Annotated in this window: 51 protein-coding genes, 3 tRNA genes and 1 riboswitch (1 of these 55 running past the window's edge); of the genes, 24 read left to right on the top strand and 30 right to left on the bottom strand. The window is 42.0% G+C overall.

Going from position 1 to position 57,671, the window contains the following annotated elements; translation table 11 throughout:
• The 8 genes from vpsO to FCV43_RS05930 all read right to left on the bottom strand — a co-directional run.
• Positions 1 to 115: the beginning of an exopolysaccharide regulatory tyrosine autokinase VpsO gene (gene vpsO, locus FCV43_RS05965; RefSeq protein ID WP_113799922.1), read on the bottom strand. Its footprint begins 2,093 nt before the window's first position; the window shows 115 of its 2,208 coding nt (coding positions 1-115); its start codon is at positions 113 to 115; the stop codon falls past the left edge of the window.
• Positions 116 to 122: 7 nt separating this feature from the next.
• Positions 123 to 641 carry an exopolysaccharide export protein VpsN gene (vpsN, locus tag FCV43_RS05960; RefSeq protein WP_017053511.1) on the bottom strand — a complete coding sequence of 173 codons (519 nt, stop codon included), beginning with the start codon at positions 639 to 641 and terminating at the stop codon, positions 123 to 125.
• A 6-nt stretch (positions 642 to 647) separates the two neighbouring features.
• Complete coding sequence (locus tag FCV43_RS05955; RefSeq protein ID WP_136994292.1) at positions 648 to 1,835, bottom strand: outer membrane beta-barrel protein; 1,188 nt, start codon at positions 1,833 to 1,835, stop codon at positions 648 to 650.
• Positions 1,836 to 1,856: 21 nt separating this feature from the next.
• Complete coding sequence (gene vpsL, locus FCV43_RS05950) at positions 1,857 to 3,257, bottom strand: exopolysaccharide biosynthesis glycosyltransferase VpsL (RefSeq protein ID WP_136994290.1); 1,401 nt, start codon at positions 3,255 to 3,257, stop codon at positions 1,857 to 1,859.
• 552 nt (positions 3,258 to 3,809) lie between these two features.
• Complete coding sequence (locus FCV43_RS05945; protein ID WP_017053514.1) at positions 3,810 to 4,754, bottom strand: DUF4382 domain-containing protein; 945 nt, start codon at positions 4,752 to 4,754, stop codon at positions 3,810 to 3,812.
• A gap of 225 nt (positions 4,755 to 4,979) precedes the next feature.
• Positions 4,980 to 5,070: transfer RNA gene (locus tag FCV43_RS05940), tRNA-Ser, on the bottom strand.
• A gap of 249 nt (positions 5,071 to 5,319) precedes the next feature.
• Positions 5,320 to 7,131, bottom strand: coding sequence for a DUF3413 domain-containing protein (locus tag FCV43_RS05935; RefSeq protein ID WP_136994288.1), 1,812 nt, complete (start codon positions 7,129 to 7,131; stop codon positions 5,320 to 5,322).
• A gap of 26 nt (positions 7,132 to 7,157) precedes the next feature.
• Positions 7,158 to 7,385, bottom strand: coding sequence for a YejL family protein (locus tag FCV43_RS05930; RefSeq protein ID WP_017053604.1), 228 nt, complete (start codon positions 7,383 to 7,385; stop codon positions 7,158 to 7,160).
• Between the two features lie 82 nt (positions 7,386 to 7,467).
• Here FCV43_RS05930 and yejK point away from each other — a divergent pair, with 82 nt between their 5' ends.
• From yejK to FCV43_RS05915, 3 genes are all read left to right on the top strand, one after another.
• Positions 7,468 to 8,469: a nucleoid-associated protein YejK gene (gene yejK / locus FCV43_RS05925; protein WP_136994286.1), complete on the top strand. Its 1,002-nt coding sequence runs from the start codon at positions 7,468 to 7,470 to the stop codon at positions 8,467 to 8,469.
• An 84-nt stretch (positions 8,470 to 8,553) separates the two neighbouring features.
• Positions 8,554 to 9,921: an Hpt domain-containing protein gene (locus FCV43_RS05920; RefSeq protein WP_136994284.1), complete on the top strand. Its 1,368-nt coding sequence runs from the start codon at positions 8,554 to 8,556 to the stop codon at positions 9,919 to 9,921.
• 15 nt (positions 9,922 to 9,936) lie between these two features.
• Complete coding sequence (locus FCV43_RS05915; protein ID WP_113799934.1) at positions 9,937 to 10,752, top strand: bifunctional 5,10-methylenetetrahydrofolate dehydrogenase/5,10-methenyltetrahydrofolate cyclohydrolase; 816 nt, start codon at positions 9,937 to 9,939, stop codon at positions 10,750 to 10,752.
• A gap of 128 nt (positions 10,753 to 10,880) precedes the next feature.
• Here FCV43_RS05915 and FCV43_RS05910 read toward each other — a convergent pair whose 3' ends face one another.
• Positions 10,881 to 12,407 carry a YfcC family protein gene (locus tag FCV43_RS05910; RefSeq protein WP_113799936.1) on the bottom strand — a complete coding sequence of 509 codons (1,527 nt, stop codon included), beginning with the start codon at positions 12,405 to 12,407 and terminating at the stop codon, positions 10,881 to 10,883.
• Positions 12,408 to 12,737: 330 nt separating this feature from the next.
• Here FCV43_RS05910 and FCV43_RS05905 point away from each other — a divergent pair, with 330 nt between their 5' ends.
• Entirely contained in the window at positions 12,738 to 13,904 is a 1,167-nt protein-coding gene (locus FCV43_RS05905; RefSeq protein ID WP_136994282.1) for an amidohydrolase, read from the top strand.
• Between the two features lie 89 nt (positions 13,905 to 13,993).
• Here the strand turns inward: FCV43_RS05905 and nhaC are convergent, their stop codons facing one another.
• Complete coding sequence (gene nhaC / locus FCV43_RS05900) at positions 13,994 to 15,430, bottom strand: Na+/H+ antiporter NhaC (protein ID WP_136994280.1); 1,437 nt, start codon at positions 15,428 to 15,430, stop codon at positions 13,994 to 13,996.
• Positions 15,431 to 15,834: 404 nt separating this feature from the next.
• Here nhaC and asd point away from each other — a divergent pair, with 404 nt between their 5' ends.
• Positions 15,835 to 16,962, top strand: a complete 1,128-nt coding sequence (gene asd, locus FCV43_RS05895; RefSeq protein ID WP_136994478.1) for an aspartate-semialdehyde dehydrogenase — start codon at positions 15,835 to 15,837, stop codon at positions 16,960 to 16,962.
• A gap of 109 nt (positions 16,963 to 17,071) precedes the next feature.
• Here asd and FCV43_RS05890 read toward each other — a convergent pair whose 3' ends face one another.
• Both FCV43_RS05890 and FCV43_RS05885 read right to left on the bottom strand, forming a co-directional pair.
• The gene (locus FCV43_RS05890) at positions 17,072 to 17,935 is read right to left on the bottom strand and encodes an ion transporter (protein WP_136994476.1); all 864 of its coding nucleotides are present in this window, start codon (positions 17,933 to 17,935) and stop codon (positions 17,072 to 17,074) included.
• A gap of 64 nt (positions 17,936 to 17,999) precedes the next feature.
• Positions 18,000 to 18,641, bottom strand: a complete 642-nt coding sequence (locus FCV43_RS05885) for a YchE family NAAT transporter (protein ID WP_017053613.1) — start codon at positions 18,639 to 18,641, stop codon at positions 18,000 to 18,002.
• A 632-nt stretch (positions 18,642 to 19,273) separates the two neighbouring features.
• Here FCV43_RS05885 and adhE point away from each other — a divergent pair.
• A complete protein-coding gene (gene adhE / locus FCV43_RS05880; RefSeq protein ID WP_136994278.1) occupies positions 19,274 to 21,949 on the top strand; it encodes a bifunctional acetaldehyde-CoA/alcohol dehydrogenase in 2,676 nt (891 codons plus the stop codon).
• Between the two features lie 196 nt (positions 21,950 to 22,145).
• Here adhE and FCV43_RS05875 read toward each other — a convergent pair whose 3' ends face one another.
• From FCV43_RS05875 to sodB, 3 genes are all read right to left on the bottom strand, one after another.
• Positions 22,146 to 22,829, bottom strand: a complete 684-nt coding sequence (locus FCV43_RS05875; RefSeq protein ID WP_029203473.1) for an SDR family oxidoreductase — start codon at positions 22,827 to 22,829, stop codon at positions 22,146 to 22,148.
• 204 nt (positions 22,830 to 23,033) lie between these two features.
• The gene (locus FCV43_RS05870; protein ID WP_017053616.1) at positions 23,034 to 23,546 is read right to left on the bottom strand and encodes a VC2046/SO_2500 family protein; all 513 of its coding nucleotides are present in this window, start codon (positions 23,544 to 23,546) and stop codon (positions 23,034 to 23,036) included.
• 178 nt (positions 23,547 to 23,724) lie between these two features.
• Complete coding sequence (gene sodB, locus FCV43_RS05865) at positions 23,725 to 24,309, bottom strand: superoxide dismutase [Fe] (protein WP_017053617.1); 585 nt, start codon at positions 24,307 to 24,309, stop codon at positions 23,725 to 23,727.
• Between the two features lie 294 nt (positions 24,310 to 24,603).
• Here sodB and FCV43_RS05860 point away from each other — a divergent pair, with 294 nt between their 5' ends.
• Together FCV43_RS05860 and FCV43_RS05855 are read left to right on the top strand one after the other, a co-directional pair.
• Positions 24,604 to 24,939, top strand: coding sequence for a Grx4 family monothiol glutaredoxin (locus tag FCV43_RS05860; RefSeq protein WP_136994276.1), 336 nt, complete (start codon positions 24,604 to 24,606; stop codon positions 24,937 to 24,939).
• Positions 24,940 to 25,045: 106 nt separating this feature from the next.
• A complete protein-coding gene (locus FCV43_RS05855; RefSeq protein ID WP_017053619.1) occupies positions 25,046 to 25,678 on the top strand; it encodes a DsbA family protein in 633 nt (210 codons plus the stop codon).
• Between the two features lie 111 nt (positions 25,679 to 25,789).
• Here the strand turns inward: FCV43_RS05855 and FCV43_RS05850 are convergent, their stop codons facing one another.
• Together FCV43_RS05850 and rnt are read right to left on the bottom strand one after the other, a co-directional pair.
• Positions 25,790 to 27,115: a Na+/H+ antiporter family protein gene (locus FCV43_RS05850; RefSeq protein WP_029203475.1), complete on the bottom strand. Its 1,326-nt coding sequence runs from the start codon at positions 27,113 to 27,115 to the stop codon at positions 25,790 to 25,792.
• A 55-nt stretch (positions 27,116 to 27,170) separates the two neighbouring features.
• On the bottom strand, positions 27,171 to 27,827 hold the full coding sequence (rnt, locus tag FCV43_RS05845) for a ribonuclease T (protein WP_136994274.1): 657 nt from the start codon (positions 27,825 to 27,827) through the stop codon (positions 27,171 to 27,173).
• A gap of 185 nt (positions 27,828 to 28,012) precedes the next feature.
• On the opposite strand from rnt, the gene motY reads away from it, so the two are divergent.
• Positions 28,013 to 28,894, top strand: coding sequence for a flagellar protein MotY (gene motY, locus FCV43_RS05840; protein WP_136994272.1), 882 nt, complete (start codon positions 28,013 to 28,015; stop codon positions 28,892 to 28,894).
• A gap of 88 nt (positions 28,895 to 28,982) precedes the next feature.
• Here motY and gloA read toward each other — a convergent pair whose 3' ends face one another.
• The 9 genes from gloA to FCV43_RS05795 form a co-directional block, all read right to left on the bottom strand.
• Entirely contained in the window at positions 28,983 to 29,393 is a 411-nt protein-coding gene (gloA, locus tag FCV43_RS05835; protein ID WP_017053475.1) for a lactoylglutathione lyase, read from the bottom strand.
• A 54-nt stretch (positions 29,394 to 29,447) separates the two neighbouring features.
• Positions 29,448 to 30,083: an endonuclease III gene (gene nth, locus FCV43_RS05830; RefSeq protein ID WP_136994269.1), complete on the bottom strand. Its 636-nt coding sequence runs from the start codon at positions 30,081 to 30,083 to the stop codon at positions 29,448 to 29,450.
• Between the two features lie 80 nt (positions 30,084 to 30,163).
• The gene (locus FCV43_RS05825) at positions 30,164 to 30,853 is read right to left on the bottom strand and encodes an electron transport complex subunit E (protein ID WP_017053477.1); all 690 of its coding nucleotides are present in this window, start codon (positions 30,851 to 30,853) and stop codon (positions 30,164 to 30,166) included.
• Complete coding sequence (rsxG, locus tag FCV43_RS05820) at positions 30,846 to 31,481, bottom strand: electron transport complex subunit RsxG (protein WP_017053478.1); 636 nt, start codon at positions 31,479 to 31,481, stop codon at positions 30,846 to 30,848. Before rsxG ends, FCV43_RS05825 begins: the two co-directional genes overlap by 8 nt.
• A gap of 8 nt (positions 31,482 to 31,489) precedes the next feature.
• Positions 31,490 to 32,536 carry an electron transport complex subunit RsxD gene (rsxD, locus tag FCV43_RS05815; protein ID WP_136994267.1) on the bottom strand — a complete coding sequence of 349 codons (1,047 nt, stop codon included), beginning with the start codon at positions 32,534 to 32,536 and terminating at the stop codon, positions 31,490 to 31,492.
• Positions 32,536 to 35,325: an electron transport complex subunit RsxC gene (rsxC, locus tag FCV43_RS05810; RefSeq protein ID WP_136994265.1), complete on the bottom strand. Its 2,790-nt coding sequence runs from the start codon at positions 35,323 to 35,325 to the stop codon at positions 32,536 to 32,538. The genes rsxD and rsxC overlap by 1 nt, the downstream gene beginning before the upstream one ends.
• An 8-nt stretch (positions 35,326 to 35,333) precedes the next feature.
• Positions 35,334 to 35,930 (bottom strand): electron transport complex subunit RsxB, encoded by a 597-nt coding sequence (gene rsxB, locus FCV43_RS05805; RefSeq protein ID WP_136994263.1) that lies wholly within the window; start codon positions 35,928 to 35,930, stop codon positions 35,334 to 35,336.
• Positions 35,930 to 36,511, bottom strand: a complete 582-nt coding sequence (rsxA, locus tag FCV43_RS05800; protein WP_017051484.1) for an electron transport complex subunit RsxA — start codon at positions 36,509 to 36,511, stop codon at positions 35,930 to 35,932. Before rsxA ends, rsxB begins: the two co-directional genes overlap by 1 nt.
• Before the next feature lie 190 nt (positions 36,512 to 36,701).
• A tRNA-Asn gene (locus tag FCV43_RS05795) sits at positions 36,702 to 36,777 on the bottom strand.
• Between the two features lie 522 nt (positions 36,778 to 37,299).
• Here FCV43_RS05795 and uvrB point away from each other — a divergent pair.
• From uvrB to luxU, 3 genes are all read left to right on the top strand, one after another.
• Positions 37,300 to 39,330, top strand: coding sequence for an excinuclease ABC subunit UvrB (gene uvrB / locus FCV43_RS05790; protein ID WP_136994261.1), 2,031 nt, complete (start codon positions 37,300 to 37,302; stop codon positions 39,328 to 39,330).
• 277 nt (positions 39,331 to 39,607) lie between these two features.
• Positions 39,608 to 41,008 carry a quorum-sensing sigma-54 dependent transcriptional regulator LuxO gene (luxO, locus tag FCV43_RS05785; RefSeq protein WP_113799964.1) on the top strand — a complete coding sequence of 467 codons (1,401 nt, stop codon included), beginning with the start codon at positions 39,608 to 39,610 and terminating at the stop codon, positions 41,006 to 41,008.
• Position 41,009: 1 nt separating this feature from the next.
• Positions 41,010 to 41,351: a quorum-sensing phosphorelay protein LuxU gene (luxU, locus tag FCV43_RS05780; protein ID WP_136994259.1), complete on the top strand. Its 342-nt coding sequence runs from the start codon at positions 41,010 to 41,012 to the stop codon at positions 41,349 to 41,351.
• 67 nt (positions 41,352 to 41,418) lie between these two features.
• On the opposite strand, the gene FCV43_RS05775 is transcribed toward luxU, so the two are convergent.
• Entirely contained in the window at positions 41,419 to 42,306 is an 888-nt protein-coding gene (locus FCV43_RS05775; protein WP_029203240.1) for a YvcK family protein, read from the bottom strand.
• A 178-nt stretch (positions 42,307 to 42,484) separates the two neighbouring features.
• A riboswitch (molybdenum cofactor riboswitch) is annotated at positions 42,485 to 42,651 on the top strand.
• Here FCV43_RS05775 and moaA point away from each other — a divergent pair.
• The 11 genes from moaA to FCV43_RS05720 all read left to right on the top strand — a co-directional run bounded on the left by moaA (position 42,639) and on the right by FCV43_RS05720 (position 52,723).
• Positions 42,639 to 43,628: a GTP 3',8-cyclase MoaA gene (gene moaA / locus FCV43_RS05770; protein WP_136994257.1), complete on the top strand. Its 990-nt coding sequence runs from the start codon at positions 42,639 to 42,641 to the stop codon at positions 43,626 to 43,628. (Overlaps the previous riboswitch by 13 nt.)
• 86 nt (positions 43,629 to 43,714) lie before the next feature.
• Positions 43,715 to 44,227: a molybdenum cofactor biosynthesis protein B gene (gene moaB, locus FCV43_RS05765; RefSeq protein WP_017051490.1), complete on the top strand. Its 513-nt coding sequence runs from the start codon at positions 43,715 to 43,717 to the stop codon at positions 44,225 to 44,227.
• A gap of 34 nt (positions 44,228 to 44,261) precedes the next feature.
• Positions 44,262 to 44,741 carry a cyclic pyranopterin monophosphate synthase MoaC gene (gene moaC, locus FCV43_RS05760; protein ID WP_136994256.1) on the top strand — a complete coding sequence of 160 codons (480 nt, stop codon included), beginning with the start codon at positions 44,262 to 44,264 and terminating at the stop codon, positions 44,739 to 44,741.
• Positions 44,738 to 44,983: a molybdopterin synthase sulfur carrier subunit gene (moaD, locus tag FCV43_RS05755; protein WP_017051492.1), complete on the top strand. Its 246-nt coding sequence runs from the start codon at positions 44,738 to 44,740 to the stop codon at positions 44,981 to 44,983. Before moaC ends, moaD begins: the two co-directional genes overlap by 4 nt.
• Before the next feature lie 2 nt (positions 44,984 to 44,985).
• The gene (gene moaE / locus FCV43_RS05750; RefSeq protein WP_136994255.1) at positions 44,986 to 45,441 is read left to right on the top strand and encodes a molybdopterin synthase catalytic subunit MoaE; all 456 of its coding nucleotides are present in this window, start codon (positions 44,986 to 44,988) and stop codon (positions 45,439 to 45,441) included.
• Positions 45,442 to 46,020: 579 nt separating this feature from the next.
• Positions 46,021 to 47,652 carry an ABC transporter substrate-binding protein gene (locus FCV43_RS05745; RefSeq protein WP_136994254.1) on the top strand — a complete coding sequence of 544 codons (1,632 nt, stop codon included), beginning with the start codon at positions 46,021 to 46,023 and terminating at the stop codon, positions 47,650 to 47,652.
• A gap of 98 nt (positions 47,653 to 47,750) precedes the next feature.
• Positions 47,751 to 48,671, top strand: coding sequence for an oligopeptide ABC transporter permease OppB (gene oppB, locus FCV43_RS05740; protein WP_017051495.1), 921 nt, complete (start codon positions 47,751 to 47,753; stop codon positions 48,669 to 48,671).
• A gap of 11 nt (positions 48,672 to 48,682) precedes the next feature.
• Positions 48,683 to 49,585 carry an oligopeptide ABC transporter permease OppC gene (oppC, locus tag FCV43_RS05735; RefSeq protein WP_017051496.1) on the top strand — a complete coding sequence of 301 codons (903 nt, stop codon included), beginning with the start codon at positions 48,683 to 48,685 and terminating at the stop codon, positions 49,583 to 49,585.
• Between the two features lie 36 nt (positions 49,586 to 49,621).
• Positions 49,622 to 50,593: an ABC transporter ATP-binding protein gene (locus tag FCV43_RS05730; protein WP_017051497.1), complete on the top strand. Its 972-nt coding sequence runs from the start codon at positions 49,622 to 49,624 to the stop codon at positions 50,591 to 50,593.
• The gene (gene oppF / locus FCV43_RS05725) at positions 50,590 to 51,585 is read left to right on the top strand and encodes a murein tripeptide/oligopeptide ABC transporter ATP binding protein OppF (protein ID WP_017051498.1); all 996 of its coding nucleotides are present in this window, start codon (positions 50,590 to 50,592) and stop codon (positions 51,583 to 51,585) included. The genes FCV43_RS05730 and oppF overlap by 4 nt, the downstream gene beginning before the upstream one ends.
• Positions 51,586 to 51,775: 190 nt before the next feature.
• Positions 51,776 to 52,723: a glutathione S-transferase family protein gene (locus FCV43_RS05720; RefSeq protein WP_136994251.1), complete on the top strand. Its 948-nt coding sequence runs from the start codon at positions 51,776 to 51,778 to the stop codon at positions 52,721 to 52,723.
• A gap of 101 nt (positions 52,724 to 52,824) precedes the next feature.
• Here FCV43_RS05720 and pta read toward each other — a convergent pair whose 3' ends face one another.
• Positions 52,825 to 54,990, bottom strand: a complete 2,166-nt coding sequence (gene pta / locus FCV43_RS05715) for a phosphate acetyltransferase (RefSeq protein ID WP_017051500.1) — start codon at positions 54,988 to 54,990, stop codon at positions 52,825 to 52,827.
• 146 nt (positions 54,991 to 55,136) lie between these two features.
• Positions 55,137 to 56,333: an acetate kinase gene (locus tag FCV43_RS05710; protein ID WP_017051501.1), complete on the bottom strand. Its 1,197-nt coding sequence runs from the start codon at positions 56,331 to 56,333 to the stop codon at positions 55,137 to 55,139.
• Positions 56,334 to 56,672: 339 nt separating this feature from the next.
• Between FCV43_RS05710 and yfbV the strand changes: the two genes are divergently transcribed.
• Entirely contained in the window at positions 56,673 to 57,125 is a 453-nt protein-coding gene (yfbV, locus tag FCV43_RS05705; protein ID WP_017051502.1) for a terminus macrodomain insulation protein YfbV, read from the top strand.
• Positions 57,126 to 57,582: 457 nt separating this feature from the next.
• Here the strand turns inward: yfbV and FCV43_RS05700 are convergent.
• Positions 57,583 to 57,667, bottom strand: a tRNA-Tyr gene (locus FCV43_RS05700).
• Positions 57,668 to 57,671: the final 4 nt, after the last annotated feature.

The raw sequence follows: 57,671 nt of genomic DNA, 5'->3' as shown, positions 1-57,671 counted from the left end.
TCATTATTGAGAATAGGAGAATGCGCCATTTGTAGTTCAGTAAAATGGTAAAGTAGTGGCGAATATTCAGAGGTTCATCTGTATTCAATTTATTGTTAATTAATGAGTTTTCCATGGGAGACCTAAAAAAAGCTTTCTTCGATAGTGAGAATGTCACCGGGCTGAATTTTGTGAAGCAAGGTAACTTTTGTTGCCTTGATATTTGGATCATCACTTGACGAGATATAGATATTCTTTTTAGATGCTCGTTCGGTAAAGCCGCCAGCAATTGTAATGGCTTTATTTACTGTTAAACCAGGGTTGTATGGGTAGCTACCCGAATTCTCGACTTCACCATTAATGTAATATGGGCGATATTCAACCACACTTACGAATACATTCGGGTTGATCAAGTAGCCGTCGAGTAACCCATCGTGAATATCTACTTTTACTTCTTCTATCGTTTTGTCTTTGAGTTTTACTTGCCCTAAGAATGGGTAGTCTATTTGCCCGCTATCACTGATGCGAATTTCCATAGAAAGCTCAGGTTCATTATAAACTTGAATTTTTATTTGGTCGCCAACACCTAACTTGTATAGCGCTTCACTTGCCAGAACAGACAAGGACAGACAGCTTAAAATAATTACTAGCACGTACTTCATCGTAAGTTACATCACACCTTCAATGGCCAAATAATAGATATTCTGATCATAATTCATTGTATTTATATTGGAGTCTTTGGACTCAATACCATAGCCTAGTCTGAGAGTTAGCCATCGGCGAAAATCATAGTCAAAATTTAAAGTAAGGTTGGTCGTTTCGTCTTTTCGTGCCGATCCAATATAGTCTTCGTCCAATCGTGATATTTCAGCTTTAGTTGAAACTTTTTGATTCCAGTTATGGACCCAATTGACGTTATAGTTTTTCGCATCAATAGCATTACCAATCCCATCAGCATCCATAGAGCGTCTATTGGTGATGAGTTGGATGGCTGAATATGATCTAATGAGATAAGTGACATTAATATCCCAGGAGAATGATTTAAAATCATCTCGTAAGGATGAATCAAAGTTCTTATATTGCGCACCAAGTTTTGCACTACCTTGTAGTTTCTCTGTCGCGTCCCAAGATGTGCCCAAATAAGTAAAGTAGTGCTTACTGTCCTTGGATGATGAACCTGGAGCCGTAAGGTCATAGGTTCTATCGTTCGCTATGATTTGAAACAGCAGAGATGTTTTTGGAAGTGCATCGTAATAAAATGTGCTATTGAAGCGTAGCTCTTCCCAACTTTGATATTGGGTGACTTGTTGATTATTTTTGTAATCAAGCTCTCCCCATCCTAGATTTGTTTCTAGTTTTCCTTTGCTATTGTCGCCACCGTAGATGTAACCAATGTTCACTTGAGTACTGTGGTATTTGTTGTATAAAAGGTTGAGAGTTTCTTCGTTATCACCGCGGCTTTCATGAGCTAATGCAAGTGAATAGTTTAGGTTCACTTTGTGTTTTGAATGAAGATCCCACTGACTTGACCAATCAAAGAAATGATCGGTAAAGTTATCTTTACTTGAGCTAAAAAAATCACCACGCTGTAGGCGGTAAACGGCTACATGTTTTTGCCCTGTTGGTTCAAATGCGACGCTTACTCCAGGCTCTACAATGGAAAAGCTAGAGCGATCAAAATTACTGTCTGATTTAGCGATATTATCATTGTAACCTGCTGATAAATTGAGAAAGGGCACGATGGCGATCCCTGACTCAGTTATGATGGGATGCGGCTCTGGCTTAGCAAGTACAGCCGTTGCGCTAACTAGTGTTAAGCTGAATAAAACCGCTGGCTTCACGTTGGAAAATTTCATTTGAGTACACTTAGTCCATTTCTAGTAGGCATTTTTGCCAACGAATCCTTTAAAAATCGTTAAGAAAACAATTTTAATGTCAAACCACAGAGACCAATGGTGTATGTAGTCCAAATCAAATTGAACTCTTTTTTCCATTTTATCGAGCGTATCTGTTTCGCCACGCCAGCCATTAATTTGGGCCCATCCAGTGATGCCAGGCTTTACTTTATGTCTTAGCATGTATCGATTAACAATGGTGCGATACTCTTCATTATGGGCAACGGCATGTGGACGAGGACCTACAATAGACATCCCTCCTTGAAGCACATTAATGAACTGTGGTAATTCATCGAGCGATGTCTTTCGAATAAATGAACCAAATGGAGTAACACGTGGATCGTTCTTAGTTGCTTGCACTACTTTAGAACCGTTATCCGTGACACTCATACTCCTGAATTTCCATACTTTAATCTTCTTCCCATCTAATCCATATCGCATCTGCTTAAAAATAATGGGGCCTGGTGAGCTCAATTTTACGCCAATAGCCACGGCAATGAGTACAGGACTTATAAGAATCAGTATCAAAGTGCTTAATACAAGGTCTTCAAACCTTTTTAACCATGTTGCGAGTTTATTTCCATTGAATGGTGTGTCTGAGATACTAAAAGCATTAACGTCACCAATGGTATACCAACGAGAGTGAAGCAAATTGAAAGTGAAAAAATCAGGAACAATATAAGTGTTAACTGTACTGTCAGAAAATGCATCTAAAATAGTACTGATTCTATTCTGAGCCTGCATTGGCAACGCTATATAAACACTTTTTACTTTGCCATTTTTCGCTAACTTCAAAGCATCATTGACTTTACCCAAAACAGATATTTGGTTATTTAGTCGATCAACTTTTCTATCATCATAGAATCCAGCCATTTTTATTCCAAATTTTGGATTATTAGTAAGGCTTTCAGATAATCTTAAACCTTGGGGAGTCATACCAATGATTACAGCATCAGTAGTATGTATTCCTTTCTTGTGTAAATAATAAACAAAAGTAAAGGCAATTGAACGCCAAAATAAGAGGAAAAATAGCGATCCTATAAACCAGAATCCTAAAATTAAGCGAGAAAAATCGTGACCAGTTTTTGTGAAATACCCAACTAATGCTAAACAACAAACTGAAAATCCCCAGCAGCATGCGGTATGTAGTGATAAATCGCGGATCTTTGTTGTGTGCCAACCACTATATATATCAAGGCTCTTGGCTATAAAGCTATAGAATAAAACACCCAATAATCCCATTGAAACATACGACATATTTACAACATGATTATGGTACTTTATTGCTACATACATAGTAACCAGTATTACAAAAGCATCAATTAACCGATAGAAAACCTTACCTTGATAACTCGTAATACGGATTTTTCCTTTTTCACCCATAAACAAGATCTCCTACCTGCTATTGGTTAAAACATAAATTAAGTAGCGCATTCTCATATTAAGTAGCAGTGATTACAATAGTAGGTAGTGCATCAAAAATAAGACAGTGATGATATTTGTTGTTTATTTTATTATTGATGAATCTTGGTGAGATTAAATTTAATTTCAGTGTTTGTTTTCTATCCATGTTCTTAATATATGTCGTTCTTTTTATAAGTGACCTATGGTAAGTCAAATATATAATGAATCATTATTGAGATGTCTCAAGTTAGAGAATATTTCTAGGAATCTATTGCAATGTAAATGATCTAGTATTGCTTTATGAGCCATATCGAGATTCACTTTATTCTGAGAGGGGGAGTGACGAGGAAAGGTGTCTGAACTTTGTAGATATATCCTGATAAGTCGTTGAATAGCGATACACAGGGTTTAGGTTAAAATACACAACGAAAAGTGGGCACTAGTCGCTATGTATTTTAGTTAAGTGTATTAAGAGCTAAGTCTTAATTATTCGCGGCGAAGTAGAGCGTGCTCGACCACCAATTTGCACCGTTATGGGATAGAGCTAAAATTGATGACACTCAGTTGTCCATCAGTAAGGCTGACTTCGAATACCTGATTCACTGGAAGCGGAATACTTAAACCATCGTATTGCTCTGAGTCATCACCACTGGCGTCGCAACTGAGCGCCACTGTGTACTCTCCTGGTTCCAAAAAGCCAAATGCGTATTCATTCTGTTCATTGACCGCAACCGAAGCATGAGGAGCGATGCTTCCTTGTGGAACAGGATTATTCTGTACTATGTCACCATCAAATAAGTCAACGAATAACGAGCTATCGAGTTGATGGCCTTGATAGAGATAAACGAATCCTAAACCATCCACGTTGCATTCATTGCCAAGTAACAAATTGGGTTCAACAGCACCAGCAAGAGAGGAGGATATATCATTATTAATAATCGTCACGCCATGTGGTTTTAAAATGTAGCCGTTATTATTGTTTGAGTTACCCCTCATCACCAATGCTTGGCGTAAATCAAACTCGATCACATAACTTTCATCGCTACCTTCAATAACCAATTCACCAAGACGTAACTTATTACTTGGTTGTTTCAGAGGCAGTTGGCCAAGAGTGTCATCCACGACGTAATTTAACCCAGCATCTGGTGATATATGTAGGATCACATTTTGGTAAGTTCCTATTGGGACTTGCTGATCTTCCACTAAAACAAAAGTATCGGTATTTTGATATTGAATGAGATCGACTTGTGCGTAATCTTTTGCGCCGTTCTCCGAACTAATATCGATAAAGATCGAATCATCTTCTTGTACTAGCTCAATTTGATGAAAGGCAATGACAACTTCTGATGCAGTGTCTACTGGCGCATCAGACACAGCGACAGTGACATTTGAGTAGTGTGGTGTTGAACTCTCCCCCCCGCAGCCAATGAATAGCACAGGGCTGCACAGTAACAATGCTGAAGTGATGTATCTCATAATGAAAGCTCCGTGAAGTACCTTCCATTAGTATGGGATAGTTCAGTCATGCTATTCGGGTTAGGACAAGTAAGTGCTGAAAAACGGCAGGAAAAAGCAGAAAAGTACAAACGAAAACTAAAATGAGAGTATTTAGGAAATATGACAATCTGAGAAGAGTAGATCTTGATACAAGAAACCCCAGATGAAAAAAAACCGCTAAATAATTAGCGGTTTCTTCAAAAGTGGTGGAGGGATAGGGATTTGAACCCTAGAACCGCTATTAACGGTTGCCGGTTTTCAAGACCGGTGCTTTCGACCACTCAGCCATCCCTCCAGTGCGTTGAATAATATAAGGACTCTAAAAACTTGTAAAGCCCTAATGAGTTCGTTTGGCCAAATTATGCGCATTTATAGCAAAAAAAATTATTCGCACATTTTAAAGGTAAGCATTTTGTTATATCTATATGGATTTTAAAGGGTTTGTTAACTAAATGCTTACTCATTAATGGGCCGATATTTTGCTAGGGAAAAATAAAGGGGGGAGCTCAATAAGCTCCCCCCTTTAAGTATCTAAATCTTGATGCTACTTACTTTTGGTGTAAAACCTTTGCAGCTCAGTTAACCCTTGCATTAAGACGGGTAATTTAGGGTTCTGATCTTTCAAGCGATTATAGTTGCTGTCGTAAAGCTTATAGTTACCAAACTTATCAATCACAGTTGTTTTGTTGTTGGTAATCAGCGCTAACTCTCGGCTATCACCCGCCAAAATCCACTTACGTTTATTCTCATCAAATAGACTTTTACCGCTGCTAAAATCATTTGGGTTGGAAGAAACACCTAGTAGATCTTGCAATAGTGTGACTGAGAAATCTAGGTGGCTAGATTGATGAGTAAATTGAGCGGCAAGCTTGCCTGGCCAATGAATGACCATAGGTACCTGTAATTGGTAGCGACTGTAATTACCGTTAGAGCCCCAGCTATTCGTTTGGGTTTCATTGAATTCGCTACCGTGATTTGAAGTAATAACGACAATAGTGTTTTGCAATAGCTCTAAATCATTAAGAGATGAATAGAGCTTGCTTAGTTCAATATCAGCCGCTTGAGCCGATTTTGCGTAATCAATCTGGAAGCGATCACTTGCTTCTAATGTATCGGTATGATCACCATAATCACTAAAATTGTCTACGGTTGTCAGTTCGATGAAGCTAAACCAAGGAGAAGAAGCTTGGTTTTTAACCCAGATATCCCAGTTATTAATGGCTGAGCTATCACTATGAGGCTCATTATCACTATTCTCTTGTTGATTCGCTAATTGCTGGCTGCGGAAAATAACTTCTGAATAGAGAGTGTCATCGAAGTTATCACCACTAAATAGTCCAGTGGAATAGCCTTGATCTTCTAAAACCGAAAGAAGAATAGGACTTGTGCCTTGCGCTTTAATGCTACTTGCATAACTGCTTGGTAGGCCATAAAACAACCCAAACATACCGTACATATCATTGCTAGAGCTGTAGTGGTTGGTAAAGTTCAGGTTATCTTGAGCAAATTGATAGCTGTTAGGCATCGTCTCTGCATTTAACATATCCGCCCGAAGATTATTGACGCTTACGATCAATACATTCAAGTTCTCGCCACGACGGTTAAACTTGATCGTTTCAAGCGGGTATCGAACTAAATCAACATTATTCTCATTTTGTTCTAAGCGTTTTAAGTATTCATCACGGTCCAGTAAACCATGCTTTTCCATAAAGCTTTTTGCCGTCATTGGGTAAGACAGTGGAAAGTTGGCTTTCTGGCTTGTTATTGGGCCATAAAAATAGGCGTCAGCCCAAATATAGACAACATGACTGGCCATGAAGCTCAAAAAGAAGACGGCAGCCAAAGGGCGACCAATATGTTTATGCGACAGTTTTCTTTGCTTACGCCAAACCCACTCAGACAATCCAAGTTCTAGTAGAAATATCAAAGGTAGAACAATAAATAGGTGTTGCAGTTCTGAACTTACCGCACTTTTGTCATCGGTGAAAAGTAACTCCCAGACGACAGGCGTTAAGTGTAAGTTGATACTCTGGTAGGCTTGTGTATCGACGAGTAAAACGGTTAATCCTACCGTAGCAAAACAGACGGCGATTAATCTGAACAGTTTACGGGAGGGGATCGCAAACGTAAGTGGAAAAAGAATCAATAGGTAGAGAGCGAAAACCAAGAACCCAAAATGCCCAACCCAAGAAAAAGCCAAATAGCTTTGTCCTAAAAGAGTTTCAGGCCAAGGTGATTGGGTGATATAACGTGTACCAACAAGCATCGCCGCTATGATGTTGAAAAAAGCAAACCAATGCCCCCATCCAACTAGTCGTGATACTCGTTCACCGTAAGAATTTCCGCTATCTACCATTTATTGTTCTTTTATCCGTTCTGAAATTAGTGGGTTTTTGTTTCAGCTAGTGAAGACACTAAGGCTTGAGCAAATTTTTCAGCAATTGCAACACGTTGTGAAGCAGCAACGTTCTGATTTAAGACATTGGTTGCGATATTTCCCGCAATCATCAGTGAAAGCTCAGGAGTAGCACTGTGTTTCTCAAGTACTGCAGCTACTTCTGCTAGGATAGTTTCAACTTGTTGATCGCTGTATTTAGATGTAATCGGCATAAAGACTCTAATAATGATAGTAAAAGCGGCTTATAATAACCTACTATTCACTACAACTGAAACCTGAACGATAATATTTTCTATGAGCCTTAATCTATCCAATGTTATTTTACACCAACTTCGCAAAAACGATCAGGAAGAACTGGTCGTTAACTACCGTGCAGAATCCTTAGCGAATGATTCATCAACAGAAAGTTTAGTTGCTGAACTGCATCGTGTATTCAACTCCAAAGCAGGCAAGGGTTTTGGTTCTTTTAAAGAGGACAGTGATTTTCAGCAATGGTTGCAAGAGCTTCGTAAAAATGAGCGTAGCTTCTACGATTTTTCTCAGGCCAGTGCTTTACGTCTCAAAGATGAGCTGTCTAAATACCCATTTGCAGATGAAGGTACCCTCGTTTTAGCGGAGTACCAATCACTTTCTACAGACTACCTTTTTATTGCGTTATTACCTTCGAATGAGAGCCTAAAAGTCACCGAAGGCCTTGATATCAGCGCAACTGATTATCTTGATATTTCGAAAATGGACATCGCGGCTCGTATTGATCTCTCTAGCTATGAAACTGATAAAGATTCCAATCGTTACTTGGCCTATATCAAAGGCCGTGTTGGTCGCAAAGTCGCTGATTTCTTCTTAGATTTCTTACAAGCTGAAGTTGGGCTTGATACTAAACAGCAGAATCAGGTCTTGATGCAAGCTGTTGAAGATTTTGTTTCAGATTCTAAACTAGAGAAAGAAGAAGCAGTAAGCTATAAAAAGCAGGTTTATGATTACTGTAATGAGCAGCTTAAATCGGGTGATGAAGTTGAAGTGAGCGAATTGTCCGGAGAGTTGCCAGCAAGCACCGATGGAACCAGTTTCTTAGATTACACTCAAGAGCAAGGGTATGAACTCGAAGAGAGTTTCCCTGCAGATCGTTCTACCATTCGCAAGCTAACGAAATTTGTGGGTGCTGGTGGCGGGCTAAATGTGAGCTTTGATAGCTTACTTTTAGGAGAGCGTGTTTTCTACGATCCAGAAACGGATACATTAACCATTAAAGGAACCCCTCCAAACTTGAGAGATCAATTAACTCGAAATAAATAAAGGGGTAAGATGAAAGGTGAGTTTTGAAAATGCTCACCTTTCTTATATGCTTGTTATTCAAGCATTAAAATATGGACATGATTTATGCAACGGCAGATGGGATATAGTCTTCAATTTAAAATTATTCTAGTTACTCTTGTTTTGTGGGGGATTAGCTCGGTATTTCTTGTGTTACAGAGCCGTACTGCCCATCAAAATTTGGTTGCAGTTGAAGAGTTGGGGAACCGAGTCAATGATCTTCGTAGTACATTATACTTCCCAGAACCGTTTCGAGCCGTACAGGTTGATGACATAGCCCTTGATGTTCAGCTCATTTACTCATTACGTCTGCAAGTTGAATCGAATTTCAAATCTAAACCATTTCTGCCTGATGTGAACCAACTGCTGTATGTTACCGATCGCTTTTTAGAAGATGTTCGAGATTTTCTGTCAGTTGAAATAAAAGTTAAAAATTTGGCACAAGATATCAATGAATCAAGAGCGCATAGCGATAATTCGGAGCAAGTGGTAAACCTATATAACGAAATTTCGGCATACACTTTCCAAGCGTTGTATGCGGAAAGTCAATCGAATTCAGAAATATACCGAGCATTTGATCGTATTTTGATTGCTTCACAAGCTTTAGATCAGGATGAGCGTAAGCAACTACAGGTACAATTATCAAGTGCATCGGTGCTATTAAGTGAGTACGCGCAGGTAAATTATTACGTAGAGAAATTAATTAAACATTCAGTTCACGATCAGCTTTCTGCTTTTGAAGATGAACTTCATGACATGCAAGGCATGTATATGATGTTGGCAATAGTGTTAAGTTTTATTGCTCTTTCAATGCTTACATTTATCCGATTTTTTGTCCAAACATCGAGTGAAAGTGCAAGCGCTGTCCAAAATGGAGAGCATGAGTTGATTGAAGGTGGTGATGGTGAGCCTTTGAATGATGCAGAAGTTATGGCATTCTCTGAGGAGAGGGCAACGGAGGCTGTTCGAAATACTCACGATATTGATGAACCAGCATGCCATCAGCCACAGAGTACCGATGTTCTCGATAGTGATGTACTGGGTGATTCTGATCAAGATCGTATCGAGAAACAAAAAGCGATAGATGCACAAAATGCTTCAGCAGTCATTGATATAGAAGCAATGCTTGCAACCATGAATGGTGATGACGAGTCTGTCGCAATGTTATTAGAGGTGTTTGTTCAAGATCACACTAATGATGCCATTTCACTAAGGGAGTTGCTTGATACCGACCTAGAAGCTGCGCAACGTAAAGCACATAGTTTGAAAGGGGTGGCGGGGAGTTTGGGTGCTATGCCTTTAAGAGAAATTGCGACTGAAATTGAGATAGCCCTAAAACAGTCAGAACCCGTCAGTGAGGCTCAGCTGAGTACTTTATCTAAAGCTCTCGCTGATGCCATATCAGCAACGAAAGAATATTTACAGTTAGATTGAGATTAGAGTTTAGAGATGAAATCAGTAATCAATACGATATATGAAGATAAATTAGTCGAATTAAAAAATAAGATCAGCGATCAACAACTTGCTGTAAAACTAACAATTGTCACCGTTGGGGATGATCCGGCAAGTAAAGTCTATGTAAATAATAAAATTCGATTGTTCTCCGAGCTCAATCTAGAGTGCAATCACATCACATTACCGCAAGTTGGAACAAGTCAGTCAGATCTTGATGGTTTAGCTGCATCGGCGACACATCCTATTTTATTTCAGCTTCCGCTACCAAATGGGCTTGTTGCACCCGATCTTCCAGCCGTTGTGGATGTTGATGGGTTTGGCTCTGAAGCGTTAGGTTTGTTGGTTTTAGGGCAGAGTGCGGTTTTGCCATGCACCGTCCAAGCGACAATCGATATTATTGCAGCTCATTGCGGTGAATATAATTTTTCAGGTTTAAAAGTTGCGGTCGTCGGGCGCAGTAACATTGTTGGTAAGCCGTTGGTTATCGAATTGATTAATCGCCAAAGTACCGTAGCAAGTTTCAACAGTCGCTCTGATCTTAATGTGGTTGATTGGAACAAGTACGATGTCATTGTAGTGGCGACGGGGGCTCACGGTATTTTAGATAACTCTCAGTTTATTGAAGGCCAGCTTATTATTGATGTTGGTATTAATCGCGTGGATGGAAAGTTAGTAGGTGATATTAAACACCACGATGGCATTCTATCTTCTGCGGCTATTACGCCAGTACCAGGAGGCGTTGGTCGGTTAACGTGTTTACATGTATTGGGTAATGCGATTAAACTTGCTGAGATTTACGGTAAAGATTAATTTTAGTAAATATTCAATGTCATTACTACGGCTTGAATTTTATTATTAAAAATAATTCTAGCTATTGGGTTCAATAGTGAACCTAATAGCTAGATGTGTTATTTATTTAAACCTGATCAATCTTAATATTAAAGCATCATAACTTGAGCGGTTAATAAAATAGTACCAAAGGCAAGTAAGAACAGAACAATGGGGAATACAAATTTGACCCATTTATTAAATGGGATTCCCAGCATTTGGAGTGTTACAAGAACTAGACCTGTTGGCGCTAAGAATAGCATCGCATATTGACCCCAGTTATAGGCAGAGACCACAATATCTCTTGGAATTCCCACCGTGTCAGCGAGTGGAGCCATAATTGGCATCGATAATACCGCTAGCCCCGATGAAGAAGGGACAACCAAACCTAGGAAGAAAAAGACAAACATTTGAGATACAGCAAAAATACTTCCATGCATACCAGAAACCAAATCGGAAGCATAAGCTAAAATAGTGTCAGATATCATTCCTTGTTCAAGGACAATATTCACTCCACGCGCCATACCAATAATGAGAGATACTGCTACCAACTCAGATGCACCTTGAGTAAACGCTTCTACCGCCTCTTTCTCACCAAGCCCCGAAATGAAAATAATGATGATCGCAATCGTTAAGAAAGATGCCGCCATTTGAGGGAACCACCAACCAGCCATTGATACACCCCAAACCATCATAGGAAAGGCGATAGCAAAGAGCGTGAGAATGATCTTTCTACGAAGAGTAAACGGTGTTTTTTGCTCCATATTACTGTCTTTCAAAAATCGTTGTTTAAACGATTCTCTATCAGAGTAAGTATATGAAAACGAAGGATCGGCTTTGATTTTTTTACAGTACCAGTACAGATAGCCAATCACGGTTGCAGTGCCGACAACCAAGCCAAATGCTCTTACTCCTAAGCCTTCTGTAAAGGAGATACCCGCAGCGTTAGATGCAATGACGACTGAAAACGGGTTAATGGTAGAGAATGCAGTACCAATAGAGGCCGCTAAAAATATGGCACCAACACACACAATCGAATCAAAACCGAGGGCAAGGAAAATTGGAACAAGAATAGGGTAGAAGGCGACCGCTTCTTCCTCTAGACCACATGTTGTGCCTCCTAAAGCCATCACGACACACACAAGTGCAACAAATAAAAACTCGCGACCTTTTGTTTTCTCTGAGAGGCTTATTAGGCCAGCGTTAAACGCACCTGTTTTATTGATAACGCCGATCATTCCCCCAAGAATCAAAATAAATACGATAATATCGGCACCCTCAATTGTGCCTTCCACCATGCTGACAGCAATATCTCCTAAACCTTTGGGGACATTTTCTAATTGTAAGTAAGTATCGGGTATCGCGATGGGTTTACGAATCGTCCCACTAGTAAATTGCTCAATATCAATATTGACATTTAATTCTTTTAATTCGCTTTGAGTCGCTGTTACGGTCGTTACATTGCCCATTGGGCTGGTAATATCTAATGTATTATCGCTAGCGTTATATGACAGTTTTGAATACGAGCCTGCGGGAATAACCCATGTAAGCCCGATCGCAATGATCATAATGATAAAAAGAATGGTAAAAGCAGTAGGAAACTGAATAGATCTATTTGATTCTTTTGCAATCTGCATAATATATCCTCTAGATTATATTTGGCGGATAGACACTAGCCAAGTGATCGTAAAATAATCGTTTACAAGAATTATTTTTGCAGTATAAGTCTCAAAGTATGAGTTAAGTTTGATATTTTATCATTGATTTTTAAATCTGATATATTACTTTTAATGCGTTCGCAATTATTGAATTGGTAAACAAAAATTGCAGATATAATATTAACGTGAATAAAATGGGAATATTATTCGCATAGTTAGATGAAAGTGAAATAAATATAATCATGATGTTTTTGAGATTATCATCACATACCCGATTTATGAACCGCAGTAGTCTTTCTTTTTGGATTAATGGCTGATGTTTACAATATGGATAACTTGGTTTCGACTCTTTCTGATTTCAACGCGACTGAATTTCGTCGACAGCTTCATCAATACCCAGAACTCTCACTCAATGAAGTCAATACCGCGACATTGATCGCAGTACAATTGCGCGAATTTGGGCTGTTCCCTGTCACTCAAATCGGAGGGAATGGGGTGATCTGTACCATCGAAAGTGGCGTTGCGGGTGACACTACGTTATTGAGAGCCGATTTCGATGCACTGCCTATTTCCGAGAAAAGTAGCATCGCACATTGCTCTCGACATGAAGGCGTGATGCATGCTTGTGGACACGATGGGCACACCGCAAGTCTGATGCTGGTTGCCAAACATCTCGCCATCACACCTCCTCAGTTCGGGAAAGTCGTTCTACTATTTCAACCTGCGGAAGAGATCGGTACGGGTGCTGCTAGCATGCTGAACGATAATAGAATAGCAACGTTAAATGTTGACCATGTGTTTGCTTATCATAACCTCCCTGGTTATCCATTAAATACAATCATCGTGAAACCAAACGCATTTGCTTGTGCATCAACGGGCGTCATTATTGAATTGGAAGGAAAAACTTCTCATGCTGCAAGACCAGAGAATGGCATTAACCCAACCTCTGCGATGGTTCAGTTAATTCAGTATTTGCAAAACTTGCCACAGAAGTACTCAGAAGCGTTTACGTTAGTTACGGTGGTTCATGCTTCTCTGGGTGAAGAGGCGTTCGGTACGGCTCCGGGCAAAGCGACAGTGATGGCAACGCTGAGAAGTGATGATGGGCCTCTATTTGAGAAAATGAAATCTGATCTTCTGGAAACCGTATCTGAAATAGCGGTTCGGGATAATCTTACCTGTCATGTCGAGTGGCAAGAGTCATTCAATGCCGTGGTGAACTCTCCAAAACATTGTGACATCGTGTGCCAGCAAGCAGAAAAAATTGGTTTACCGCTGGTGGAGTTAGATGAGCCAATGCGTTGGTCGGAAGATGTCTCTGAGTTTTTGGCTAAGTGGCCGGGCGCTCTGCTCTGTATTGGGAGTGGGGCAGAGCATCCACAACTGCATAATCCAGACTATGATTTTCCTGATCAATTGATTGAGACTGCAAGCGCCATGTTTACTGGAATCATCCATCAGTTGCATCATCGCTAACGATTAGTGCCTCATAACAGCATTAACTGATACAAAAAAGGAGACATTTACGTCTCCTTTTTTTCAGCGTGATGCAATGTATCTACAAATTAAGCAGGTTGTTTCTCAGTATTAACTTCAAGCTCTTTTGAAGTGTGTTCTGCTGTCGGTTCGCATTTATCAACAAACCAGCCCATGTAAGACGTTACAATCGTTACGATGATACAAACAAAGCTCAACCACATAAATGGTGCATAAGACAGAGTGGCAACACCTAGAATGCTCGCCATGTAAATGCCGTTATCACTCCAAGGAACCATGCCTGATGTTAGCGTGCCACCAAACTCCGCGTTACGAGAAAGATTCTTTCTTTTGTAGCCTAGGCGGTCATAGTTTTTCGCACAAATCTTAGGTGTCAGGATTAGCGATACATACATTGCAGAGCCAAAAATATTACCCATGAATGCTGTTGCAATAGTGCTAGTTGCTAGTGAGCCAGCACTTTGAACGCGGCGTTCAAATAGTTTGGCGATAGTTTCTAGTAGGCCAACTTTATCTAGCAAGCCACCAAAACCTAGACCAAAGACAATTACAGCCACCGATCCTAGCATTGATGACATGCCGCCACGGTTAAGGATTGAATCGATGAAATCAACACCTGACGAGATAGAGAACGGAGCCCAAGCTGTATTGAACGCTGTTAGGAAATCGATATCTTGGATCATAACCGCCCAGATAATACCGAGTAAAGAGCCGAAACTAATCACAGGGAAAGACGGCATTCTCATTGCTAGTAGACCTAGAACAATCAGAACTGGAATAAAAGAGTAAGGAGTAATAAAGAACTGGTTTTCCATTGCCTTAATGACAGAGTCCACTTGGCTCATATCGACATTGCCAGCGTAGTGAAAACCAAATGCAGTAAACATCACGCCAGTAATAATGTAGCTAATTAAGGCAACCGGTAGCATGCCTTTAATATGTTCAACGACTTCAACGTTCGACATTGATGACGCTAAAATTACTGAGTCTGATAGTGGCGACATTTTATCACCAAAGTAACAGCCAGAAAGAACCGCACCCGCAGTAATTGGAGCAGGAACGCCAAGACCTTGGCCGATTCCCATCATCGCAATACCAGCGGTACCAGCAGCACCCCAAGAGGTACCCGTTGCTAACGCTGTTAATGAACAGATAATCATTGTTGCAAGTAGGAAGATAGAAGGGTGAATCGCTTTAAGGCCGTAATAGATAATGGTCGGAACAATACCACCAGAAATCCACGTGCCAACAAGTGCACCAACGGCTAAAAGAATCAAAACCGCACCTAGACCATTTGAAATACCGTTTAACGCCGCTTTTTCAAGGTCTTTATATTGGTGGCCAAGACGTAAACCAAGAGTGATGATAACGAACCAGCCTATATATAGTGCTAGTTGTATAGGGAGGTCGAGTTTTGCAGTGAAGGAAAATGCCAATAATAGGAATAGTCCTAATGATACAAAAACTTGCATCAAACTAGGTAGTCGAGTGTTTACTTGCTTCATATAAGCCTCTTATAAAATTGGGGGCAATAGCATGTTTAGCACATGATTCGGAACGACTCGAACCTTACCCTATTAAGATTAATATATCGAATAAATGCACTTGTGGTGTGATATTAAACTGTGAAAACTACTTTGTTGATTATAAAGTATCGCTTTAAGTTAAATTTGAGCATCAAAGATGTTTTGTGGTGTGGTTTTTATGTGTTACAAATGTTGCAGCTTATTGCAACTGTGTAATGGCAGAATAATTTTGGGTGTCATCATCAACATAACCAAGAAATATCGGCTGTTCAGTTAAGAAGCACTAAAAAGTTTCTATTTTCAGCAAATAGAGCTTGAGGTTTTGTTCTGAAAAACTTATAGATGGTTAAGGTGGTTTTGAATTTATACATGGAGAGTGAATGATGAGAGTAGGTCTAGTTGGTTGGCGCGGTATGGTAGGCTCGGTTTTAATGCAGCGAATGGTAGAGGAAGGAGATTTTGATCTCATTGAACCAGTCTTTTACAGCACGTCTCAGATTGGTATACCTGCCCCTACTTTTAGCAAGCAAACGGAGAGTGAAACCGGTTTGCTGCAAGATGCTTTCGACATAGATAGCCTTAAACAGTTAGATGCGATTATTACCTGTCAAGGTGGCGGCTACACCGAAAAAGTGTACCCTGCGCTTCGCCAAGGTGGCTGGAAAGGCTACTGGATTGATGCAGCGTCTACCCTTCGCATGGACAGCGATTCAATTATTACGCTAGATCCTGTGAACTTGGCTCAAATCCAGCAGGGAATTCATTCTGGCACCAATACATTCGTTGGTGGTAACTGTACCGTAAGCTTGATGCTAATGGCGTTGGGTGGCTTGTATGAGAAAGGCATGGTTGAGTGGATGAGTGCAATGACTTATCAAGCTGCTTCTGGTGCTGGTGCTAAAAATATGCGCGAGCTTATCTCTCAAATGGGTGTCGTTAATGATTGTGTGAGTTCAGAGCTCGCAAATCCAGCAAGCTCAATTTTAGATATTGATAGAAAAGTGGCGGATACCATTCGTTCATCTTCATTCCCTACGGATCAATTTGGTGCCCCACTTGCTGGCTCACTCATTCCATGGATCGATGTGAAGCGTGAGAATGGGCAAAGTAAGGAAGAGTGGAAAGCGGGCGTTGAAGCGAACAAAATTTTAGGACTAGACGGAAAGCCAGTCCCAATTGATGGCACGTGTGTTCGTATTGGTGCGATGCGTTGTCATGCTCAAGCATTAACAATCAAGCTTAAGCAAGATGTACCAATGGATGAGATTGAAGAGATCATCGCAAGCCATAACGATTGGGTGAAAGTGATTCCGAACGAACGAGACATTACCGCGCAAGAGCTGACGCCTGCAAAAGTGACAGGAACCATGTCAGTACCTGTTGGACGTTTACGTAAAATGTCGATGGGAGATGATTTCTTAAATGCCTTCACCGTAGGCGATCAACTTCTATGGGGGGCTGCTGAGCCTTTACGCCGCACACTGAGAATTCTTCTGGCTGAAAAGCAGTAAACAAAATTCTTCTAAGGGCAACGTAGATTTTTCCAGATGAAAAGCACCTAAATTATAGGTGCTTTTTTCGTTAGGTATGGAAACAGTATTAGGTATTAGGTATTAGGTATTAGGTAATGGTATTCGGGGCTTGTGGCTTCACAGGGATGACTCGTTGATCCGGATCTGGTAATTCACTGCCACAAAATTTGCAGTAAAGCGCATCAGATTCATGCCCTGTTTTAGAGCAATTTGGGCATTTAACCAAGTTACGGTGCGCATTCATCTCATGATTTAACTCTGCTGTGATAATGCCTGTAGGAACGGCAAGAATGGAATAGCCGAGTAGCATAGTTAATGAGGCAATCGCTTGGCCGAAAGGGGTTTTAGGGACAAGGTCGCCATATCCAACCGTCGTTATCGTGACAATCGCCCAATAAATGCTTTGAGGAATAGAGGTAAACCCATTGCTAGGACCTTCCACAACAAAAATTATCGAACCTAAGATAATGACTAAAATCCCAACCGTGCTAAAAAAGATGAGAATCTTTCGGCGAGACATCAGTAAAGAACGCAGCAATATATTTGAGTCTTGTAAGTAACGAACCAGTTTAAGAATTCTAAAGATCCGCATCACTCGCAGCATTCGTATTACCCCAATGAAAGAAACCGCAGGGAAGAAGAATGCAAGATAAGTGGGTAATACCGCGACTAAATCGATGACGCCATAGAAACTTCTCATATAAGCGGTAGGTTTTGGCGAGCAATAGAGTCGAAGAAGGTACTCAATAGTGAACAGGGCTGTGAAACCGTACTCTAGGTAAGTGATCGTTGTACCCCACTGTTTTTCGATACTCGGAATGGAATCGAGTACTAAGACAATCAGTGAAGCTACAATTGTAAAGATTAACGCTATATCGAAAAGGCGACCCATGCGAGTGTGGGTGCCAAAAATAATAACGTATAAGTGATGTTTTAAAGAGTGACGAATCATGATGTTGCAACGTTTGTTTACCATTGCAACATCATACATTTTACTGGCAGGTGACGCGAATTACCTAACCAGCAAGACCTGGGAACAGGTTACGTAAACCGTTGGCAATGAACTCAATGCCAAGAGCGCCAAGAATCAAGCCCATAATACGAGTGATAACGTTGATTCCAGTTTGCCCAAGAAAACGGACAATAATTGGAGCTGAGCGAAATAGTAGCCATGTACACAAAGAGAAAGCAACAATCGTAATGCTAATCCCAACTGTATCCATCATTGTAGGGTAACGAGCACCATAAACGATGGTTGAACTGATCGCACCAGGGCCGGCCATCAAAGGCATCGCTAAAGGAACAACACCAATTTGCTCTCTACTATTGTATTCGGACTTTTCTTGTTTGTTTTGTTTATCCTCACCTAGTTTACCGCTCATCATCGAAAACGCGATGCTCATTAACAGCAAACCACCTGCAACTCGAAATGAATCCAGCGAAATACTGAACATGTCGAGAAGAATTTGTCCTGCAAGTAGAGAAATAACAAGTATGACAGCAACGGCAATATTTGCAGTGGCTGCGGTTTTGTTTTTTTCTGCAGGAGACATATAGCTCGTCAGCGATACAAACACCGGCATGATACCAACAGGGTTAACTGCGGCAACAAGGCCAAGGAAAAACTGCAAGAAAACAGCGAATTCAATAGATTGCATAATGGGCGTCTCACTTATCACGAAAATGCAAATAATAGGGGGTATCTTAAGAGGGGATAATGTAAGGCTTAAAGCATAAAAGGACGAATGAAAAAAACTAACCCGTGAGGTACGATTAAACGAAAAAAAACTAATTGCACATCGCTAAGTTTAAACGGGAAGTTACATTGGTAAGAATTATGGGGTAATAAGTTGCAGTGAATTGAGTAATTGTTAATGAGTGCACATTTTTAATAAAAATTATGTCAATTTATGGTGCCTTACAAGCAGATGGATATACTCTCAGTAGCACGAAAATATAGGTCGACATGTACCTTTTTATTCAAAAATGAAACTTTTTTACAGTTTGTTGTAATTTTTTCTATTTTTTGTTTCAAGTGAGGTTTTTTTAAGCACTTGGATTTTTATGTTTATATTCAATGTAATCAGTAGCTTGGGTGGTTTGTTGTGATCTTAATACCACTAAGTGGGTAAATAGTTTTTCAGAACTGATCTGAGTCAATTTTTTTCATACTCTGAAATATTATACTCAGTCCTGAAAGCAATTTACTAAGAATGTAGCTGAGTTAGAGAATTGAAATCAGCCACCTTACTAAAAAGTTTTTAATATTATTTATTTTAGGAGATCCACTATGCCTGTAACTAACTTAGCTGAACTAGATGCTCTAGTATCACGCGTTAAAGCAGCACAAGAAGAGTTCGCAACGTTCTCACAAGAGAAGGTAGACGCTATCTTTCGTGCAGCTTCTCTAGCAGCTAACCATGCTCGTATTCCTCTAGCGCAACAAGCGGTAGCAGAATCTGGAATGGGTATTGTTGAAGACAAAGTAATCAAAAACCACTTTGCATCTGAATTCATCTACAACAAATATAAAGATGAAAAAACATGTGGCATTTTAGAAGAAGATGACAACCTAGGTACGATGACAATCGCTGAACCTGTAGGCATCATCTGTGGTATCGTTCCAACAACGAACCCAACATCTACAGCAATCTTCAAATCTCTAATCTCACTTAAAACTCGTAACGGCATCATCTTCTCGCCACACCCACGTGCTAAAAACTCTACTAACGACGCAGCTAAACTTGTTCTAGATGCAGCAGTAGCAGCAGGCGCTCCAAAAGATATCATCGGCTGGATCGACCAACCATCAGTTGAGCTTTCTAACGCGCTTATGAAGCATGATGGAATTGCTCTTATCCTTGCAACTGGTGGTCCAGGCATGGTTAAAGCTGCATACTCTTCAGGTAAGCCAGCTATCGGTGTTGGTGCGGGTAACGTTCCTGTTGTTATCGATGACACTGCTGACGTTAAACGTGCGGTTGCATCTGTACTTATGTCAAAAACATTCGATAACGGTGTAGTTTGTGCTTCTGAGCAAGCTGTAATTGTTATGGATGAAGTATATGACGAAGTGAAAGAGCGTTTTGCTTCTCACAAAGGTTATGTTCTATCTAAATCTGAAGCAGATAAAGTACGTAAAGTTCTACTTATCGATGGCAACCTAAACGCTAAAATCGTTGGTCAACCTGCAACTGCAATCGCTGAAATGGCGGGTGTTAAAGTTCCAGCTGATACTAAGATTCTTGTTGGTGAAGGCATCGGTGAAGTATCTTACGATGACGAATTTGCTCATGAGAAACTATCTCCAACTCTTGGTATGTTCCGTGCGTCTTCTTTCGAAAACGCAGTAGACCAAGCAGTTAAAATGGTAGAAATCGGCGGTATTGGTCACACATCTGGTCTATACACTAACCAAGACGTGAATGCAGAGCGTATTCGCTACTTCGGTGACAAGATGAAGACAGCACGTATTCTTGTAAACATCCCAACTACCCACGGTGGTATCGGTGACCTTTACAACTTTAACGTTGCGCCATCTCTAACTCTTGGTTGTGGCTCTTGGGGTGGTAACTCTATCTCTGAGAACGTAGGTCCTAAGCACCTAATCAACAAAAAAACTGTTGCTAAGCGAGCTGAAAATATGTTGTGGCATAAACTACCTAAGTCAATCTACTTCCGTCGTGGTAGCCTTCCAATCGCTCTTGGCGACCTAGAAGGTAAAAAACGTGCATTCCTTGTAACTGACCGTTTCCTATTTAACAACGGTTACGCTGACGATGTAGTTAAACTACTTAAAGCTCAAGGTATCGAAGTTCAAGTATTCTTTGATGTAGAAGCGGATCCAACTCTATCTGTAGTAGAGAAAGGTGCTGAAGCAATGAAGAGCTTCCAACCAGACGTAATTCTTGCTCTAGGTGGCGGTTCTCCAATGGATGCAGCTAAAATCATGTGGGTTATGTACGAGCACCCAGAAACGCACTTCGCTGAACTAGCAATGCGCTTCATGGATATCCGTAAACGTATCTACAAGTTCCCTAAAATGGGTAAAAAAGCTGAACTTGTTTGTATCACTACAACTTCAGGTACTGGTTCTGAAGTGACTCCATTTGCCGTTGTTACAGACGACAAAACTGGTGCTAAGTACCCTCTTGCTGATTACGAAATTACGCCAAACATGGCTATCGTTGATGCTAACTTAGTAATGAACATGCCTAAGTCTCTAACAGCATTCGGTGGTTACGATGCCGTAACTCACGCTCTAGAAGCTTACGTATCAGTTCTTGCGAACGAATACTCAGATGGTCAAGCTCTTCAAGCTCTTAAGATGCTTAAAGAATACCTACCATCAAGCTACGCGAATGGTGCAAATGACCCAATCGCTCGTGAAAAAGTTCACAATGCAGCAACTATCGCTGGTGTAGCGTTTGCGAACGCATTCCTAGGTGTGTGTCACTCAATGGCTCACAAAGTTGGTGCAGAGTTCCACGTACCACACGGTCTAGCTAACGCACTGTTAATTTCTAACACTGTACGTTACAACGCGAACGACAACCCAACTAAGCAGACTGCATTCTCTCAATACGACCGTCCGCAAGCACGTCGTCGTTACGCTGAGGTTGCTGACCACCTAGGCCTTAGCCAAGCTGGTGACCGTACTGCTCAGAAGATTGAACGTCTACTAGCATGGTTAGAAGAGTTGAAAGTTGCTCTAGATATCCCGCTATCAATTCAAGCTGCTGGCGTTTCAGAAGCTGACTTCCTAGCGAAACTAGACCAACTATCTGTTGAAGCGTTCGATGACCAATGTACAGGTGCTAACCCACGTTACCCACTAATCAGTGAGTTGAAAGAAGTACTAACAGCTTCTTACTACGGTAAAGCATTTGTTGAAGGCGAAACGTTTGAAGGCACTACAGTAATTAAAAAAACTGAAGAGCCAAAAGCAAAGAAAGCTAAAAAGTAAGATAACGCTTTTATGAGATATTTTCGCTAGCACGTAATATCTCTATCGGGAAAAGACAATGCCCCACCGAAAGGTGGGGCATTTTTTTGTTTGGAATAAAGTGTGGTTCAAAATATTGGCGAAGGGATAGTGCTTGTGATGATATAGTGCTGGTGAAAATATAGTATTGGTGAAGAGATAGTGTCGATGAATAGAATTACACTTCGGCAGAAACCACTCGGCCGCTAAAATATTCATTCGAAACAATATACTCAGTGCTGCGAATCAACTCATCTTGAACTTCAGCCCAGTGTTGATCATCGATTTTTCTTGATAAATGATGAATTGCAGGGACGACCCCTCCAACTCGAATATTGAATGGGGTGAGCTCCTTCGCCCAACTTGTTGTGAAACCAGAGACCATCGATGTCGCACTTTCAACGCCAGAGAAGTCGTGATAATTATCGTGGGAAATTACATTAACAATCACCCCTTTTCTACCTTCTAACCTCATCCTTTCTGCGCTAACTTGCCCAAAACTAAAGAGTGTAGAGGCCATCTCGGAGAGCTGTTCAACAAATGGCTTTGCAGGCTGATTGCTCGTTAACTTAGGCATAGGTGAGCTTGTCCAACAATTCACAAGAACATTGGGAGCTGCATCAAAATGGTTTTGAACCACATCGAGTAAGGTGTGAATGGATTGTTCAGAAGAGCTGGCTATCGGAAAAGGAGCGACATGATCAGAAATCTGCAAGCAGTGATGATAGGTTTCCATTAATGATATTGAATCCTGGTCACAAAGCGCTACCTTTGCCCCCAGCTTGGCAAAATGGGTCGCGAGTGTGCAGCCAAGCCTTGAGCCTGCGGAAGTCACTAATATAATTGAATTTTCTATATCCATAATATTCCACGCGAGAACCGCATCATCCTGATCTATTTGTAAGTGGTAAAGCTAGGATGGTTGAAAAATTAATTAGGTGGTGTGAAAAGCATCAAACATTTTTAGTTAGCCTAAATCTATGCTTTGTTTACTTGGGCTACCTCACAAAAATACCAGCTAAAACATAGCGATTATTATAAATAAGACAAACGCAGGAGGTTGGGATTAGGCTTGTTGCTGAATTTGATACTGGCGACTAGCAAAATTTAGCTGTGCGTAGAGGTCTGTGGGAACTGAAATATCGGGTTTTTCAGATTTTGATTCACGTAAAATACGGCGTTCATGACCTGATAGGTTGTGGTAGACATCTTCAGGGAAGTCCTGAGTATCTTGTGGCATGAACGCTAGAGGCGTCGGGCAGAGGTAGTGGCTGAGTTTGGCACTTGCCATTCCTGCTTCATGAAAATGTTCAGCCTGACGGGCAGAAATCGTGTACGAGTCACTATCAGAACGCAAAGCTTGCGGTTTCGGTACACCAAGTTGATTACGCAGAATAGACTCACTACTGAGCGATTCAGTAACGGTTTCTGCGGGGATGCAGTCTCGCACATCATTGGAGAACATCGACATTATTAAAGCGAAATCAGCACGGCGACCTTGTTCGACAGCATGGCTAATGCCTGTACCGAATTGAAGTTCGTTGATGATTCCAGCTTTATCTAAAGTGTGTAATTGCATGTGACCTCTCGCTTGATAATTACTTAGCGGCAGGAGAGGGAATAACTTTAGGCTCTTATTGCGTTGAAAAGTGAGGATTTATGGGAGGTAAGCATCTGTAGTCATAGGAAAAAGAAAAGCCAGCATCAATGATGCTGGCTTGAATATTCGGTTTAGCTCGTTATCTCAAATAGAGAAATTACTTCGCTAGGTTTTCTTCTACGAAAGACCAGTTTACTAGTGACCAGAATGCAGCCATGTAATCAGGACGTACATTGCGGAAATCGATGTAGTAAGCGTGTTCCCATAGGTCAACAGTAAGCAGTGGTGTCACACCTTCGTCAGTCAGCGGAGTTGCTGCGTTAGACGTGTTAACAATAGCTAGAGAACCGTCAGCGTTTTTCACAAGCCAAGTCCAAGATGAACCGAAGTTGTTGATTGCTGAATCTGTGAATTTCGCTTTGAATTCTTCGAATGAACCAAATGCAGAGTCAATTGCTGCTGCAACTGCACCTGTTGGAGCGCCGCCAGCATTTGGAGCAAGACAGTTCCAGTAGAACGTGTGGTTCCAAATTTGTGCTGCGTTGTTGAAAACACCGCCAGTAGAAGTCTTAACGATTTCTTCTAGAGTTTTGCCTTCAAATTCAGTTCCAGGAATCAGACCATTTAGCTTAACAACGTAAGTGTTGTGGTGTTTACCGTGGTGGAAATCTAGAGTTTCTGCTGAGATATGTGGTTCTAGTGCGTCTTTCGCGTAAGGAAGAGCTGGTAGTTCAAATGACATTGCGAATGTCTCCATATAGTTGAAAGATTGAGTTCTTTCGGTGGCTTCCAATGATTTATTATAGTTATACCGACCCAAATATGAGTTGATTACTTGCATCGGTATTCGTCGAATTCTGACTTGGATTTATTTTAGCAAGTTTTTACTTTATTAAAAGGCATAAATGAAAAATTATTGTAATTGTATTGTTTCTATTACTTACCTCTCATAACCACAAATATTATGTGCTTTTTATTCTTGGCTAATGGGTTAGAATGTTCTTAATGACTGCAGTACATCCATTAAGAGGATCCGATGGAAACTATCGACAAAATCAAACAGCAAATCGAAGAAAACACAGTACTTTTATACATGAAAGGCTCTCCTAAGCTACCTAGCTGTGGCTTTTCTTCACAAGCATCACAAGCATTAATGGCATGTGGTGAGAAATTTGCTTACGTAGATATCCTACAAAACCCAGATATCCGTGCGGAGCTTCCTGCTTATGCACAATGGCCGACTTTCCCTCAACTATGGATTGACGGTGAGCTAATTGGTGGTTGTGATATCATTTTGGAAATGTTCCAAAAAGGTGAACTTCAACCATTAGTAAAAGAAGCTGTGGCTAAAGTTACTGGTGATGAAGAGTAATCGTCTGGATCATTAACTTTCCAGAGTAGTATAAAAGGAGCTAATATAGCTCCTTTTTTGATCTCAAATACGAATGCCTCAAGATTATGAGTGGCGGAGATAGGCGATGAAAGTAAAACTGTATTACGTACACGATCCAATGTGCAGTTGGTGTTGGGGCTATAAGCCAACGTTAGAATTACTCAAGCAGCAATTGCCGAGTAGCATTGAGTTTGAATATTTAATGGGAGGGCTTGCTCCTGACTCTGATGTTCCGATGCCGCTAGAAATGCAGCAGAAATTACAAAGTATTTGGCACCAGATCGAAGAGCAATTAGGCACGGAGTTCAATCATGAGTATTGGACAACATGTCAGCCAGTTAGAACTACTTATCCTGCGTGTCGTGCCGTTATCGCGGCAGGTTTTCAAGATCGCTATCAAGAGATGTTGGAAGCGATTCAACATGCCTATTACTTGCGAGCGATGCCTCCGCACGATGTTGACACTCATCAGCAGTTGGCTGAGGAGTTAGGGTTAGACCTACCGTTATTCATTAATGACCTTAATGGAAAAGTGGTAGAAGAAGAATTCGACGATCAATTAAGCTTATCTCGTAGCCTTGGGGTGCACTCTTACCCAAGCTTAGTTCTTCAGGTGAATGATAGTTACTTCCCAGTTGCAGTTGATTACCAATCTACAGAACCGACATTAAAAGTGATTCGAGAGAAAATTGTCGAACTAGTGTCACTCAATAAGTAAAGCTCAGCAATAAACAATAGATATAAAAAATGCGCTAACTATTTAGCGCATTTTTGATCGGCAGGTGAAACGTATCATTTGCGAATAAAAATGTTTACTCGCCCATGTCGTTTAAAGCACCATTGCCGCAATCCAACCAAAGATGATCAGTGGGATATTATAGTGAATAAAAGTTGGGACAACGGTTTCCCAAATGTGTTCATGTTGTCCATCGGCATTCAAACCAGAGGTCGGGCCTAAGGTTGAGTCGGAAGCTGGTGAACCGGCATCACCAAGAGCGGCAGCTGTACCAACCAGAGCAATGGTCGCCATTGGAGAAAAACCGAAAGCGAGTGCAAGTGGGACGTAAATGGTTGCAAGAATTGGAATCGTCGAGAATGATGAGCCAATTCCCATCGTAACAAGTAGACCAACAATCAACATCAGCAGTGCGGCTAAAGGTTTGTTATCCCCAATACTGGTTGATAGTGCTTGAACCAAAGATTCGACACCACCCGTTTGCTTCATTACTGCGGCGAACCCAGCGGCTGCGATCATAATAAAGCCAATCATTGCCATCATGTGAATGCCTTTGCTAAAGACATCGTGAGTCTCTTTCCAAGCAATGACGCCACCAAAAGTAAATACCATGAAACCAGCTAAAGCACCGATGATCATCGAGCCAGTATAAAGTTGCACAGTTAATGCGACGATAATACCGACTAAGGCAACCAGAATGTGTTTTTTGTTAATCGCTGCAGGCTCGTTATGAACGACGGTTAACTCCGTCTCTTTGTATTCGCGTGGCTTGCGGTAGCTAAAGAAAATAGCGGTCAGTAAACCAAAAATCATACCCATAGCCGGGAGTAACATTGCGGTTGGAACTTGACTCGCCACCACACCGTCTAAGCCATTATCATGCAGGTTTTTCAGCAGAATATTGTTCAGAAAGATCCCGCCGAAACCAATAGGTAGCACCATATATGGCGTGATTAAACCAAATGTCAAAACACAAGCAACAAGGCGACGGTCTAACTTTAGTTTTGCAAATACTGCCAAAAGAGGTGGGATTAAAATTGGAATAAAGGCGATATGCACGGGAATGACATTTTGAGATGACATCGTTACGAGCACAAGAGCAACCAATACAATGTATTTAAGGCCAGTACTGGCAGCGGCATTTTCTTTGCCATGGATATGCTTGATGACGTTTTGAGCCAGTAAATCGGTAATACCTGATTTAGATATGGCGACAGCAAAAGTGCCCAACATGGCGTAGCTAAGAGCGATAGTAGCACCACCGCCTAAGCCACTTTCAAAGGCAGAAACAGCGTCATTAAGACTCATTCCTGAAACCAGTCCACCAATGATGGCACTAAATGTCAATGCAACAACGACATTCACGCGCATCAATGCTAAAACCAGCATGATACATACGGAAATAACAACAGGATTCATATTTTTCTCGGTTAAGTTGTGTTTAGCTCGTCTTTATTAGAGAAGAGTAAAAGTTTTATTGATTTGTTTCGGCCTCTTCAATAAGCGGCCAGCCACCTAAGGCTTTCCATTTATTGACGATGCCGCAGAAGAGTTCAGCTGTTTTTTGAGTATCGTATAGTGCCGAATGCGCTTCTTTATTGTCGAAATCCATCCCTGCAGTTTTACAAGCCTTAGCCAGAACGGTTTGGCCATAGGCGAGGCCACTTAACGCTGCTGTGTCAAAAGTAGCGAAAGGATGGAAAGGGACTCTTTTTAATTTGCAGCGGTTACTTGCTGCATTAACGAAATTTAGGTCGAAAGTAGCATTATGAGCAACCATGATCGCTCGGCTACAATTGGCATCTTTCTGCTCTTTTCGAACTAATTTGTAGATCTCTTTGAGTGCTTCTTGTTCACTGACGGCGCCACGTAAAGGACTAAATGGGTCTCTTATGCCATTAAATTCAAGCGCTTCTTTTTCTAGGTTTGCCCCTTCAAAAGGTTCAACATGGAAGTGAATAGTCGAGGCTGGGTGCAGATCACCATGTTCATCCATTCGTAATGTGATAGCACAAATTTCTAAAAGCGCATCGGTTTCCGCATTGAATCCTGCGGTTTCTACATCAATAACTACTGGAAAATAGCCACGAAAGCGTTTCTTTAGGGTTAGTGCTTCATTTTTTACAGTCATGTTGGCTCAAATCTGGGTAACAGTGCCTGCATTATTGCAGATTCTAACAGTGATAAAAACCAAAGAAATAGAATAATAACCAAAAGATAAATAACTATTTGGCGAGGTTTTTGCATAATTGAAGGTATAAAAATAAACGGCAATATGTCGCCGTGTAGAACCGTAATTGAGAGATATTCGCCCTTATGAATAAATTGGTCGTGACAAGTAGTTTACTGATGTCCGTTTTGGTATCACCTGTTTCTATGGCGATAGAAAAGCGTTATGTAGCGACGCCTCAACAATCTAATTGGGAAATGATAACCAACTCACCGTTGGAGTGCCGTTTGGTTCACCCAATACCAAACTATGGTGATGCAGAGTTTTCATCAGCCGCGGGTAAAAAAATCAATCTCGATTTTGAACTAAAAATGAGACGCCCGATGGGGGAAACTCGCAATGTGAGTCTCATTTCTATGCCTCCTGCATGGAGGCCGGGTGAAAATGCTGATCGAATCACTAACATCAAATTCTTTAAACAATTTGATGGGTATATTGGTGGGCAAACTGCTTGGGGGATTTTGGGGGAATTGGAGAAAGGTCGCTATCCGACTTTCAGTTATCAAGATTGGCAGAGTCGTGATCAGCGAATTGAAGTCGCTTTGTCGTCGGTTTTATTCCAAGCAAAATACAATGTGTTTAGCGATTGTATCAGCAATTTATTGCCTTATTCGTTCGAGGATATTTCGTTTACGATTCTTCATTATGAGCGCGATAGTGACAAATTAAATAAAGCATCACGAAAACGCTTAAGCCAAATTGCAGATTATGTACGATACAATCAAGATATCGACTTGGTTCTTGTGGCGACCTATACCGACTCTAACGGCAGTAAATCTAGCTCTCAGGATTTATCTGAACGTCGTGCAGATTCATTACGCGAATATTTTAAATCGCTGGGATTACCGGAAAATAGAATTCAAGTGCAGGGTTATGGTAAACGTCGTCCAATTGCAGATAATTCATCGCCAATTGGTAAAGATAAAAACCGCCGTGTGGTGATATCTCTAGGACGAACTCAAATCTGATATTAAAAAAATAGGGCAGTGTTGTACTGCCCTATTGCCATTGATAGCGTGTATCATTTATAGCATGTTGGTCACGACTCGTTCGAGCTTACAGGCCAGACGATGCTTGGCTATTCTGAATGAGTTCAATCATGTAACCATCAGGGTCTTTAACAAATGCGATGTGAGTTGACCCACCTTTTACAGGGCCCGCTTCACGAGTGACATTCCCACCCGCCGCTTTAATTGCATCGCAAGTCTTATAAATGTCATCAACACCAATAGCGATATGACCAAATGCACCACCATGATCATACTCAGTTGTGCCCCAGTTATAAGTCAACTCAATCACAGAACCTTGTGACTCGTCTCCATAACCTAGGAAAGCAAGTGTGTATTTATATTCAGTGTTTTCATTTTTACGCAGTAGAGTCATACCCATTACATTGGTGTAAAACTCAATAGATTTGTCTAAATCACCCACACGAAACATTGTGTGAAGAATACGACCGTTTGACATGATTTGCTCCTAGCTATTGTATTTGAAATCGTTTCTCAATTTTTTAGCGCCTTTCTATACGTCAGTTTTCTCTTTAAACTCACATAAATCTTCGATAAGGCAACTGCCACAGCGAGGTTTTCTGGCTATACAAGTATAACGTCCATGAAGAATTAACCAGTGATGAACATCAAGCTTGAACTCTTTCGGTACGACGTTAAGTAACTTGGCTTCAACATCATCCACTGTTTTCCCCATAGCAAACTTGGTGCGGTTAGACACACGGTAAATGTGGGTGTCAACGGCAATGGTCGGCCAACCAAAGGCGGTATTAAGCACAACGTTTGCGGTTTTTCTTCCCACACCAGGTAAAGCTTCCAGTGCTTCACGGTTCTCAGGAATTTCGCCATTATGCTTATCTAACAATAGGCGACAGGTTTTGATGATATTCTCAGCTTTGGAGTTAAAAAGCCCAATCGTCTTTATATATTCTTTTACCCCATCGACACCTAGGTCGAATATCGCTTGAGGAGTATTGGCAACCGGATACAGCTTATCTGTTGCTTTGTTGACACTCACATCGGTTGCTTGAGCGGAAAGAAGAACGGCAATTAAAAGCTCGAAAGGGCTGTTCCAATTGAGTTCTGTTTCTGGCTTCGGATTATTTTCTCGGAGCCGTTTGAGTATTTCAATACGTTTTATTTTGTTCATGTTGGCTGCTTCTAGAGTACGGTTTTATTTATAATTGTTTTTATATGGTATTTATCAATACATGTAAGTATTTGATGTTTTTAGCTCGTCACTCGTGCGCGTTCAATGACGGCTTTTTCTTGTTTTGGCTGCTTGGCTTTATTTCGAGTATCGATTACGTTTTTCAGTGCGATAAGAAAACCAACACCGATGAATGCTCCCGGTGGAAGTAATGCGAGTAGAAAACTGTTATCAAAATGAAAGACTTCAATACGAAGTGATGCGGCCCAGTCACCAAGTAGCAGATCGGCTCCATCAAATAGCGTTCCGTTACCGATGAGTTCGCGCATTGCTCCAAGTAGAACCAGAACGGATGTCATGCCTAACCCCATCCAAAAGCCATCTTGGGCTGACGGTAGAACGGCATTTTTTGACGCGAAGGCTTCTGCTCGGCCAATAATAATGCAATTAGTGACAATCAGAGGGATGAAAATACCAAGTGATAGATATAAGCCATACGCATAGGCGTTCATCAGTAGTTGAACACAAGTGACTAAAGAAGCGATGATCATGACAAAAACTGGAATTCGGACCTCTTTAGGTACGTAATCTCGAACTAATGAGACAATAACATTTGAACCCACTAGAACGAGCAGGGTAGCAATACCTAGCCCAAGAGCATTCGTTACTGTGGATGAAACCGCAAGCAGGGGGCATAGGCCAAGTAACTGAACTAAGGCTGGGTTATTGTCCCATAAACCGTTTTTGATCAGGGTTTTATGATCACTCATCGCTGCCTCCACAGTTAAATGCTTGGTTATATAAAGTATGACTATTTTTGTTTACGTAAGAGACGGTATCTTTAACTGACCCTACAACGGCTCTTGGCGTGATTGTTGCCCCAGTAAATTGATCAAACTGTCCGCCATCTTTCCTTACTTTCCAATCAGACTCATTCTGCTCAGTCAGTTTTTTCCCGGTAAAGCCTAATATCCAGTCCGATACGCGTAGATCGACTTTATCACCTAAGCCGGGAGTTTCCTGATGCGATAAGACTCGTGTCCCAGTAATGCTGCCATCGGCCTTAATGCCAACAATCAGTTTTATAGCACCGTTATATCCGTTAGGGGCAATGGCTTCTATTGCAATAGCGCTCGGCTCGCCATTCAGAGTCGCAATATAAGCGGGCATTGATTGGTTCGTCCCTAAGGCAGGATCGTTTACTAGTGTACATGAACGATACAGTTCATTGTCATGAAGCGCCGGAGGGATCACTTGGTTGAGAACCGATAATAGTTGCGCTTCTTCCTGCTGTTGAATGGCATCTTTAGTTAGATACTGGGTGACAGCGACCAAACCTGTTGATGCGCAGGCAAAGATCGCAAGTGTCAGACCGTTTTTTTTAATCGCGGTTAGCATATGATTCCTTAATGCCCGTATGTTCTAGGTTTTGTGTAGTAATCAATAAGAGGCACGCACATATTAGCTAAGAGTACAGCAAAGGCGACGCCATCAGGAAAACCGCCCCAACTGCGAATGATGAAGACCAAAGCACCAATGAAAGTGCCATAAATGAGCCTACCCTTAATTGTTGTCGAAGCTGATACTGGATCGGTAGCGATAAAAAATGCTCCAAGCATGGTTGCGCCCGATAGTAGATGTAAAATAGGTGATGCCGTTTCTCCTGGCGTAAGCAGCATGAATAAGCTACTGGTAATTACTAGACCACCTAAAAATGCGGCAGGGATATGCCATTGAACCACTCTAAGTTTTATCAAGGCTAACCCACCGACTAAGTACGCTAGGTTAACCCATTCCCATCCTATTCCAGCGATGCCGCTAAATTGTGGTTGCGCCAGTGCTTCACTTGTTGTGTTCCCAGCATGAAGTGCCGTTTTAAAGGCATCCAATGGTGTTGCCATAGTGACGCCATCAATCCCTACACGGATCTGCTGTAGAGATAGCCCTTCAGTATTAAAGCCACTGAATATCAATGAAAAAGCGTTATTAAATGACATGCTGTCAGCGACTAATTGGTCGGGAGCAATCCAACTCGTCATTTGAACTGGGAATGAGATCAATAAAACCACATAAGCCACCATTGCGGGGTTAAATGGGTTTTGACCAATTCCACCATACAAATGTTTTGCAATTACGATGGCAAAAAACAGACCGATAACGATAATCCACCAAGGTGAAAGGGGAGGAATAGCAACGGCAAGTAACCATGCGGTGACTAAGGCACTGTTGTCTCTTAACGCGGAGAGCGGAGATCGTTTTCGAAGTAGCATTACTCCTGCTTCTAGGGTAACAGCGACAGCAATTGCAAGAACCAGTTGAATTAGGGTTCCCCATCCAAAAAAGTAGGTTTGAGCAATTAATCCCGGTAGTGCGCAAATTGCAACCCACTTCATCAAATCGGGTGTGCTACGACGGCTATGCGCGTGTGGCGAGCTGGCAATAAAAAAGGCCATTACTCATTCTCCTCGTTATCTTGCATCTGTTTTGCTTTACGTGCTTTGGCGCGAGCAATGGCTGCTGCGACGGCGGCTTTTTTCGGGTCAACTGCTGGTGTTTGTTCCGTAGTTTCAAGTTCCACGATATCCGCCAGTAAGTTTTTCGTTTTAGATGTTTCTTGAACCGTATCGACATCTGCGTCCAATGTCGGTGTCATTTCTGTTTTTTCCGTTTGTGCTTTGCGCGCTTTCGCACGAGCAATGGTAGCCGCGACAGCTGCTTTTTTCGGATCGGCTGGTGGTGCTTGCTCTGCGACTTCAAGTTCGACTAAGTCAGCCAGTAAATCTTTCTTTTGTAGCGTATCTGAATCGATCTCTGCACCTGAGGCGGTTTTTGTTTCCGATTCTGTTTGTTTCGCTTTACGGGCTTTAGCGCGAGCGATGGCGGCGGCAACGGCCGCTTTTTTAGGATCCGTGGCTGGCGCTTGCTCTGTGGTTTCGACGGCTAGCTCATCGCTTGCTTGAACGGTTTCAGCAGCGTCAACGGTTTCCGATTCCGCTTGCTTTGCTTTGCGGGCTTTAGCGCGAGCGATGGCGGCGGCAACAGCTGCTTTTTTAGGATCAGCGGCTGGCGCTTGCTTTGTGCTTTCGACGGCTAGCTCATCACTTGCTTGAACGGTTTTAACTGCGTCAACGGTTTCCGATTCCGCTTGTTTCGCCTTACGGGCTTTAGCACGAGCGATGGCAGCGGCAACCGCCGCTTTTTTAGGATCAGCGGCTGGCGCTTGTTCTGCACTTTCGACGGCTAGCTCATCACTTGCTTGAACGCTTTTAACAGCGTCAACGGTTTCCGATTCCGCTTGCTTTGCTTTGCGGGCTTTAGCGCGAGCGATGGCGGCGGCAACAGCTGCTTTTTTAGGATCTGCGGCTGGCGCTTGTTCTGCGCTTTCGACGGCTAGATCATCACTTGCTTGAACGGTTTCAGCAGCGTCAACAGTTTCCGATTCTGCTTGTTTTGCTTTACGAGCTTTAGCACGAGCGATGGCGGCAGCTACAGCGTCTTTTTTACTCGGAGCCTCAGAGCTATCAGCGGTGGCTTCTTTGTTTGCTTTTCTCTCTCTTGCCTGACGTTTACGCTCTTCACGTAATTTCATCATCTCTGAATTATCAGGCTCAGATTTACCGTCATTCTGCGCTGCAGCTTGTTTTGCTTTTGTACGGGCAATCGCAGCGGCAACGGCAGGTTTTACGGTTTTTTCTGGTTGTTCTGTGGTTGATTGCTGAGCTTTAACACGAGCAATTGCAGCAGCAATAGCATCATCACCGCCCGTTTTTTTCATCTCTTGGCGACGGTTATCGGCGGCTTTTTTAAATCGGTTCTCTCGTTCTGCTTTATCTCGTTCAAGACGTGCGTTTTTCTCTTCAAAACGAATTCGAGCTCTTTCGGCAGAATCCGCTTCTTGTTTACGAGTCTTTATTTCCGATTTCGCTTGTCGGTAGTATTGCACTAGCGGTATTTCACTCGGGCAAACAAAGGCACAAGCGCCACACTCAATACAATCTTTTAAATTGAGTTCTTCACATTTGTCGTATTCTTCGGCTCTTGCATGCCACTGGAGTTGCTGAGGCAATAAAGAGGCAGGACAAGCTTCCGCACATTGGCTGCATCGAATACACGCCATTTCACGACGATTTGGTGCAATCTCTTTACGAGTTGGAGCTAAAATACAGTTGGTCGTTTTAGTGATTGGTACGATCGCATGAGGGAGAGCGAATCCCATCATCGGCCCGCCCATGATTAAGCGCGGGAATTTTTTATCTGCGCTATAGCCAAACTCATTAAGCAAATCCTGAACAGGTGTGCCAATAAGCGCCCATACATTGCGCTCTTGCTTAAATGTTTTTCCGGTGAGTGTGATGACTCGTTTTATCAGCGGCTCCCCATCAACAACGGCACGTTTTATTGCGTGCAGTGATCCAACGTTTTGAACCAAAATACCAATGTCAGCTGGAATGCTACCTACAGGTACTTCTTTGTTAGTGAGGATCTTAATCAGCTGCTTTTCGCCACCTGAAGGGTACTTCGTTGGAATCACACGAATAACAATATTCTTGTTAATCGCTGCAATTTCTAGCGCTTTAACCGCTTCAGGTTTGTTGTCTTCAATACCAATAATGGTGAGTTCTGGCTTAAGAATCTGCTCAACAATTTCGATACCTTGGATAAGTTCGTCGGCGTGCTCTTGCATCAATTTATCATCAGCAGTGATGTAAGGTTCACATTCAGCAGCATTGATGATCAGAATGTCGGTTTTCGCCAATCCAGATTGAATTTTCTTTGCTGTTGGGAATCCTGCGCCACCCATACCGGAAACACCCGCTTGTCGAATGATCTCAATTAGCTGTTCAGAAGGGAGTTGTGAAAAATCGGGATGAGTCGTTCTCTCAATCCACTCCTCTTTATTGTCCGGTGTGATTACGATACAAAGCTCGGATAAGCCAGAAGGATGAGCGGTGGTTCTTGGTTCAATAGCGGTGATCGTGCCAGATGTTGGAGCGTGAACAGGCAGCATAAAACTCATGGTGTATTTTGTTAAGGCTTGCCCTTTAAGCACTCGGTCGCCCACACTAACAATTAAGTCACCCGCTTTACCTATATGCTGCTTAACCGGTAAAACTAGCTCGCTCGGTATTGAAGCATTTGAAATAGCGTGTTGATTTGATTGCATTTTGTTTTCGGCAGGATGAACGCCACCAGGAAAGTCCCACAGTGCGCCAGTACGAATTTGTTCAATTAATGACAACATACCAATCCTTATGCTTGAGAGTGTGGCGGCTGAGAGCTACCTACATCTGAGTTGGTAATATCAACAACAGGAATCGTGTTCATTTGCCATTTCCAATTTTCAGTTGTTGTTTCAAGTGGGATCATCTCGATGCAGTCAGTAGGACAAGGTGCTACACAGAGATCGCAACCTGTACATTCATCTTTTATCACGGTATGAAGCGCTTTAGTGCCTCCGACAATAGCGTCGACAGGACAAGCTTGGATGCATTTAGTGCAGCCAATGCACATATCTTCGTGGATGAAGGCGACCGTTTTGATGTTGTTTGTTAAGTCGTGGGCGGAGTCTTCTGCTTCTACACCCATTAGGTCAGCGAGCTTTTCAATGGTGGCTTGACCGCCGGGAGGGCATTTATTGATCTTGTCACCATTGGCGATCGCTTCAGCATACGGACGACAACCAGGGTAGCCACACTGACCACATTGAGTTTGTGGAAGAATGGAATCTATTTGGTCGACAATTGGGTCAGCTTCCACTTTGAAGCGGATAGATGCAAAACCAAGAATGACACCAAAAACGGCGGCAAGAACAACCAAGGCAAGTATTGCGATTAGAATGCTATTCATTACAACTTCACCAAACCAGTAAAGCCCATAAATGCCAGAGACATTAACCCTGCGGTTATCATTGCAATTGACGCGCCTTTAAATGGGGCGGGAACATCAGCCGCAGAAATTCGTTCACGCATTGATGCGAATAGGATAAGAACCAGAGAGAAACCTACCGCAGCACCAAAGCCATAAATAATGGATTGAATAAAGTTGTGGTTTTCATTCACGTTCAGCAACGCTACCCCTAAAACCGCACAGTTAGTGGTGATGAGGGGTAAGAATATACCCAATAAACGATAGAGAGTAGGACTCGTTTTGTGAACTACCATCTCGGTGAACTGCACCACAACAGCGATCACGAGGATAAAGCTCATGGTTCGTAAGTATTCGATTCCTAATGGAGCAAGAATATAGCTTTCAACGAGATATGAGCATACCGATGCCAGAGTTAGCACAAACGTAGTGGCAAGGCCCATACCTATTGCGGTCTCTAATTTCTTAGAAACACCCATAAATGGACATAACCCTAAAAACTTCACTAGTACAAAGTTGTTTACCAGCACTGTGCCGACTAACAACAAAAAATATTCGGTCATAATAATTTTAGTCTGAAATTCCGATCCCAATATTATCCTGCTTTGCGAGTTTAATAACAACCAAGTAAAGCTAAGGTTTTATATAGATGATGGAAAATTAGTCGCAAAATCATGGAAATCGGTGGTGAGAATGAAATGCCGCAGCTTAGAACGCAAAAAGCCGTATCCTAAGATACGGCTTCTTTAAAATTGGCTCCCCCTGCAAGACTTGAACTTGCGACATACGGATTAACAGTCCGCCGTTCTACCAACTGAACTAAGGGGGAATTGCTTGAAAGCGGGGCGAATATTAACGACAGATTTAATGCCTGTCAATAGAAAATTAGCGATAAAATTAAAATTATTTATTGAAAAAAAACTTTACTTTTTCGTAGCCCTTACTGGCTTTGGGCTTGGTTTACTTATCCACCAAATTTGTGGATAAGTGTGTTAGTTAAAGTTTGATAACTGTTTTGGACATAATAAAGGAAAGTAACAGCAAAACAGTATTACCATTAACTTATTGATTTTAAGATATTTTGTTTGGCTTGGTGTTTTATCTATTTTTTAGAATAAATAAAATTGGGGATAACATTGGTATTATTGGGGAAAAGTCGTGGATGAAAAATTTTGAGAAAAGTACGAATAAAACCTGATGGGGCGAAGATAATAGCAAATATAAAAAACAGAATCTAGCGCTATTTCTAACCATTGTTGTCCATTTTTTTAAAGGTTTAAGTTGCATCTATGTGTGACCTATGGCGACAATGTCACTCTCCGGATTTGAGCAGCAATAGGTAGAGACAAACATGAGCAAAGTTTTTGATTTGGTATCTGAATACAAACCTTCAGGGGACCAGCCAACAGCGATAAAACAGCTATTAGAAGGGCTAGATAACGGTCTCGCTCATCAAACATTGTTAGGCGTTACTGGATCAGGCAAAACATTTACTCTTGCAAATGTGATTGCAGAAGCGCAACGACCTGCGATCATTCTGGCACCAAATAAAACGTTAGCCGCTCAGTTATACGGGGAGATGAAATCATTTTTCCCTAATAATGCTGTGGAATATTTTGTCTCATACTACGATTACTACCAACCAGAAGCTTATGTGCCAACCACTGATACCTTTATTGAGAAAGACGCAGCAGTTAATAAACACATCGAGCAGATGCGACTGTCAGCAACAAAAGCACTACTAGAAAGAAAGGATGCGATTATTGTTGCGTCGGTTTCTGCAATTTATGGTCTTGGTGATCCTGACTCCTATTTGAAAATGATGCTGCATATACGCAGGGGCGATATCTTAGATCAGCGTGATATTTTACGTCGCTTGGCTGAATTGCAGTATTCTCGAAATGACATGACATTTGAACGGGGTCAGTTCCGAGTCCGTGGCGAAGTTATTGATGTATTCCCTGCTGAATCTGAACAAGATGCGGTTCGAATCGAGATGTTTGATGACGAAATTGATTGTATTAGTATTTTTGACCCATTGACGGGGGCTGTGAAGCAGCGAGATCTACCACGTTATACGATCTATCCTAAAACTCACTATGTCACTCCGAGAGAGAAAATACTTGAAGCCATAGAGAAAATCCGCAAAGAGCTCGAAGAGCGTCAAAGCTACCTGAAAGAGAATAATAAGCTGGTGGAAGAGCAACGGATCTCGCAGCGAACTCTGTTTGATCTTGAGATGATGAATGAACTCGGTTTCTGCTCAGGCATCGAAAACTATTCTCGTTATTTGAGTGGACGTAAAGAAGGTGAAGCACCACCAACACTGTTTGATTACCTTCCTAGGGATGGGCTGCTTGTCATCGATGAATCTCACGTTACGGTTCCGCAAATTGGTGCCATGTATAAAGGTGACCGTTCTCGTAAAGAGACCTTGGTAGAGTTTGGCTTTCGGTTACCGTCAGCGCTAGACAATCGTCCAATGATGTTTGATGAGTTTGAATCCATTGCCCCGCAAGCCATATTTGTGTCGGCAACTCCAGGCAATTATGAATTAGACAAATCAGGCGATGACATTGCAGATCAGGTCGTACGTCCGACAGGGTTGCTCGATCCAGAGATCGAAGTTCGTCCGGTTGCTACGCAGGTCGATGATTTACTTTCTGAAATTCGCATACGATCCGCGAAAGGTGAGCGAGTTTTGGTTACCACACTCACAAAGCGTATGTCAGAAGATCTCACCGAGTACTTACATGAGCATGATGTCAAAGTTCGCTATTTACATTCTGATATTGATACCGTAGAGCGAGTTGAAATTATTCGAGACTTAAGATTAGGCGAGTTTGACGTGTTAGTGGGCATCAACTTACTAAGAGAAGGGTTAGACATGCCTGAGGTGTCTTTAGTGGCAATTTTGGATGCCGATAAAGAGGGTTTTTTACGTTCCGAACGATCTCTCATACAGACGATTGGACGTGCGGCACGAAATCTAGAGGGTAAAGCAATTTTATATGGTGACAGAATCACCAAGTCGATGAAAAAAGCGATTGATGAAACCGGAAGACGCCGTATAAAGCAGCAACAATACAATGAAGAGCAGGGAATTGTGCCACAAGCTCTCAAACGTAATATTAAAGATATTATGGAGCTGGGGGATATTACCAAGTCAAGAAAACAGCGTGAATCGAAGCAAGTACCGCTATCTAAAGTGGCCGAGTCTTCCGCTGCGTATGAGGTGCTTTCGCCGCAGCAACTCGATAAAGCGATCAGTAAACTTGAAGGTGAAATGTACCAGTATGCGCAGAATTTAGAATTTGAACTAGCAGCGGCTAAACGTGATGAAATAGAGAAATTAAGGGCTCAGTTTATAGCAAATAGCTAACCTTCAATGTTGGGGTTATGCTCGCGGAAATTGAAACAAAAAAATAGCCAGTAGAAAGATTCTGCTGGCTTTAATTTGTGAAGAATAACTTCACTAACAACGTCAGTTGGCTAGGTGACCCGAAGGCCACTTTTATATTTGCATACGGCATGCCAACAATAATTCTATACAAAACGAATGGTTAGAACATTTAGTTGATTGTACACATTGTTATATTTGCATAATGCAACTCGTAATGCGATTATTAAACAAAATGCAATAATAAAATGGCTAGGTTATGCAACAAACTCCAGAAACTCAGAAATCTAAGTATTTACTGATGGTCGAAGATACGGCCTCCGTTGCGGCGCTGTATCGCTCTTATCTAACCCCTTTGGGTATTGATATTAATATTGTTGGCACTGGGCGAGATGCTATCAATAGTTTAAACCACCGCACGCCTGATCTTATTCTACTCGATTTACGTTTACCCGATATGACAGGTATGGACGTACTCTTCGCAGTGAAACAATCTTATCCTGATGTTCCGGTTATTTTTATGACTGCACATGGCTCAATTGATACTGCTGTTGAAGCGATGCGCCATGGGTCTCAAGACTTTTTAATTAAACCTTGTGAGGCGGATCGGTTAAGAGTCACCGTTAATAATGCGATTCGTAAAGCGACGAAATTAAAGAACGAATCGGAAAACCCTCATAATCAAAATTACCAAGGTTTTATCGGCAGTAGCCAAACAATGCAGGCGGTATACCGCACCATTGATTCTGCCGCTAGCAGTAAAGCCAGTATTTTCATCACAGGTGAAAGTGGTACGGGTAAAGAGGTGTGTGCAGAAGCGATTCATGCCGCAAGCAAACGTGGTGATAAACCATTCATTGCGATTAACTGTGCTGCGATACCTAAAGATTTGATTGAAAGTGAACTGTTTGGGCATGTTAAAGGTGCATTTACTGGCGCGGCAACTGATCGGCAAGGTGCGGCGGAGCTAGCCGATGGTGGAACGCTTTTTCTCGATGAATTGTGCGAGATGGATTTGGATCTTCAAACCAAATTATTACGCTTTATTCAGACAGGCACTTTCCAGAAAGTAGGTTCCTCTAAGATGAAGAGTGTGGATGTACGTTTCGTATGTGCCACCAACCGAGATCCTTGGAAAGAAGTACAAGAAGGTCGCTTCAGAGAAGATTTATACTATCGACTGTATGTTATTCCGCTTCATCTGCCACCACTGCGTGAAAGAGGAGAGGATGTCATTGAAATTGCCTACTCATTGCTTGGTTTTATGTCTTTCGAAGAGGGTAAAGGCTTTGTTCGCTTCGCGCCTGAGGTTCTCGACCGATTTAATCAATATGAATGGCCAGGAAATGTACGTCAGCTACAGAATGTTCTGAGAAACGTGGTGGTTCTTAATCATGGTAAAGAGATCACTCTCAATATGTTGCCTCCGCCACTTAATCGCCCGATTGAAAATCAGATGTCACTAGAGAAAAAACGCCGAGAAGAGATCTCCGTACAGGATATTTTTCCATTATGGTTGACGGAAAAAACAGCGATTGAGCAAGCGATTAAAGCGTGTGATGGCAATATTCCAAGAGCGGCAGGCTATTTGGATGTAAGTCCTTCCACACTTTATCGAAAGCTTCAGAATTGGAATAATAAAGAGCAGCAAAGTACTTAATATGAATATTTTAAATCAAGATAAAATCAATGATTTGGCTCGAGATATAGGGGATGAGAATGTCCCGATCCTACTCGATATATTTTTAGGCGAATTAAGCTCTTACATTGAAATTTTAACCAGCAGTGATAACGCTAAAGCGATGACTAATCTCGCAGAAATCAGCCATGCCTTAAAAAGTAGTGCAGCAAGTTTTGGTGCGGAAAAATTATGCGCGTATGCGGTAGAAGTGGATAATAAGGTTAAACTGAATCAGCAGATTGATGCCGATATTGATCTCATGGCAATGGTTGAGTTACTTCAAGAAACAAGAGTGAAATATCTAGGCTTAGTCAGCCAGTAGTCATTCACTCTTTTTAATTCATTACGGTGTTGAATTAATGGTCGCGCCGTTTAATGACCGCAACTTACTATAGTAGTTGTGATTCAATGGCTTGTTGTAGTTTCTCTCGATCGTGACGCCAATCGCGGTTGGGAGAGGCTAATTCTGTCGTTACGCAGTTCCAATCTTGTTCTAGCTCAGGATGCGGTGTGTCGCCTAAGATAGCGTCAACCTTACGTGCCTGACATGAACGTTCGCACCACTCGATTTTTTGTTTCAGCGACATCCTCCCAGCAGGACCATACTCGGGTGATAGGTTCTCAACAAATATCAATTTTGCGTTTAAATTTTGAGCGATTGCTTTCCCTATCTCGGGCAGGAGGAGTGGAGGCATAATACTGGTTAAGAAACTACCAGGGCCCAGAATGATGCAGTCGGCTTCAAGGATGGCAGAAACCGCTTCTTTCGTTGCCGGTACTTCTGGTGATAAATCTAAGCGGCGTAGATCTTGTTCCATTTCATCAACGTTCGTTTCTCCGGTTACCCACTGTCCTTCAAGAGATAGTGCAGTAAGGTCAGAAGGGTGTTCGGACATTGGAACAATATTTAGATCAACACCAAGCATATTTCGAATAAGATTGATGGCCTCTAAAGGGCGTACCGACAAGTTATCCAGTGCAGTTAGCATCAGATTACCAAGATTATGCCCATCAAGTTCACCTGTGCCTTTGAATCGATATTCGAACATCATCGAACTGATAGAGGGTTCGGTAATTAACTGGTTGATGCAGTTGCGAGTGTCTCCCCAAGCGATGCCTCCTTGGCAGTGACGAATACGACCCGTTGAACCGCCATTATCAGTGGTGGTGACAATACCTGTTGCATTGGAACCAAAATCTTTAAGCGCCGCTAACATTCGCCCCAATCCATGTCCTCCACCGATTGCGACCACTTTCTTTGATGAATATAAATTCATTCTTTTCTTCTTCATTTTATTCATAACCAACTACAATTTAGAATATTTCGTTAATCTCTAATACTCAATAGGGAGTAAATTGAGGGATCAGCAAGGTTTTTTCAAGTTAAGGCTAGATTCACAAATAGATTTTAAGTATTTTACCCCATAGCTGCTATTGAACTGTCAAAGTTATTAATAGCTGCCATAACTCCGAGCTCTAATGGCTAAGTTATAAATGCACATCCGTTAATCGTAAAGTGTTTTTATGATAAGCCACTTGAGCCAGTGACATGTTGTCACAAGGGCTGAATTGGAAATGATTCTGCCTCCCGTATTTGGAAAGGTGTTCCGTGGCGCAACAATTCGAAGATAAATTCCAACGCAAATTTTATTATTTGCGCTTGTCGGTTACTGATGTTTGTAACTTTAAGTGTACCTACTGTCTACCTGATGGCTACCAGCCTTCGGGGCAGAAAAACTCGTCTTTTTTAGCGCTACCTGAAATCAAAAGGGTGGTTAAAGCTTTCGCTGACTGTGGCACTTCTAAAGTGCGAATCACAGGTGGTGAACCAAGTCTGCGTAAAGACTTCCTCGATATTATCCAAACTGTAGCGAGTACTTCAGGTGTTCAGAAAGTTGCAACCACGACTAATGGATACCGGATGGAAAAGCAGGTTGCTGACTGGCGTGATGCGGGTTTGACGCATATTAATGTCAGTGTTGATAGTTTAGACCCTCGTATGTTTCATCAGATCACCGGTGAAAATAAATACAAAGAGGTTATGTCTGGAATTGACCGCTCATTTGAAGTTGGTTACGAGCAAGTTAAAGTCAATGTCGTGCTGATGAAAGATTTAAACAGTCACGAACTTCCTGCATTTTTAAACTGGATTAAACATCGCCCAATTCAGCTACGTTTCATTGAATTAATGCAAACGGGCGAAATGGATGAGCTATTTAATAAGCATCATGTATCGGGTGTCGCGATTCGTAACCAGCTTATTGCGAATGGGTGGATTTTGAAAGCTCGCTCTCACAACGATGGACCAGCGCAAGTTTTCGTTCATGCTGACTACCAAGGTGAGATCGGCCTGATCATGCCGTACGAGAAAAATTTCTGTGAGAGTTGTAATCGCTTGAGAATTTCAGCGAAAGGAAAACTCCACCTATGCTTATTTGGTGATCATGGTGTCGAGCTTCGAGATCTCTTGCAGCAGGACAATCAAGAAGCTGAACTTATTGAGCGTATTCAAGCTCAGCTGCAAACGAAATCCGTAAGCCACTTTTTGCAAGATGGAAATACTGGAATGACACCACATCTAGCCTCTATTGGCGGCTAAACTCCAAAATTAGACGAATAAAATTATGCACGGCTGAGCATAGTCAGCGGTGCACATACTCCAAACAAATTAAAAAAGGTGAGCAAATGGGTCACGCTGAAAGTAAATTCGAACCGGCAAATATCGCAGTACTAACCGTTTCTGATACACGTACAGAAGAAAATGACACATCAGGTGGTTACTTAGCTGAGCAGTTGCAAGAAGCGGGTCATAATCTAGCAGACAAAAAAATTGTAATTGATGACATGTATAAGATTCGTGCGGTTGTATCGAATTGGATTGCAGACGAAAAAATTCAAGCGGTAATGATTACTGGTGGTACTGGTTTCACTTCTCGTGACAGCACGCCTGAAGCATTGGTCCCTCTATTTGACAAGCAGGTAGAAGGTTTTGGTGAACTATTCCGCACTGTTTCGTACGAAGAGATCGGTACATCAACGATTCAATCTCGTGCAATCGCTGGCTTTGCTAACCATACTGTTATTTTCGCAATGCCAGGCTCAACGGGTGCATGTCGCACAGCTTGGACGAAGATCATCAAACAGCAAATGGATGCAAGTCATCGCCCTTGTAACTTCATGCCGCATCTATCTGTTTAAGTCGTTGCGCTAAGTTTTTACTAAGGAAATAGTGATGAACCAATTTACTCATATCAACGCTTCTGGTGAGGCGAATATGGTGGATGTATCTGCAAAATCTGAGACTGTTCGCGAAGCAAGAGCGGAAGCTTTTGTTCATATGGCACCAGAAACATTGCAGTTAATTGTATCTGGCCAACATCATAAGGGTGATGTCTTTGCCACTGCTCGCATTGCCGGAATTCAAGCCGCGAAGAAAACATGGGACCTTATCCCTCTTTGTCACCCTCTTTTGCTGTCAAAAGTAGAAGTGCAACTTGAAGCGATTGAGTCAGAAAATAAAGTTCGCATTGAATCTGTCTGTAAATTGGCAGGTAAAACAGGTGTGGAAATGGAAGCGTTAACGGCTGCTTCTGTTGCAGCTCTAACGATCTATGACATGTGTAAAGCGGTGCAGAAAGATATGATCATTGACGGTGTTCGTCTGTTGGAAAAGACTGGCGGAAAATCGGGACACTTTAAGGTGGATGCATGATTAAAGTTTTGTTTTTTGCGCAGACCCGAGAGCTTGTCGGTATCGATGAGTTGACTCTAGAAGAGGAGTTCTCGACGGTTGAAGAGCTCCGTGCTCATCTGTTTGCTCAAGAAGGTAAATGGGAACTAGCGTTAGAGCCTGGTAAGTTATTGGCAGCAGTAAACCAAGCGATAGTGCCGCTGGAATCTGAAATTAAAAGTGGTGATGAAGTCGCTTTTTTCCCACCGGTTACCGGGGGGTAATGATGGATCCACGTGTTTCAGTTCAATATGATGATTTTTCGATTGCTGATGAGTACGAAATACTGGCAAAAGGGACATCTGCAGGCGCGGTTGTAACCTTTGTAGGTAAAGTTCGCGATATGAATTTAGGCGATAATGTTATCGGGTTACGCTTGGAACATTACCCTGGAATGACAGAAAAGTCGCTAGCTGAGATCTGCGACCAAGCGGAGGCTCGCTGGTCACTGCTTGGGGTTCGAGTGATCCACCGAGTTGGTGATTTAGATATTGGCGATCAAATTGTCTACGTTGGTGTTTCTAGTGCTCATCGAGGTGCTTCATTTGAAGCGTGCGAATTTATTATGGACTACTTAAAAACCAGTGCTCCATTTTGGAAAAAAGAGCGAACCACACAAGAAAGTCGTTGGGTAGAGTCGCGAGATTCGGATGCAAAAGCTGCCGAACGGTGGGAAAACTAGCGATACAAAAAAACGAAATAACCTGCATGTAAAAACCGGCCTAGAGCCGGTTTTTTTTTGGTTTATATATGTAAATGTTAAAAATGGAGATTTATAAACTCGGCATTTGTTTGTAATTTGTTCTAATCAAGCGATTAATACTGACGTTTATTGGGAACGGTGATAACCCTCACAAATGAAGGTGTTTATTGGGATAAATGTTACTTTTGATTAGACCTGTCGTGTAGAAAATGTTAATTTTCAGTACCAAATCTAGCATAAGATGCTGCAAAAATGCGTCAAGCTAGATGTAGTGATACTAAAGTCTGCTTTTTTAAAGATATTGTTAGTATTTAAACTGGCACATTGATTTTTTTCAGTTATTTGTACTATATATACGCTCAATCTGTAGTTGTTTAGCGTTTTCTTGCCATATTCAATGGCAAAATAGTTCAATGATTGATAGTGTGTGCTGCAATCTTAGTAAGTTTTTAGATTTTTATGCTTAGGAATTGAGCTAAATAAATCTAAATCACTATCCGTTTATGTGAGCTTACCAAGATGTCATGGATGCAAAATATAAAACTTGGAGTTAAATGCATGTATAAGAATAAAATCACTCAGGCCCTTCTTCTAGGCGCGAGTATGGCAGTTGCTGCCACTTCTACTACGACTTTCGCAGCTGATGTCCCAGCTGGAACTAAACTAGCAAAAGTACAAGAACTCGTCCGTGGTAACGGTACTGAAGTTGCTTCTCTTGACCCTCATAAAACTGAAGGTGTTCCTGAGTCTCACGTTATTCGTGATTTGCTAGAAGGTCTAGTTAACCAAGATGCGAACGGCAAAACAATTCCAGGTGTTGCTGAGCGTTGGGAAACAGAAGATAACAAAAAATTCACCTTCTACCTTCGTAAAGATGCTAAGTGGTCAAATGGCGATCCTGTAACGGCTGACGATTTCGTCTACAGCTTCCAACGTGCAGTTGATCCAAACACCGCATCACCTTACTCATGGTACCTAGAAATGACAACGATGGTTAATGCATCGGACATCATTGCAGGGAAAAAAGACAAATCAACTTTAGGTGTTAAAGCAATTGATGCAAATACATTTGAAGTTACACTTGAAAGCCCAGTACCGTACTTCGTAATGATGATGGGTCACACAACAGTTAAGCCTGTACATAAAGCAACTGTTGAAAAGTATGGCGACAAGTGGACGAAACCAGAACACTTCGTTGGTAACGGTGCATTCACTGTTGGTAACTGGGTTGTGAACGAGCGTATTGAACTTGTTCGTAACGAAAAATACTGGGATAACGCAAATACAGTATTAACAAAAGTAACTTACCTTCCTATCGAAAACCAAGTTGCTGAAATGAACCGTTTCCTATCAGGCGAAATTGACTTTACATCTAGCCTGCCAAACGAGCACTTCCGTCGTCTACAAAAAGAACATTCTGAGTCTGTAGCAATCAAAGGTAACCTTTGTACTTACTACTACAACTTCAATACTCATAAGCCACCATTTGATGACGTTCGTGTACGTAAAGCAATTTCTTACACAATCGATCGTGACATCGTAGCAAATGCGATTCTTGGTCAAGGTCAGAAGCCTGCTTACTTCCTAACGCCTGAGATCGTTGCGAACTTCAGCCCTGAAACTCCAGATTACGGTAAACTAAGCCAGAAAGAGCGTAATGCTAAAGCAAAAGCGCTTCTTGAAGAGGCTGGATACAACAAATCTAACCCGCTTAAATTTACGCTGCTGTACAACACATCTGAAAACCACAAGAAAATTGCTGTAGCAATTGGCTCTATGTGGAAGAAAAACCTAGGCGTGGATGTTGTTCTTGAAAACCAAGAGTGGAAAACATACCTAGAAACTAAGAAGCAGGGCGATTTCGAAGCGGCTCGTGCTGGTTGGTGTGGTGACTACAATGAAGCATCAACATTTACTTCATTAATGGAAGGCAAGAACACAACTGGCGGTATTCACTACAAGAGTGCTGAATACGATAAGCTAACTGCTGATGCAATTCGTGCCACTTCTGAAGAAGAACGTAAAGAGCTTTACTACGCTCAAGAGGCGCTTCTAACGAAAGACATGCCGATTGCTCCTATCTACCAGTACGTAACTGCGCGTCTAGTTAACCCTCATGTTGGTGGCTACGCAGAAAACAACGCTGAAGATAAACTTTACTCTAAAGATATGTACATCATCGCTGAGTAAACGTTACCTATAATAATAAAATTTAATATCAGACTGCATACACAGTGAGTGTATGCAGCCTTTCCCCATATTTAAATTGTCACAGATTGAGTGAGATTATGCTGAAATTCATTTTAAAACGAATGATGGAAGCAATACCCACAATGTTGGTATTGATTACCGTTTCTTTCTTCTTGATGCGCTTTGCACCAGGTAGCCCTTTTTCAAGCGAAAGAACACTTCCGCCCCAAGTAATGGCGAACATTAATGCTAAATACGGCCTTGATAAGCCTGTGTTTGAGCAATACACCACCTATTTAACCAATGTTATCCAAGGTGACTTTGGTCCATCTTTTAAATACAAAGACTTTACAGTAAATGAGCTTGTAGCTTCTGCTCTGCCTGTATCGGCAAAAATTGGTGCAGTAGCCTTCATTTTTGCTCTTATCTTTGGTGTCAGTGTCGGAACGATCGCGGCTCTGCGGCAAAATACCTGGCTCGACTATACGATCATGTCCTCGGCCATGCTCGGGGTGGTTATGCCATCCTTCGTGCTAGCACCTGCGTTGATTTACATGTTTTCCATTAATCTAGGTTGGTTCCCTGCGGGTGGCTGGCTAGATGGGTCAATGAAATACATGATTTTGCCAGTATTAGGTATGTCGATGTTGTATGTTGCCACTTTCGCACGTATCACACGTGGTAGCATGATCGAGACTCTAAACAGTAACTTTATCCGTACTGCAAGAGCGAAAGGTTTGAGCTATTCATACATTGTTGTAAAACACGCTCTGAAACCTGCAATGTTACCAGTCGTTTCTTATATGGGTCCTGCTTTCGTAGGTATCATCACTGGTTCAGTTGTTATCGAAACTATTTTTGGCCTACCAGGCATTGGTAAGCTATTTGTTAACGCCGCCTTTAACCGTGACTACTCGCTAGTAATGGGTGTGACCATTTTGATTGGTTTCCTCTTCATTGTATTCAACGCTATCGTTGATATTTTACTGGCTTACGTTGATCCAAAAATTCGTTACTAAGGACGGCTCCTATGATAACTAAAAAAGAAAATCTAGATGCGCTGGAAAAGTTCTCTGAAAACTTAGAGATCGAAGGGCGTAGTCTTTGGCAAGATGCTCGAATTCGTTTTATGCGTAATAAAGCGGCGATGGTGAGCTTGTTTGTTTTAACTCTTATTGCACTAGCAGTAATTTTTGCTCCAATGTTGAGCCAATATGCTTTTGACGATACGGACTGGTATGCGATGCATGCAGCACCGTCAGCAGATCACTTGTTTGGCACTGATAGCCTAGGCCGTGATTTATTCGTTCGTACCTTAATCGGTGGCCGAATTTCACTTATGGTTGGTGTTATGGGCGCACTGGTTGCAGTATTAATTGGTACGGTTTACGGCGCAGCTTCTGGCTTTATTGGTGGTAAAGTTGACCGTGCAATGATGCGTATTCTTGAAATTTTGTACTCAATTCCATTCATGTTCCTTGTGATTGTTTTGGTGACTTTCTTTGGGCGTAACATCTTCTTAATTTTCGTTGCGATTGGTGCGATTGCTTGGTTGGATATGGCTCGTATCGTACGTGGTCAAACATTAAGCCTACGTAGTAAAGAGTTTATCGAAGCAGCACATGTTTCTGGTGTAAGTACTTGGAATATTATCAAGCGCCACATCATTCCAAACGTATTAGGTATTGTCGCGGTTTACTCTACGCTTCTTGTCCCTAGTATGATTCTGACTGAATCTTTCCTGAGTTTCCTTGGTCTAGGTGTTCAAGAGCCTATGACGAGTTGGGGCGCTCTACTTCAAGAAGGCTCACAAACAATGGAAGTTGCTATTTGGCAATTAACATTCCCAGCGATATTTATGATTGTGACACTATTCTGTTTCAACTATATCGGTGATGGCCTGCGTGATGCGCTAGATCCAAAAGACAGATAAGTCTTTTGGTATATAAGAATCAATAAGGAAAGAATGATGAGCTTATTAGATGTCCAAGACCTGCGCGTCGAATTTACCACGCAAGATGGTATCGTAACCGCAGTAAATGATTTGAATTTCTCACTAGAGCAGGGTGAAACCCTAGGTATCGTTGGTGAGTCTGGTTCAGGTAAATCTCAAACTGTATTCGCAATTATGGGATTACTGGCCAAAAACGGTATTATCTCTGGTAGTGCAAAATTCGAAGGAAATGAAATCCTTAATCTGCCAGAAAAAGCACTGAATAAAGTACGTGCAGAGCAGATTGCGATGATCTTCCAAGATCCAATGACTTCACTGAACCCATACATGAAAGTAAGCGATCAGCTTATGGAAGTGTTGATGCTGCATAAAGGCATGGGTAAGGCGGAAGCATTTGAAGAATCAGTACGCATGCTTGAAGCGGTTAAGATCCCTGAAGCTCGTAAGCGTATTACCATGTACCCGCACGAATTTTCAGGCGGTATGCGTCAGCGTGTAATGATCGCAATGGCACTATTGTGTCGTCCAAAACTGTTGATTGCGGATGAACCAACAACCGCATTGGATGTAACGATTCAAGCGCAGATTATGGATTTGCTGAACGAACTGAAATCTGAGTTTAATACCGCAATCATCATGATTACCCATGATCTAGGCGTTGTTGCTGGCTCATGTGATAAAGTTCTTGTGATGTATGCGGGTCGTACTATGGAATACGGTTCAGTAGATGAAATTTTCTACGAACCAAGCCACCCATATGCCGAAGGTCTTTTGAAAGCAATTCCTCGTCTGGATACAGAAGGTGAAATTCTACCAACTATTCCAGGTAACCCACCAAACTTACTACGTCTACCACCTGGTTGTCCTTATCAAGAGCGTTGCCACCGCGTAATGGACCGTTGTAAGCAAGAAGCACCTATCCTTCAGCCATTTGGTACTGATCGCCAGCGTGCATGTTTTTCTGATTGGGAGACTTGGAAAAAATGAGTGTAGATAATAAAGAACTATTATTGGATATTAAGGATCTTAAGGTCCACTTCAGCATTGCTTCGAAATCTGCGTGGCCATGGTCAAAACCTTCTAATTTGAAAGCGGTTGATGGCGTTAATGTTCGTTTATACGAAGGTGAAACGTTAGGTGTCGTTGGTGAGTCTGGCTGTGGTAAATCCACATTTGCTCGTGCCATCATCGGTCTAGTTGAAGCGACTGAAGGTGAAGTAATGTGGTTAGGTCAAGACTTGACTCGCATGCAATCAGTACAACGTCGTGAAACTCGTAAAGAGATTCAGATGATTTTCCAAGATCCTCTGGCGTCGCTGAACCCAAGAATGTCAGTTGGTTCAATCATTGCTGAGCCGCTAGAAACTTTTTATCCAGAACTTTCAAAGCAAGAAGTGAAAGATCGCGTTAAAGAGATGATGGCTAAAGTTGGTTTGCTACCAAACGTAATTAACCGTTACCCGCATGAATTCTCTGGTGGTCAGTGTCAGCGTATTGGTATCGCTCGTGCTTTGATCCTTAAACCAAAGATGATCATCTGTGATGAACCCGTTTCAGCACTGGATGTATCGATTCAAGCACAAGTTGTTAACCTTCTGAAAGAGCTACAAAAAGAGCTAGGTCTAAGCCTTGTCTTTATTGCTCATGATCTTTCGGTTGTTAAACACATCTCAGACCGTGTATTGGTGATGTATTTAGGTAATGCGGTTGAGCTAGGGGAGTCGGATGCGCTGTTTGCTGATCCTAAACACCCTTATACTCGTGCGCTTATGTCTGCGGTTCCAATCCCAGATCCAAAAATTGAACGTGCCAAAAAAATTGAGATGCTAGAAGGTGACTTACCTTCACCGATTAACCCACCATCTGGTTGTGTGTTCCGTACTCGCTGCCCAATTGCAACAGAGGCATGTGCGAAGCAGAAACCAGCAATTAAGGGATCGGATAGACATGCGGTTTCTTGTTTGATGGTCGATGCTTAAATAAATAAGCATTATTTCAGCCTGTGACAGGCTTAAGCGCGACTGCTTTATCGAGTCGCGCTTTTTTTGTATTTAAACTTCTTCAACTTATCTGAACAACTAAGCCAATTTATTCTAGTTTTGAATGAATTGGCTTTTTTTATAATGGGCTCATAAACCTTATCGAATCAGTGGCAGATAGGAGATGATTATGGGTAAGTTAGTGGGAGGTGTTTGGCACGATGTCTGGTACGACACAAAATCAAATGGTGGTAAATTTGTTCGCGAAGATGCGGGTTTTCGTCATTGGATAGAGAATAAAGCAGGCGCACAATTTCAGCCAGAAAGTGGCCGGTATCATCTATATGTATCATTAGCTTGCCCATGGGCACACCGAACTCTGATTTTCCGTGAGCTTAAAGATCTTACCGATCATATCGATGTGACGGTTGTATGTCCGGATATGATGAGTGGAGGCTGGAAAATGGGCTTACCTGAGCCATTGTTTGGTCATACCTATATGCATCAAATCTATACTCAAGCTAAGCCGAATTATACGGGGCGAGTTACTGTGCCGGTATTGTGGGATAAAGAAACTAACACCATCGTGAGTAACGAGTCATCTGAAATTATTCGTATGTTCAACTCGGAATTTAATGAATTAACGGGCAACACGGATGATTACTATCCTATGGCACTGACGAAGAAAATTGATGAATGGAATGATTATATTTATCCAAATATTAATAATGGCGTTTATAAGTGTGGATTTGCTACCACTCAAGATGCTTATGAAGAGGCTTACGACGCACTATTTTCGGCCTTAGATAAAGTCGATTCGCATCTTGGTGAGCACCGTTATTTAGCGGGGAATAAGATTACAGAAGCGGATTGGAGATTGTTTACGTCTTTGGTTCGCTTTGATGCAGTGTATGTCGGCCATTTCAAGTGTAACAAGCAGAGAATTTCAGATTACGTCCATATTCAGGGTTACTTAAAAGAGTTATACCAAGTTAAAGGTATCAAAGAGACGACCGATTTCTACCATATCAAGCGTCATTACTATTACAGCCATACAGGGATCAACCCAACACAAGTGGTACCCAAGGGGCCAGAGTTAGATCTTGAATCAGCGCACGGTCGAAAACCGTTGGGTTAAAGTTACGGCGATCAAACCGTCGTAGATCAAAACAAAGATATCTGTCAGATATAAAAAACCCTAGATAAAAATCTAGGGTTTTTGTTTTCTATAAAAGAAAATTAGTTAACTACTTTTTCTTCAGCTTGAGCAGCTTGGTCTGCTTGGATAGCCGTTAGAGCTACAGTGTAAACGATGTCGTCTACTAGAGCGCCACGAGACAAGTCATTTACTGGCTTGCGCATACCTTGAAGCATTGGACCGATAGACACTAGGTCTGCTGAACGCTGTACCGCTTTGTAAGTCGTGTTACCCGTGTTTAGGTCTGGGAAGACGAATACTGTCGCTTTACCTGCAACTGGAGAGTTAGGCGCTTTAGAAGCAGCTACGTTTTCCATGATTGCTGCGTCGTACTGAAGAGGGCCGTCGATCACGAGATCAGGGCGTTTCTCTTGAGCAAGTTTCGTTGCTTCACGTACTTTATCTACGTCTGCACCCTTACCAGATTCACCAGTAGAGTAAGAGATCATAGCAACGCGTGGGTCGATACCGAATGCCGCAGCAGAATCTGCAGATTGGATAGCGATTTCAGCAAGCTGTTCAGCGGTTGGATCTGGGTTGATCGCACAGTCACCGTATACAAGCACTTGATCAGGCAGAAGCATGAAGAAGATTGAAGATACGATAGAAGCATCAGGAGCAGTCTTGATGATCTGGAACGGAGGAACGATTGTGTTCGCCGTTGTGTGAACAGCACCAGAAACTAGGCCGTCAACTTCACCAGCTTCAAGCATCATCGTGCCTAGGAATACTGAATCTTCTAGCTTCTCACGAGCTACAACCTCAGTCATACCTTTAGCGCCACGAAGTTCTACTAGACGAGCTACGTAGTTTTCGCGAACTGATGCAGAATCGATGATCTCAACGCCAGCACCTAGCTCAACACCTTGCTGTGCAGCAACGCGACGAATTTCTTCAGGGTTACCTAGAAGTACACAAGTTGCGATTCCGCGCTCAGCACAGATAGAAGCCGCTTTAACAGTACGTGGCTCATCACCTTCAGGAAGAACGATGCGCTTAGCCGCTTTACGAGCAAATTCTGTTAGTTGGTAACGGAATGCTGGTGGGCTTAGACGACGGATACCTTGAGTGCCTTCAGATAGAGAATCAATCCAAGGGCCATCAATGTGGCTTGCAACGTGATCGTTAACGAACTCGATACGCTCTTTATCGTCTGCAGGTACTTCTAGGTTGAAGCTCTGTAGGTTAAGAGACGTCTGCCAAGTGTTACCTTGCGCTTTGAAGATCGGAAGGCCTGTCGCAAATGCAGGTGCACAAAGGTTAGCAATGCTTTCTGGGATATCGTAACCGCCAGTTAGTAGAATTGCGCCAATTTCAACACCGTTTTTCGCAGCAAGAGCTGCAGCAACGATAACGTCAGGGCGGTCTGCAGATGTTACTAGCAGTGAACCTGGTTTGAAGTGCTCGATCATGTGCGGTAGAGAACGTGCACAGAAAGTGATGCTCTTAATACGACGAGTTGCAATTTCACCTTCGTTGATGATTTCAGCGTTAAGGTGCTTAGCCATATCAACCGCACGAGTTGCGATTAGATCGATGCTCCATGGCACGCAGCCAAGAACACGGATAGGGCTAGAGTTGAAGATCTGCATCACTTCAAGGTTCGCTTGCTGAGCGCTATCTGCATCGTCAAAGATTTCAGATAGGTCAGGGCGAGTACGGCCAGCATCATCAACAGGAGCGTTTAGCTTGTTAATGATTACGCCTTTAATGTTTTTGTTCTTAGTACCGCCGAAGTTAGAACATGCTACTTCGATACGCTCTTTAAGTTGCGTAGGGTTGTCAGTACCAGGAGTCGCAACGAATACGATCTCCGCGCCAAGTGTTTTCGCGATTTCCGCGTTCACTTGGTTAGCAAATGGGTGCTTACGAGTAGGAACTAGACCTTCGATTAGCGTTACTTCTGCATCTTTGTTGATATTGTTGTATTGCGCAACAACAGACTCAAGAAGTACATCCATTTTTTCACTACCGATCAACGCTTCAGCTTTAGTCATCGCGATTGGTTCACCAATCTTGATGTCGCTGTTTGTGCTAATGATAGTTGATGTTAGATCTGGTTGATCGCCACCGCTACGAGGTTGAGCGATTGGCTTGTAAAACGAAACACTTACGCCTTTGCGCTCCATCGCGCGAAGAACACCCATGCTTACACTAGTAAGACCAACACCAGCGCTTGTAGGGATAAGCATAATAGTACGGGACATTGAGGAGTACCTTTAACTATTGGAATGAAAAAAGCTCAACTCCTGTTCCTACCAACATTTATATAGGGGTAGGAATAAAAGTTGAGCCCCATTTTTCTTAGATAAAAATCTGACTAGCTTCGAGTGAAGCTAGTCAGAAAATTCGATTAAATACCTGCTAGTTCAGCTGTATCTTCTGCAATTACTAGCTCTTCATTAGTAGAGATAACCATTGCTGGTACACGGCTGTTTTCAGTCGTGATAGTACCTTCGCCGCCGAAACGAGCTTTAAGGTTAGCTGCGCTATCTACTTCGATACCGAAGAATGCAAGACGGTTAAGAACCATTTCACGGATTGGCGCTGAGTTTTCACCGATGCCACCAGTGAATACGATAGCGTCAAGACGACCTTCTAGAGTTGCAGTGTAGCTTGCAACGTATTTAGCTAGACGGTGACAGAATACGTCCATTGCACGAGTAGCTTCTTCTTTCTCGCCGTAGTTGTCTTCAACGAAACGACAGTCAGAAGTTACTTGAGTTAGACCTTGTAGGCCAGACTCTTTAGTGAACATTGTGTTGATTTCATCAACGCTCATGCCTAGTTTGTCATGTAGGTGGAACATAACAGCAGGGTCAAGGTCGCCACAGCGAGTACCCATTACAAGACCTTCAAGAGGAGTAAGGCCCATAGAAGTATCTACAGATTGGCCATTCTTGACTGCACAAACAGATGCGCCGTTACCTAGGTGACAGTTAATGATGTTAACTTCTTCAATAGGTTTGTCTAGAAGCGTGGCACACTCACGAGTAATAAATAGGTGAGATGTACCATGTGCACCGTAACGACGAATACCGTGATCTGTGTATAGGTTGTATGGAAGCGCGTATAGGTAAGCTTCTTCTGGCATTGTCGTGTGGAAAGCAGTATCAAATACAGCAACGTTTTTTAGTGCTGGGAATGATTTTTGAGCTGCTTTAATACCGATAAGGTGCGCAGGGTTGTGAAGAGGAGCGAAAGTCGCTGCATCTTCGATACCTTTAATTACTTCATCAGTGATTAGTGCTGATGAAGTAAAGTTTTCACCACCATGCACAACACGGTGACCGATTGCTGCAAGGTTTTCAGAAAGTTCTGGCTTAGAAGCAAGAATAGTTTCTACCATGAAGGCTAGTGCTTCTTCGTGTGCTGCGCCATTACCTAGTTGAGCTTCGTGTTTACCATCAAGTTTCCACTTGATACGAGCTTCAGGAAGATGCAGACATTCTGCAAGACCTGTTAGATGCTCGTCACCAGATACTGCGTCAACTACAGCAAATTTAAGAGAAGAACTACCACAGTTTAAAACTAAAACCAGCTTAGACATGAGTGCTACCTGTTATTCGTCTGATAAAAATCAGTTTGGATTAAAATTACTCACAAGAATAGACGAACTGGCAGGCAGTGCGTACTAGTCTTGGTCAAAAAAACTTTAATATCCATATAATGAGAAGCGATTTCTTACAAAAAAATCACCAGTGCATTCCTTGCAGATGTCGTCTCATGGTTGCCTTAATCGAAAATAACAGCAACAATGAGATGAGGGCCTGCAAAGGATAGCGATAATCGTCAAATATAACAAAAAAAATTTGAAAGAATATTAACTTTTATCAATTTTTTGCGCTTTTAGTTGAACTATTCAATTATTTTTTAGTGAGAGAGCCGTATGAACAACAAAGTCGGATTAGCGCATAGCTTAAAAGATGGCCAAGCTTACATGGATATTTGGCCTGTTCGTAAAGAACTGAACCCTATTTTTCCAGAGCAACGTATTATTAAAGCGACAAAATTTGGCATCAAAGTGATGCCTGCGATTGCTGCGATCAGTGTTTTAACTCAAATGGTTTTTCAAAATGGCCAAGCGATGCCACAAGCTATTGTAGTGGCGCTGTTTGCGATCAGTTTACCGCTGCAAGGTATGTGGTGGTTGGGCAATCGTTCAAAAACACAATTACCCCCAGCACTGGCTGGTTGGTATAGAGAGCTTCATCAGAAAATTATCGAAACAGGGTGTGCCTTAGAGCCAATGAAACCTAAGCCTCGCTATAAAGAGTTGGCGATCATACTTAACCGTGCCTTTAGACAGCTAGATAAATCATCTCTAGAGCGTTGGTTTTAAGACATTCATATTGTTGAGCGGCTTTATTCGAGCTCTGTATATGTATATGTTGGCAAAGCGCTAATTGCTGGGCTAGTAGATAGATAACACTGAGTCTTGTGTTCTCCATTCGAGAGCAGGACTGTGCCTTACATTTATGCGGGAACGCATTAAGAAAAAATATAAGCCTCATTTCACCCAGATTATTTTTCTGGAGGGAGTGAGGTTTTTTATTTTCCGCCATTCGGATAAGGAACATCTTTTGGTTAATGCGAGGTTTCGATAAGTCATAATTGATTGCGAGCTGTGATCCGTAATTTGACTTCTGAGCTTTTGGCCGCGTTGAGCGGTTTACGGTTTTGAATCAGGGCCGGCTTTGAAGCGCTAGCCATTTTAAATCATCATCACCTATCACCAGATGATAGATACAAAAAAACCAGCTCAATGAGCTGGTTTAGTGTTCTTTCTAAAAAGAATATGGTGGAGGGGGACGGATTCGAACCATCGAAGGCAGTGCCGTCAGATTTACAGTCTGATCCCTTTGGCCACTCGGGAACCCCTCCAGGG

The sequence above is a fragment of the Vibrio genomosp. F6 genome (assembly GCF_005146325.1).
Classification (GTDB): domain Bacteria; phylum Pseudomonadota; class Gammaproteobacteria; order Enterobacterales; family Vibrionaceae; genus Vibrio; species Vibrio cortegadensis.
The sequence above is the reverse complement of the archived record's forward strand: the minus strand, read 5'-3'. Positions and strand labels throughout refer to the sequence as shown.

Coding starts and splice junctions, on each gene's coding strand:
- vpsN (WP_017053511.1), bottom strand. CDS start 641: ATGAAGTACGTGCTAGTAATTATTTTAAGCTGTCTGTCCTTGTCTGTT.
- FCV43_RS05955 (WP_136994292.1), bottom strand. CDS start 1,835: ATGAAATTTTCCAACGTGAAGCCAGCGGTTTTATTCAGCTTAACACTA.
- vpsL (WP_136994290.1), bottom strand. CDS start 3,257: ATGGGTGAAAAAGGAAAAATCCGTATTACGAGTTATCAAGGTAAGGTT.
- FCV43_RS05945 (WP_017053514.1), bottom strand. CDS start 4,754: ATGAGATACATCACTTCAGCATTGTTACTGTGCAGCCCTGTGCTATTC.
- FCV43_RS05935 (WP_136994288.1), bottom strand. CDS start 7,131: ATGGTAGATAGCGGAAATTCTTACGGTGAACGAGTATCACGACTAGTT.
- FCV43_RS05930 (WP_017053604.1), bottom strand. CDS start 7,385: ATGCCGATTACATCTAAATACAGCGATCAACAAGTTGAAACTATCCTA.
- yejK (WP_136994286.1), top strand. CDS start 7,468: ATGAGCCTTAATCTATCCAATGTTATTTTACACCAACTTCGCAAAAAC.
- FCV43_RS05920 (WP_136994284.1), top strand. CDS start 8,554: ATGCAACGGCAGATGGGATATAGTCTTCAATTTAAAATTATTCTAGTT.
- FCV43_RS05915 (WP_113799934.1), top strand. CDS start 9,937: ATGAAATCAGTAATCAATACGATATATGAAGATAAATTAGTCGAATTA.
- FCV43_RS05910 (WP_113799936.1), bottom strand. CDS start 12,407: ATGCAGATTGCAAAAGAATCAAATAGATCTATTCAGTTTCCTACTGCT.
- FCV43_RS05905 (WP_136994282.1), top strand. CDS start 12,738: ATGGCTGATGTTTACAATATGGATAACTTGGTTTCGACTCTTTCTGAT.
- nhaC (WP_136994280.1), bottom strand. CDS start 15,430: ATGAAGCAAGTAAACACTCGACTACCTAGTTTGATGCAAGTTTTTGTA.
- asd (WP_136994478.1), top strand. CDS start 15,835: ATGAGAGTAGGTCTAGTTGGTTGGCGCGGTATGGTAGGCTCGGTTTTA.
- FCV43_RS05890 (WP_136994476.1), bottom strand. CDS start 17,935: ATGATTCGTCACTCTTTAAAACATCACTTATACGTTATTATTTTTGGC.
- FCV43_RS05885 (WP_017053613.1), bottom strand. CDS start 18,641: ATGCAATCTATTGAATTCGCTGTTTTCTTGCAGTTTTTCCTTGGCCTT.
- adhE (WP_136994278.1), top strand. CDS start 19,274: ATGCCTGTAACTAACTTAGCTGAACTAGATGCTCTAGTATCACGCGTT.
- FCV43_RS05875 (WP_029203473.1), bottom strand. CDS start 22,829: ATGGATATAGAAAATTCAATTATATTAGTGACTTCCGCAGGCTCAAGG.
- FCV43_RS05870 (WP_017053616.1), bottom strand. CDS start 23,546: ATGCAATTACACACTTTAGATAAAGCTGGAATCATCAACGAACTTCAA.
- sodB (WP_017053617.1), bottom strand. CDS start 24,309: ATGTCATTTGAACTACCAGCTCTTCCTTACGCGAAAGACGCACTAGAA.
- FCV43_RS05860 (WP_136994276.1), top strand. CDS start 24,604: ATGGAAACTATCGACAAAATCAAACAGCAAATCGAAGAAAACACAGTA.
- FCV43_RS05855 (WP_017053619.1), top strand. CDS start 25,046: ATGAAAGTAAAACTGTATTACGTACACGATCCAATGTGCAGTTGGTGT.
- FCV43_RS05850 (WP_029203475.1), bottom strand. CDS start 27,115: ATGAATCCTGTTGTTATTTCCGTATGTATCATGCTGGTTTTAGCATTG.
- rnt (WP_136994274.1), bottom strand. CDS start 27,827: ATGACTGTAAAAAATGAAGCACTAACCCTAAAGAAACGCTTTCGTGGC.
- motY (WP_136994272.1), top strand. CDS start 28,013: ATGAATAAATTGGTCGTGACAAGTAGTTTACTGATGTCCGTTTTGGTA.
- gloA (WP_017053475.1), bottom strand. CDS start 29,393: ATGTCAAACGGTCGTATTCTTCACACAATGTTTCGTGTGGGTGATTTA.
- nth (WP_136994269.1), bottom strand. CDS start 30,083: ATGAACAAAATAAAACGTATTGAAATACTCAAACGGCTCCGAGAAAAT.
- FCV43_RS05825 (WP_017053477.1), bottom strand. CDS start 30,853: ATGAGTGATCATAAAACCCTGATCAAAAACGGTTTATGGGACAATAAC.
- rsxG (WP_017053478.1), bottom strand. CDS start 31,481: ATGCTAACCGCGATTAAAAAAAACGGTCTGACACTTGCGATCTTTGCC.
- rsxD (WP_136994267.1), bottom strand. CDS start 32,536: ATGGCCTTTTTTATTGCCAGCTCGCCACACGCGCATAGCCGTCGTAGC.
- rsxC (WP_136994265.1), bottom strand. CDS start 35,325: ATGTTGTCATTAATTGAACAAATTCGTACTGGCGCACTGTGGGACTTT.
- rsxB (WP_136994263.1), bottom strand. CDS start 35,930: ATGAATAGCATTCTAATCGCAATACTTGCCTTGGTTGTTCTTGCCGCC.
- rsxA (WP_017051484.1), bottom strand. CDS start 36,511: ATGACCGAATATTTTTTGTTGTTAGTCGGCACAGTGCTGGTAAACAAC.
- uvrB (WP_136994261.1), top strand. CDS start 37,300: ATGAGCAAAGTTTTTGATTTGGTATCTGAATACAAACCTTCAGGGGAC.
- luxO (WP_113799964.1), top strand. CDS start 39,608: ATGCAACAAACTCCAGAAACTCAGAAATCTAAGTATTTACTGATGGTC.
- luxU (WP_136994259.1), top strand. CDS start 41,010: ATGAATATTTTAAATCAAGATAAAATCAATGATTTGGCTCGAGATATA.
- FCV43_RS05775 (WP_029203240.1), bottom strand. CDS start 42,306: ATGAATTTATATTCATCAAAGAAAGTGGTCGCAATCGGTGGAGGACAT.
- moaB (WP_017051490.1), top strand. CDS start 43,715: ATGGGTCACGCTGAAAGTAAATTCGAACCGGCAAATATCGCAGTACTA.
- moaC (WP_136994256.1), top strand. CDS start 44,262: ATGAACCAATTTACTCATATCAACGCTTCTGGTGAGGCGAATATGGTG.
- moaD (WP_017051492.1), top strand. CDS start 44,738: ATGATTAAAGTTTTGTTTTTTGCGCAGACCCGAGAGCTTGTCGGTATC.
- moaE (WP_136994255.1), top strand. CDS start 44,986: ATGGATCCACGTGTTTCAGTTCAATATGATGATTTTTCGATTGCTGAT.
- FCV43_RS05745 (WP_136994254.1), top strand. CDS start 46,021: ATGTATAAGAATAAAATCACTCAGGCCCTTCTTCTAGGCGCGAGTATG.
- oppB (WP_017051495.1), top strand. CDS start 47,751: ATGCTGAAATTCATTTTAAAACGAATGATGGAAGCAATACCCACAATG.
- oppC (WP_017051496.1), top strand. CDS start 48,683: ATGATAACTAAAAAAGAAAATCTAGATGCGCTGGAAAAGTTCTCTGAA.
- FCV43_RS05730 (WP_017051497.1), top strand. CDS start 49,622: ATGAGCTTATTAGATGTCCAAGACCTGCGCGTCGAATTTACCACGCAA.
- oppF (WP_017051498.1), top strand. CDS start 50,590: ATGAGTGTAGATAATAAAGAACTATTATTGGATATTAAGGATCTTAAG.
- FCV43_RS05720 (WP_136994251.1), top strand. CDS start 51,776: ATGGGTAAGTTAGTGGGAGGTGTTTGGCACGATGTCTGGTACGACACA.
- pta (WP_017051500.1), bottom strand. CDS start 54,990: ATGTCCCGTACTATTATGCTTATCCCTACAAGCGCTGGTGTTGGTCTT.
- FCV43_RS05710 (WP_017051501.1), bottom strand. CDS start 56,333: ATGTCTAAGCTGGTTTTAGTTTTAAACTGTGGTAGTTCTTCTCTTAAA.
- yfbV (WP_017051502.1), top strand. CDS start 56,673: ATGAACAACAAAGTCGGATTAGCGCATAGCTTAAAAGATGGCCAAGCT.